This is a genomic window from Vibrio sp. 947 (genome assembly GCF_033339115.1).
GTDB classification, from domain to species: Bacteria; Pseudomonadota; Gammaproteobacteria; order Enterobacterales; family Vibrionaceae; genus Vibrio; species Vibrio alginolyticus.
The window spans coordinates 169,728-227,398 of the sequence record NZ_JAWOTX010000001.1 but is presented as its reverse complement, the minus strand read 5'-3'; the positions used below and the strand labels follow the sequence as shown (position 1 = coordinate 227,398).

Below are 57,671 nucleotides of genomic sequence, written 5' to 3'. Positions count from 1 at the left end.
CCAAGTGCGAGCATACGAACGACATCAAGACCAGTACGAATACCAGAGTCTACGAAGATCTTAAGATCACCTTTTACCGCATCCGCAATGCTTGGTAGTGCTTTAGCACTTGAAAGTACGCCATCTAACTGACGGCCACCATGGTTAGATACCACAATGCCATCTGCGCCGAAACGTACCGCATCTTTCGCGTCTTCTTCATCCAGAATGCCTTTGATAACCATTGGACCATCCCAAAAATCACGAATCCACTCAAGATCTTTCCAGGAGATAGAAGGGTCGAAGTTTGCGCCTAACCAGCCGATGTAATCTTCTAGCTTTGTTGGTTCGCCACGATAAGTTGAGATGTTACCTAAGTCGTGCGGTTTACCAAGTAGACCCACATCCAGCGCCCAGCTTGGGTGGCGCATCGCCTGGAATACACGACGCATGGCTGCGTTAGGACCACTCATACCTGAGTGCATGTCACGGTAACGTGCGCCAGGAACTGGCATATCAACGGTAAACACCAGCGTTGTTACACCTGCTGCTTTTGCACGCTCAAGTACGTTTTTCATAAAGCCACGGTCTTTAAGCACGTAAAGCTGGAACCACATTGGACGTTCAATTGCAGGTGCGACTTCTTCAATCGGACAAACCGAAACAGTCGACATAGTAAATGGGATGCCTTTTTTCTCGGCTGCTTTTGCTGCTTGCACCTCGCCTCGGCGCGCGTACATACCAGTTAGACCAACAGGAGCTAGCGCGATTGGCATTGCCAGTTTCTCACCGAAGATCTCGGTTTCGAGGCTCAAATCTGTCATATCGCGTAGGACGCGTTGGCGAAGAGCGACATCACCTAAATCGTCAGTATTACGCTTCAGCGTGCGTTCGTCGTAAGAGCCGCCATCAATATAATGGAATAGAAACGGGGGAAGCTTGGCTTTCGCGGCAGCGCGGTAGTCAGTAGAAGCTGAGATAATCATAATGGTGTCCTAGCGGTTATTCTAAGCAAAGTTGTGGAGCAATTTGCTCTTTCGTTGAGCCTTCATCGCAAAGCAGTGAAGACATCAAAATGAGTATAGTTACCTATGGTTCACTTACGTTTGAACCGGTGATGTTGGTAACCCATTTACATAATTGGTTGAAAAATTTTGTTAAATCACTCAATCAGTTATGCAAACTGGAAAGGGTGACACAGCTGTCGGGGGAATTGATGTAGCAAGCTAAATCAACATGTCGGGGTAGTAGTGCAGACAGCTGTGTCAAATTAGGCAGGGTTGTAAACCCTGCATTTCGCGTTACTTCATTAAGACATCTGTCATTTGGAAGCCATAAATTAGCACCAATCCAATAATGCCTGTCATTACAATGTAGTAGAACGTAGGGATAATCGTCTTACGCAATGTTGCGCCTTCTCGACCAAGCAAACCTACCGTGGCTGATGCGGCAACAACGTTGTGAATCGCAATCATGTTACCTGCAGCAGCACCGACGGCCTGGAGTGATACAACAATCACACTCGAAATAGACAACGTTTGTGCCACTTCGAATTGGAACTGGCTGAACATCATATTTGATACCGTGTTTGAGCCAGCGATGAACGCACCCAGTGCACCAACGGTGGCACTCAGCGCTGGGAACGCAGAACCAACAAGGTCAGAGGCGAAGTTTGCGGTTGTGACGGGCATACTTGCTAGGTCAGCACCGTTGATGCCTGAGTTGATAAAGATACGAACCATCGGAATGGTAAATACCAAGACAAAACCCGCCCCAATCAGTGTTTTGCTTGACTCGCCAAATGCTTCACGCAATGGCTTTACGCTGCCGCTTTGTAACATTGCAGCAAGTAGTGCGACAAACACCAGAATGCCACCAGGAAGGTATAACGGCTGAATCGCAGCGCTAACGCCAGTCTCACCAAGAATGTTGCTGAACGACAAACTTACGCTTTGTACAAAGCCTTTCAGCTCAGGGCTAACGCGGCTTGCGACGAGAATAACTGCCAGCATTACATATGGAACCCAAGCTTTTACGATGCTCATTGGCTTGCCCGGATTGTCGTTTAGATCGACTTTTAGCGAACCTAACCACTCTGCAGGCCATTTGTCTTCGCTTTCGAAATCCCACTTAGTCTTTGGTACTAAGAAGCCTTTTTTCGCTGCGGTAACAACGATAGACAGACCAACCAAACCACCGATAAGTGAAGGGAACTCTGCGCCCAAGAATACGCCGGTTAACGCGTATGGAACGGTGAAAGAGACACCAGCGAATAACGCAAATGGTAGAATATCCAGGCCTTCACTCCAGCTTCTGTTCTTGCCGAAGAAACGTGTTAACATCATCGCCATTAATACCGGGATCATCGTACCTACGACTGCGTGAATGACAGCAACGTGAGCTGTGATATCTTGCAGGTACATTTCCCACGTTGCACCTTGTGCGGCCAACGACTCACTGATGTTATGCGTGTCTAAACCTTTGTTTACACCTACGATGATAGGCGTGCCTACCGCGCCGAATGAAACAGGCGTAGACTGAATCATCATGCCCATAAGGACAGCGGCTAGCGCAGGGAAGCCGATTGCAACCAGTAGTGGTGCAGCGATTGCTGCCGGGGTACCGAACCCAGATGCGCCCTCAATGAACGAGCCAAAGCACCAAGCAATGATGATGGCTTGTACACGGCGGTCAGCCGAAATATCGGTAAATCCATTACGGATTGTGGTGATCGCTCCAGTGTGTTTTAAAGTGTTGAGCAAGAAGATGGCACCAAACACGATCCATAGAACAGAGACAGTAATGCCTAGCCCTTGGAATACAGAAGCCAGTACGCGATTGGCTGACATATCCCAAAACATAAGTGCGATAGCGACGGTTAGACCGAACGCAACAGGCATGGCTTTTTTAGCAGGCCAGTTGAGACCAACCAATAAGATGGCGGCAACAACAATTGGCGAAAATGCCACTAGGGCAAGTAGGGTTTCACTCATTTGTACATCCTTCGTACGCTGACTTCTCGAACGGTGTCAATCCGCTGTAGAGGTGACTTTTTGTTGTAATGGTTTTGTTAATTTGGCGTGAATTTACTCCTTTATTTTTTGTTGATATAGGGAAATAATGAAAATAATTAATTCCAAAAGTGACATAATGGTATGAGAGCAGACGACTTAATCCTATTTTCTCAAGTAATCGAACTTGGCAGCTTTAGTAAGGTTGCAGAGGCAAATAACCTTACAAATTCGGTAGTTAGCAAAAGAATGGCGAGGTTGGAGGAAGAAATAGGGGCTCAGCTATTATATCGAACAACGCGCAAATTAACCTTGACCGAGGCAGGTAAGGTGTTACTCCACAGTGCTAAAAATGTGAAGCAGGCCACTCAGGAGGCTATGGATGCTGTTGCAGGCTTTGGAGAGAATGTGAGCGGTCATATAAAAATGTCCGTGCCGTGTATCTCTGGAGATTTGATACTTGCTGATGCTGTTGCCGAATTTTGTAACCTTCATCCGGGTCTGACCGTGGACATGTCATTGGATAATCGCTTTGTCGATTTAGTGGCTGATGGTTACGACTTAGTCATTCGAACTGGCTACCTAGCCGACTCCAGTTTGATCGCACGACATATTCTCGATTCCCAATGGGTGGTATGCGCGTCACCTTCTTATATTGCGAAAAATGGGAAACCGATCGAGCCGATTGATCTCACCACGCACAATTGTCTGCAATACGCTTACCAAACCACAGGTGCAACGGATTGGGAGTTTAAAGGAGAAGATGGCAATTACATCGTCAAAGTATCGGGCTGCTTTTCTACTGATAACGCGACCGCATTACGTAAAGCCGCTCTGGGCGGCCATGGTATTGCTTACGTCCCGCGCTGCTTGGTGTATCACGATATTCGCAATGGCCAACTGGTGGATATTTTTCCTGAATTAGTAGGTAAAAAGTTGGGTATCTACGCGGTGTATCCGTTTACTCGTCAACCACCGAACAAAGTGAAGCTGCTTATTGAGCACATTCGTGACCGATACTTGACGATATCTCATTATTTCTAGGTTCTTCATAGATTTAAAACAATGTCGTTGAAATCAAAATTGGGTGCTCTAAGGTAATCACCGCAATAAAACGATTGAAGATAAACAACTTAATAAAAACAACGGAGTAACACGGACGTTATGCATTACCCAAAAACACGTAAAGATTCTGTCGTGGACACTTATTTTGGTCACGACATTGCCGACCCTTATCGCTGGTTAGAAGATGATCGAAGTGAAGAAACCGCACAATGGGTTTCGGGTCAAAATTCGGTCACCTTCGATTTCCTTGGTCAGATACCGTACCGCCAACAAATCCGTGACTTAGTGGCGAACAGTCAAAACTACGAAAAATATTCCCAGCCATTTGTACGTGGTGACTACACCTACTTCTACAAAAACGACGGTTTGCAAAACCAAAGCGTATTGTATCGACGTAAAGGCGAGGGAGAAGCCGAGGTTTTCCTTGATCCAAATACTTTCTCCGAAGAGGGCACGACCTCTCTTGGCGAAGTCAGCTTCTCTAAAGACTGCCGTTTGGTTGCGTATTCCATCTCGGAAGGGGGCAGTGATTGGCGTAAGATCTTTGTCATTGATACGGAAACCAAAGAACAGTTAGAGCCTGAGATTGTTGATGCGAAGTTTACGTCGATTTCTTGGCTGGGCAGCAAAGGCTTCTATTACTCAAGCTACGATAAGCCGCAAGGCAGCGAGTTGTCAGCTCGAACTGAGCATCACAAGCTTTATTATCATGAACTTGGTACACCTCAATCTGAAGATAAAGTGATTTTCGGTGAGTTGGATACGCAAGTTCATCGTTATGTGTCTGGTACGACGACGACAGATGATCGCTTCCTCATTATCTCTGGCGCAGAATCTACATCGGGTAATCGTCTGTTTTATATCGATTTACAGTCTGACTCCCAAGCAATTGTGACGCTGCGCGATACAACGCAAGGCGACACCTACTTAATTGATAGCCAAGACGCAACCTTGCTGCTTTACACCAACCTAGACGCGCCGAATGGCAAAGTTGTCAGCTACAACACTCAGACAGAACAATGGGCTGACGTGATTGCTGAACAAGAACAGCCGTTAGAAATCAGCAAAGGTGGCGGTTATCTGTTTGCGACTTATATGGTAGATGTGCTTTCTAAAGTGCAGCAGTTTAACTACCAAGGTGAGTGGATTCGAGATGTACAATTGCCGGGAGAAGGCACGGCTTATGGTCTGGCGGGTAAAAAAGAAGAAACCACACTTTATTACACATTCACTAACTACGTGACGCCTCCGACGATCTTCTCATTTGATGTTGAGTCTGGTGAATCGACACTGTTTCAAGAATCAAAGGCACCGTTCGATCGTAATGAGTATGAATCAAAACAGGTGTTTTACACCTCAAAAGACGGCACGCAAGTTCCGATGATCATTTCATACAAGAAGGGCATTGCACTTGATGGTAGAGCACCAACCATGTTGTATGGTTACGGCGGTTTTAACATCAGCCTCACTCCAATGTTTTCTGGCAATGTAGCCAACTGGCTAGAGTTGGGTGGTATATACGCTGTCGCCAACATGCGAGGCGGCGGTGAATACGGTAAAGCCTGGCACAACGCAGGCACTCAGCAGCAAAAGCAAAACGTGTTTGATGACTTTATTGCGGCGGCGGAATACCTGATTGAAAACGACTACACTAGCTCGGATCGCCTAGCGATTCGCGGTGGTTCTAATGGTGGTTTGTTAGTTGGAGCGTGTATGACGCAACGCCCTGAACTATTCAAAGTCGCGCTGCCTGCGGTTGGCGTGCTTGATATGCTGCGTTACCACACGTTTACGTCTGGAGAAGGCTGGAAGTATGACTATGGCACGTCTTCGCAAAGCGAAGCGATGTTCCAATACTTGCTTGGCTACTCTCCTGTTCACAATGTAAAAGAAAACGTGCAATATCCTGCGACATTGGTGACAACCGCCGATCACGACGATCGTGTGGTTCCAGCACATTCGTACAAGTTTATTGCGGAGCTGCAAGACAAACAGCAAGGCGCTAATCCAGTATTGATACGCATTGATGTTAATGCCGGTCATGGTGCAGGAATGCCGCTGAGTAAGCAAATTGACCTCACCACAGACGTGTATGCATTTACGTTACATAATATGGGTATTGAGTCGATTTAATGCCCTAGTTGTTAGAAACTTCTGAGAATAAAAAAATGCCGCGACAGTGTCGCGGCATTTTTCATGGTTGGGGGAACTCAATTCATACTGTTTGCCAGTATTTGAGCCAGGTTGACTAAGTCTGACTCTTGAACCAACCAGTCTCGGCGGCCAAACCGAAAGGCAGCTACGCCATTCTTAAGACAAGATGAAATCATCACCTTTTCTTAATCCTAGTTTATGAATATGAAACTGTGATGAACCTAAGCTGCATTGTGCTGATTTTCACTGTTTTCAAGATCAAATGAGGCATCTATCAGTTTTTTCGTGTAGTCATTTTTAGGGTTTTGGAAAATATTTTCGGCTGTACCTTGTTCCATGACCTCGCCCTTTTGCATGACTAGAACACGATCAGAAAGGGCTTTGACGACTGATAGATCGTGGCTAATAAACAAGTAGCCAATGTTATGCTTTTTCTGCAAATCTTTCAGGAGATCAATCACAGTCAGTTGAACCGAGCGGTCCAATGCAGAGGTCGGCTCATCAAGCAAAATAAACGAAGGTTCAAGGATCAGTGCTCGCGCGATAGCAATACGCTGACGTTGGCCTCCCGAAAACTCGTGCGGATAACGGTTGATGGACGCGGGATCTAAGCGAACCTCTCGAAGCACGTCGCGTGCTTTCTGCATACGTTCTTTTTTACTCAACATTGGCTGGTGGACAGTTAATCCTTCAGTGATGATCTCGCCGATAGTCATACGAGGAGAAAGCGAACCATAAGGGTCTTGGAACACCATCTGAACGTCTTTTTTCAGCTCAAAACGTTCTTTGTTTGTCAGCAAGGCCATATCTTGGCCTTTATATTCTATTTTGCCAGTTGAGGGCAGTAGACCTATCAAAGCTCGGCCGAGTGTAGACTTACCTGAACCGGACTCCCCAACGATCCCGAGGGTCTCTCCTTGTTTCAGCTCAAGAGAAATGCCTTTTACCGCTTCGAAGTACTCATTCTTGCTCGCAATAAAATGCGACTTTACCAAGAATTTGACTCGTATATCGTCGGCCTTTAACAGCTGTGTAGCACTTTCGCTAATAGGCTCCTTACTGCCTTTAGGAATCGAGTTGATTAGCATACGTGTGTATTCGTGCTTTGGGTCCTTGAAGAGTGTTTGCGTTTCGCCTTCTTCGACGACTTCTCCTTTACACATCACAATGACACGGTCTGCAAAGTGTTTTACGACGCCTAAGTCATGAGTAATAAATAGGATTGCCATGCCCATCTGAGCCTGAATTTCTTTAATCAGGTGCAACACTTCTGCTTGAACCGTGACATCCAACGCTGTTGTAGGCTCGTCGGCGATCAAAATATCGGGCTCGTTAATCAGTGCCATCGCAATCATGATGCGTTGCAATTGACCACCAGAAAATTCGTGTGGGTACTTGTTGTACGCTTTTTCTGGGTTTGGCATATGAACCAATTCAAACAGCTCTAACACCTTTACTTTTGCTGTTCGTCTGTCGACCGGGCGGTGACACATGATGGCCTCAGCGACTTGGATACCCACCCGCATGTACGGGTTTAGTGAGGTCATCGGTTCTTGAAAAATCATGCCAATGCGATCACCGCGAATACTTTGCATTTCACGCTCTGTTTTATCCAAGATGGAGCTACCCTCAAACATGATGGATGAGCTTTCATGCAAAATAGCGTTGTCTGGCAATAGTTTCATCAGTGCATTGGTTGATACTGACTTGCCAGAGCCAGATTCGCCAACGATGGACAGCGTCTCGCCTGCTTTTAAATCGAAGCTAACATTCTTTACTGCATCGACGATCCCATCGTTTGTCGTAAAGCTGACTGATAGGTTGTTCACCGAAAGAATGGTTTTAGAAGACATCACAGATCCTTGTGGTTGATAAAGCAAATGATACTCAAGCAATGGACAGCATAAATCTAGCTGGCCTCAATGCTTGAGCTTTAGATTAATTATACAGGTGAGAAGGCGAAGATTTTGCCGAACTCATTGCTTGCAAATGTAAGAACTGCTCATGCGCCCGCGTTACGTGCTCGAGTTCTATCATCCATTGAGCATTACGTTGGGCAGAGCAAAATGCCGCCATGTGAGCTAATAAGTCTTCGCTCTGTTGACCAAGTAGGTGACCTACGCGCTCAATCAGTTCATGGCTCTCTAGCTGCAAAAATTGAAATAGCGCGTAAGTTTGATTGAGTATTGAGAACGCATCATGTTGTAAGCCGAGTTTGTTGAGAATCTCTGATTGCGTCACGCTGGCATCTCTAAGCCCCGTAATGAGACATACAAACTGGCAAGGTTTAGTTTGTGCATTTTCTAGCGCTAGATGAATGTGGTTGGGTAGATTGTTGAGCACGTCGTCATATAAACGATGAGCTTCTGGCCAATGGCCTTGTTCCATCAGTTGCTCCGCTTTTAAGTAGCGCATCCAGCATTGCTCAATATTCATATCCATCTCCACAACATTTGATTTGTTTAGATATTAAATGAAATTGATTATCAATTGCAAGTGCGTGTTAATATCACTTATGTGTTCATAAAATGTCCAATCAATCTAGGGTGGAAGGTAAATCACTTAAAATTAAGCAAATAATCTCTACACTCAAATAACGAAAATAAGAAAAAAGGAAGTGGATATGGCAATACTAAGATTGGAAGCTAAGCAGCTATATTCTGTAGCAGATCTAGAGAATATGCCATGTAAGTCGACCAAGGAGTTACCTCCAATTGATGAAATCGTGGGCCAAGAGCGCGCGCAAAAAGCGGTCGAGTTTGCGATGTCCATCAAAGAGAAAGGGTATAACATCTACGCCATTGGTCAGAATGGGCTAGGTAAACGCACCATGATCTTGCGCTATCTGAATCGTCACCAGCACGATGCAGCAGCCCTGTTTGATTGGTGTTACGTTGCGAACTTTGAGGATACCCGTACACCAAAGGTATTAAAGCTGCCTTGTGGTATCGGAAATAAGCTACGTGTTGATATTGAAGCTTTAATGGGCAAATTATTGAATGCTTTACCCCTAGCATTCGACAATGAAATGTACTTTAGCCGCGCTGAGCGATTAAAAAATCAATTGGCAGCTAAGCAACAAAACGAGCTGGATCGTATTAGTCGAGAGGCAAAAGAAAAGGGCATCAGCCTAACACTGACTACGCAGGGGGATTATCAGTTTGTCGCCATGAACGGTGATGAGCTTCATACGGAAGAGTCTTTTGATGTACTAAGCAAAAAAGAACAAGAGCAATTCAGCGATGCTATTGATGAACTCGAAGTGCGATTGCGCTCGATGGTTCGTGAGCTTACGGAGTGGGAAGAGACATACAGCGATAAAATCAAAAAGCTCAATGATGAAGTGACGCTTGATGTGATTACTCACTTCATCAAAAAACTCAAAGTGGATTACGCGCAATATTCCGAAATCAAAACCTACTTAACTGAGCTGCAAAAAGATATTGTTGAAAACGCAGATATCTTCCTTGACCAAAGTGGCGAGCAAGGCGAAATTGCGACGGCATCCTTGGATAAAAAATTGCCACGTCGTTATAAAGTGAACGTCTTGGTAAGCCGTAAAAGCAGCGAATTTCCTATCGTTGTTGAAGAAAATCCCAACTATCATTCACTCTTCGGGTCGATTGAGACTGCCACTTTCAAGGGAACGGTGTTTACCGACTTCTCGCTGATTCGCGCAGGGAGCTTGCATAAGGCGAATGGCGGCGTTCTATTAATGGATGCACAGAAAGTACTTGAACAGCCTTACGTTTGGGATGGTTTGAAGCGCGCATTGCGTGCTCGTCAATTGAGTTTTACGTCTCTAGAAAAAGAAGTCACATTGACGGGGGCGGTATCACTCGATCCTGAACCGATTCCGCTTGATATCAAAATCATCTTGTTTGGTGATTACCGAACTTACCAATTACTCCAACATTACGATCCAGAGTTCAGCGAGTTGTTCCGTGTGACGGCAGATTTCGAAGACGAAATGAAACGTACGCCGGAGTCTGAGCTGCATTACGCGCGCTTTATATCTAGCGTGGTGCATGACAACAATATGCTGCATTGCGATCGCAAAGCCATTGCTCGGATCATCGAATACAGCTCACGTTTGTCTGGCGACCAATCCAAGCTATCTCTACATTCGGCTAATATCGCCAACTTGCTTCGAGAGTCGAACTACGTTGCTCGTCAAGCCAACTCCAACATGATCCGTATTGGGCATGTTGAAGAGGCGCTCAATAACCAAGAAATGCGAGTAAGCCGATTACGCGATAACGTAATGGAAACCTTTATTAACGGCACAACGCTGATTCGCACCGAAGGAGAAGCCGTAGGCCAAGTGAACGCACTTTCGGTATTGAGCACTAGTGACTACATGTTTGGTGCACCGAATCGCATCACAGCGACGACGTGTTACGGTGATGGGGATGTTATCGATATCGAGCGCAGCGTGGATTTGGGGGGCAGTATTCACTCTAAGGGCGTAATGATTTTGTCTGCCTACTTATCTTCCGTATTTGGTAAAACGGCACGAGTGCCATTAACGACAACCATTACCTTTGAGCAATCTTATGGTGGTGTTGATGGTGATAGTGCCAGCATGGCTGAGTTATGTGCGGTTGTGTCTGCTTTTTCAAAGCAACCAAACCGACAAGACATTGCGATAACAGGGTCGATGAATCAATTTGGTCAAGCTCAGCCTATTGGTGGCGTAAACGAAAAGATCGAAGGCTTTTATGATGTGTGTGTAATTAAAGGTCGTCATGACGGGCAGGGAGTCATTATTCCGCGCTCTAATGTTCACAATCTAATGCTTCGTTCCGACATCGTGAAAGCAGTCGAAAAAGGTGAGTTTAATATTTGGGCGATTGACCATGTTACTGAAGCTATCGAATTGTTTACGGGGAAAGTTGCTGGTGAGCCAGCCGATGAAGGCTCTTATCCAATCGATACCATTTTTGGCCTTGCTCAAGCTAAGCTCAATTCGTTGAGAAAATAGGCTGAAACCGTCCTAAATGTGAATGTATCTCATCATAAGTGATCATAATTTATCATAACGACAATATCCCGACGCTACTGTCGGGATATTGTCAATAACAGATTGAAAATGGAGAGTTTTTGTACTAGACAAAAGTGTGATCGACCTCTAATATTCGCCGCTTGTTTATTCGTCTGGGATTTATCCCGTCGCAAGGAAGCATAGATATTCAAACTGCCGAAAAGTAACGTTGTTATAAGCACTGCTCGAGTTTGTTTGGATATAGACATCACGCATACAACTGAGGCCCTGTCATGCAGTTATCACTGAAAAATTTGTCAGTACGAACGCAAATTTTGGTTCCGGTATTATTTACCGCGATTGTTTTGTTTATTGCTCTTTGGATTACTAAAAACAATCTTCAAGCAGAGCAAGATGTTATTGCTTCCAACCAAGAATCTTTGGTTTTTCACAAAGACACATTGGCGAGTATTGACGACCAAATTTACCCTCTGCGCATAAGCGCGGTTTACGCTATTTACGATGCTTCTCGTCGTGAGAATTTTCTAACCGAATTGAAAGAAGGCTTAAATCAAGTTGATGCCGATTTAAGCGCAATTGAAGCCCGAAATCTATTCCGTGACGATGCCGTTAAAGTTCGCCAAGCAATTGAATCCTATGTGCGATATTCAGAGCGCTCAGTTGCTTTCTTCAACCAATACGATCAAGGTTTGAAATCGGATAGCGAGTACCGTGCATTTGTCAAAGAGTATCGCAATGTTGGCCGAGAAATGGTCCAACAAATTAACACGCTATCAAAGCATGTAAACGAGCAAGCTGAACAATCTACTATCAGAAGTCATCAGCAAAATGAACGTGTGCAAAATAACGCTATGTTGACGGTTTTAGCGGTATTTGCTTTCTCATTGATAGGCGCTTGGTTCCTATCTGGCATGATTGTTACACCAATCCAAAAGCTGCAAGAAGTGATGCGTCAGTTAGCAATGGGTAATCTATCAGTACGTGCAGATGTCGATGGGGACAATGAGATCTCTAAGCTGAGCAAAGATGTAAACCAAACCGCAGAGCAGTTATACAACACTGTGGACCAGTTAACCCGTATTAGTGAGGAAGTTGCATCTGCATCGACCGAATTGGCTGCGGTAATGACGCAAGCGGAAGCGAACGCTCAACAAGAGTTGGCGGAGATCGAGCAAGTTGCATCTGCGGTTAATGAGCTTGCAAGCACTGCGAATAATGTGAGTGATAACGCGACCTCTGCTGACGCAACCGCGCGTGAAGCTGATGGACTTGCTCAATCAGGTTTGGCTATCTTCCAAGAGAGCGCAGAAGCAAGCGCACAGATGTCTCAAGCATTGAACGATGCAGCGCAAGTTGTTTTGCGTCTAAAAGAGCAATCTGTACAGATCAACGATGTTATTGAAGTGATTCGCGGCGTATCTGAGCAGACCAACTTGCTAGCATTGAATGCTGCGATTGAAGCGGCGCGAGCTGGTGAGTCTGGTCGTGGTTTTGCGGTAGTAGCTGATGAAGTACGCATGCTAGCAGCGCGTACTCAAGACTCGACACAAGAGATCCAAACGATCATTGAAGAGCTTCAAGCGCAGTCTGGGCTGGCGAATGACAGTATGCAAGTCAGCCTTGATATGCTTAGCCGCAACAACGAGCTGACGCAACAAGCGAATGAAGCGTTGGTTGGAATTACCGAGTCAGTCGCCAACATCAACGATTCAAACACGCAAGTAGCAACCGCAGCCGAAGAACAGTCTCAAGTTACTCAAGATATCAATCGCAACGTGGTTAACATGTCGGAGCTTGTAAACCAAAACGTAGCGGGCATCAGCCAGAGTGCAAGTGCGAGTACTGAGCTTTCATTACTTGCAGAGAAGCAGAAAGAGCAATTAAGTTTCTTTAAGCTTTAATTCATCATCTACTTATCAAATCTCTAAATCCCTGAGTGAATGCTCAGGGATTTTTTTGTTTGTAATAATCGGATTTATTATCAATAAGTCTATCTAAAACAGTCAGTTAACAATATTTTTTTGCGGGCGGCATCACGTTTTGTGATATTGTTTTTACATTTTTTTCGTCAATTTTTTTTTGACGCGAACATTTTTTTTAACTCAACCGATAACTTGATGGTTGAGAGGTATTCATATCGTCATTTTAAGTGGTGTTTTCTTCTATAAGCGCTGTTTATTCAACACGTTGCGTGAAAAATAACAGCTGCTACTATGCCGCCAGTTTTCTCGTTGGTACAGAAAAGTCCTGTTTTTCTGGTGAGAAAACACATATAAAACAATGATATGGAAAATAAAAATGAAATTAAAAACTTTAGCTGTAGCAGTGGCGCTAATGGCATCAGGATCTCAAGTTGTCGCTTCAGAACTATACAACCAAGATGGCACTTCTCTTGAGATGGGCGGCCGCGCTGAAGCGCGTCTTTCTATGATGGATGGTAAGGCAGAAGACCGTACTCGCATCCGTCTTAACTTCCTAGGCAAACAGGAAATCAATGAAAACCTATACGGCGTTGGTTTTTGGGAAGGTGAGTTCAAAACAAAAGAAGAAGGTGCCGTAGATAACAATAGTGATCTTGAAACTCGTTACGCTTATGCGGGTCTGGGTGGCAAATACGGTGAAGTAACTTACGGTAAAAACGACGGCGCACTAGTGGTTCTTACTGACTTTACTGACATTATGGCTTACCACGGTAACACAGCAGCACTTAAACTGCCTGTTTCTGACCGTACAGATAACATGCTGTCTTACAAAGGCCAATTCGAGCAACTAGCTGTACGCGCAAGCTACCGTTTTGCTGATCGCACAACAGATGCACAAGGCTTTACAGACAACGAGGAAGATGGCTTCTCTCTATCTGGTGTTTACGCGTTTGCTAACACTGGTTTTGAACTAGGTGCTGGTTACGCAGATCAAAACGACAGCGATGAGTTCATGCTGGTAGCTGCATACTCTGTAGGTGACTTCTACTTCGCTGGTAACTACACTGGCGCGGATATGGATGTTGCAGGTAAGACTTTTGATTACAAAGGCTACGAACTAGCCGCTGCTTACACTATGGGTCAAACTGTATTCACTTCTACGTTCAACAAAGGTGAACTAGAAGACGCAGATACTGTAGAAAACCTAGCTGTTGATGTAACTTACTACTTCAAGCCTAACTTCCGTGGCTACGCATCATACAACTTCGATCTAATGGATAACGAAGGCGCGGCTGAAAAAGATGAGCTAGCGCTAGGTCTACGTTACGACTTCTAAGTCATGACTCTTATCTAAGATACTGCCTTATTCTTAGTAAATAAAACCCCTTACTGAAAAGTAAGGGGTTTCTTGTTTTCTAGCACTTCAAAGCTTCTTGATAAGCGTAGGGGTTATAAAATCTATCTTTTTAGTGTGAGCTTAGTACCATCAAATTTGAGGTGACTGAGGAGGTTTTTAGCGTTGTTTTTACCAACCTCATCAAACTCCATTCCGTAGCGAGCATAGTGCGTTGATTTTTGTAAATTACAAATACGACCTCGCAACGGCGCTAGCATACGACTTTCTCCGGGCATCGTTAGATCCAATGAAACGTGGTCACCAACCTGAAGTGGTCGGCTCATCGGTGATGTTACAAAACGACAGCCACTACGAGATAAATCTCTTATTTCGCATTCAGTTCGATAGGCTTCTAAACAAACACGCGCTCTCAAATTTACTTCGTAACGCACTTCTTTGCGAAGCTGAAAGACCTGCATAGTGTTGGGTAGGTCTAGCACCAAAATTGGGTACGGATCGCCTAGTCGATGCTGTAATTGGGCCCGAAATGGGATAACGGCCCCTTCACCTCGATGAGAGTAGGCTTTTACATTGATCCAAAAGCCTTCTTGAAAATAGAACTTCAAGTCTTCATCGGAGATGTTCGGAACCTCTATCAATGCAGTATTATTTGAGTGACAGCCAACAAATGTGCTGGTTGTAATAAACTTTGTACCAACGGGGGTGGTGACGTTTAAGCTCACTTCACTGCCATGTTCGACCATTGCCATTGCATCGGTGCTATTTAATGTACTTGCCTGACGTTCTGGTGCCTTCTTGCTTTGCAGAGGTAGCTTGCCGTCTCTGGCAATTGGGCTCATATTTCTCATTATAATTGTCGTACCTGATGTAAGAAGGTAATCGCGTGAGGCGAAGCAGCACTCTCGCATGGTATCGATTTTATTCAGTGATATAGTTTGATTCAATCAATCTGTAACAAAAATTAGAGAGCAAGATATGCATAAAGTAACTCATGAAGCCACGAATAGTACATTCTGGGTTGATTTAGAGCAGGGCTATAAAGCCAAGGTGATTTACCAGCTTGAGGGTAATGTCATGCACATTACATCAACGGTTGTTCCTGAAGCACTGCGAGGTAAGGGGTACGGAAAAGTGATGATGGAAGCGGTGTTGCCAGAAATTGAGTCACTCGGTTATCAAATAAAACCAGTTTGCCCATATGTTATTCACTATATGGAGAAGAACCAAACGTGGTCACATCTGCTCGCATGATGAGTAACAACCACCAACGCTACCAAAATATTGGCCAGGAACTCAATCTCGGTAATTACCGCTCTGTAGAAGTCATACAATCGCTATGGGGAGGCTATGGGGAGTTAGTCCGAGTTACTTATTCTACTCGTTCGGTGATCATTAAGCATGTAAAACTCCCTAAGCCTTCAGAGCATCCTAGAGGCTGGAATACGGACCGTTCTCATCAAAGAAAGTTGCATTCTTATCAGGTGGAAGTGAATTGGTATGAGTATTTTTCCGGAGGGGTGGATACTCGCTGCCGAGTACCACAAGGTCTAAAAACGTTCCAATCGGAGAATGAATGGCTCATTGTGATGGAAGATCTCGCCGAGGTGGGCTTTCCAAAAGTCATCACAGATGCACAGCTAGAGCATCTACAAGCCTGCCTCACTTGGTTGGCGAACTTTCATGCGAGATACATCGATGTTCGTTCGGATAAGTTGTGGCATACCGGAACATACTGGCACTTAGCAACCAGACCCGACGAGCTTGAAGCACTGCAAGACACTGAGCTACAAAATGCGGCTCAATTGATTGATCAAACGCTTTCGCAAGCTAAGTTTAAAACACTAGTACACGGTGATGCCAAATTGGCGAACTTCTGTTTTGATGAAGAAGAATCAAACGTTGCTGCGGTTGACTTTCAATACGTTGGATGTGGGTGTGCAATGAAAGATGTGGCACTGTTTATGAGTAGCGCCGTTAAGCCAGAACGTTGTGCAGAGATGGAAGTTTGGGTTTTGGATACGTATTTTGCTCAGTTGCAACACGCGCTAATGGTCTATCAACCGAATTTTGACCCTAATGAAGTCGAGTGTGAATGGCGTCCTTTGTTTGCTGTGGCTTGGGCAGACTTTCAGCGCTTTGTGAAAGGTTGGAGTCCCGACCACTGGAAGATCAATCCCTACACAGAAGCATTGACTCGCAGAGCGTTGGCTTACTTACGAAAGTGAGTCGAAGTTTAAAAAGAAAAGCCTCCAATTAGTAGGAGGCTTTGTTTTATCTTTGGCCTGGTCTGATGCGCGCCATGTAATAGGTATTGATGAATTCACCATCACGGAAGGAACCGTCAATCGCTTCACCCTCAATTTTAAATCCATGCTTTTTATAAAGCCCAATGGCGGCGTCGTTATCGGCATTGACCTCTATTTGAATTCTTCTCACATTTAACCAGTTATCTGCTAGTTCAGTGACTGTTTCTATCAGTTTGCTACCAATACCGAGTCCGTGGAAACTATCATGTACTCCGATGCCAAACGATGCCGTGTGCATTGTTCTTGGACGTAGAGAGTGATGAAAGCCAATATTTCCGACGACTTTACCATCTATTTCAGCGACATAGCTATAAACACCATCAGGTATGTTTGACAATCTTTCCACCCACATCGCGAGCGAAGGCTTTGGGAGTTGCAGGGTTTCACGTTGTGCTTTTGGTTGTGAATAGATTTCTACGAGTGCTGCTGCGTCTTCTACGGTCGTTGGACGTACAATAATTTCCATGCCTCTCTCCTTCGCTTTTTAGTTTTAATTTTTAATCTAACCACAGTTTTCTTATTTGGATAGTGTTTTTTTATGTTTAATGGATAAATGCCTTTTAAATTAGCTTGTTATGATGTCATTCTTTGAATTTTTAGTAGTAATTTATCATCGAATTGAGCGAGTAGATTGCAAAGGTGTTGAATTATTGTACTGAGAATGGCGCGTACTGCAGAGTATCGTGGTGAATTTCATGTCGCAGTAAATAAACGCATTTAGTCAAACTGTGACGACGGCACTGTGCGTCAGTTGACTTGAATCAATAGAGGATGGGGTTACCTCCTATGAGGTATAGGGAAACGACACGTTTAGGGCTATTTATGCTTAACTTGATAAGGGAGTTTTGTTGAGGAAATAGCATGAAATCCTCTCAGTCTAAAATATCGCAAAGTCGGCGCCGATTTTTGCGTGATACAGCTCGAACTGCTGCTGGTGTTGGCGCAGCTGCGTGTGTATTGGGCTTACAATCGCTACAAAGCCAAGCTCGAGAAACCAAAGGTGTGCCTATTCGTCCGCCTGGTGCATTGCCGGAAGGCGATTTCGAATCAGCTTGTATTCGATGTGGCTTGTGTGTTCAGGCATGTCCTTACGATACCTTGAAACTTGCGACATTACTTTCACCCGTCGCGACTGGCTCACCTTACTTTACTGCACGCGATATTCCCTGCGAAATGTGCGAAGACATTCCTTGTGTTGTCGCTTGTCCGAGTGGGGCGTTGGATCCGAAACTAACCGATATTGATGATGCTCGAATGGGTACAGCGGTTCTTATTGACCATGAAACTTGCCTTAACTGGCAAGGGTTACGATGCGACGTTTGTTATCGCGTTTGTCCGCTGATTGATGAAGCCATCACGTTAGAGATGGTTCACAACGATCGAACTGGCTATCACGCCAAACTTATCCCTACAGTGAATTCCGAAGTGTGTACCGGATGCGGTAAGTGTGAACAAGCGTGCGTGTTGGATGTCGCTGCTATTAAAGTCGTCCCGACGGATTTGGCGAAAGGCAAAGTGGGCAGCCACTACAATTTTGGTTGGAAAGAGATCGACAAACCACTCGAAAATATCCTCCCTAGTGAGACGCCTGTACCGGAAGGTGCGCTTGAATCGCTAAAAGGAGGTAAGTAATGGCAAAGAATTTAGCTCAAAATGCTGGCAAAGAAGCGCTTGAAAAGCTTGGTTGGTGGCGCGCGCATCGGTTTTTGATTTTACGTCGGCTATGTCAGTTCACCATCATTGCGCTGTTTATGGCTGGGCCGACGTTGGGAATTCTAACTGGTAATCTGTCATCAAGTATGTTGCTCGATACCGTGCCGTTAAGTGACCCGTTAATTGTGCTTCAAGCTTTGGCGACAGGGCATGTTCCGGAGTTTAATGCGTTGTTAGGCGTAGTGATTGTCGTTGTGTTTTACGCGATTTTGGCGCCGCGCGCATTTTGTGCTTGGGTGTGCCCGTTGAACATCGTGACAGACTTGGCGGCGTGGCTGCGTCGAAAGCTCAACATTAAAGCGAGCTATCGTTGGTCTCCCGTGATTCGTTATTGGCTGATCCCTGTTTTGATGTTGGGCAGTGCGTTGTCTGGCGCAATTCTTTGGACATGGTTAGATCCAGTGGCGGCACTGCATCGCGGGTTGGTGTTTGGTATGGGCGCAGGTTGGGTGTTGATCGCCCTAGTGTTCGTGTTGGATTTACTCTTGGTTGAGCATGGGTGGTGTGGGCACTTATGTCCACTGGGGGCTACCTATGGCTTGATAGGCCGAAAAAGCCTGTTGCGCGTTACTGCTGTTCGCCGCGAAGATTGCACCAAATGCATGGATTGCTTTTACGTTTGCCCAGAACCAGAAGTGCTTCGGCAGCCTTTGAAAGAGGGAGATCGTCGAGTTATGGATCAAAACTGCATTAGCTGTGGTCGTTGTTTGGATGTATGTCCAGAACATGTGTTTGAATTTAAAAATCGCCTATCAGTAAAAGTCATTGATTAAGCCACTGAGCACATTTACTCATGCTTTATTTCTCTTGATACTTGAACATCGCGCTTAGCCAAGGAGTTAAGCGCGATGTTTATCTTCATAACAATATTCCTCAGCCATATCTGCTTGCTCTGGGCTGAAAATAATAATGATATTGCGAATTTGTTACATTTAAAGCTATGATGATGCCTTCATATTTAAAGGAAACATCATGACTACCTCATCGCACGGCTGGAGAACGCCGCAAAATTTCCTCCTGTTAATTTCCATTATCGTGCCCATTGCTTTTTCTACCTGGATGGCGTTGTTGAACAACTTTGTTATAGAGAAAGCAAACTTTGATGGTGCCGACATAGGCCTATTGCAAAGTGTGCGCGAAATTCCGGGTTTTTTGGCCTTTACCGCTGTGTTTGTATTGCTGTTTATCCGAGAGCAACGCTTTATGCTCGTATCTTTGGCGATGCTTACGCTTGGTACGGCATTAACAGGTTATTTTCCCACTTTGTACGGTCTACTTTTTACAACCTTGTTAATGTCCACCGGCTTCCATTACTTTGAAACACTCAAGCAGTCTTTGTCTTTACAATGGCTATCTAAAGAAGAAGCGCCAGAAATGCTGGGTAAGTTTATTTCTGTTGGAGCTTTGGCTTCTCTGTTTACCTACGGCGCCATTTGGGTTTCGCTCGAACAGCTCAAACTTGATTTTAAAACGGTCTATTTAATGGCTGGTGGTTTAGGTTTTGTGCTCATTTTGGTGATGGCATTTGCCTTCCCACAATTTAAGACAAAAGTGCCTCAGAACAAGAAGCTCATCCTGCGTAAACGTTACTGGTTATACTATGCGCTTACGTTTATGAGTGGAGCACGCCGTCAAATTTTTACGGTGTTCGCTGGTTTCTTGATGGTAGAAAAGTTTGGTTACTCCGCCGCAGATATTACGTTGCTGTTCCTGATTAACTATGTCTTTAACTTCTTGTTTGCGAAGCGAATAGGCCGTTTTATCGGCGTTGTAGGTGAGCGCAAAGCGTTGATGTTTGAATACGTCGGTTTGATCTTCGTGTTTGTCGGGTACGGTTTGGTGCAAACGGCTGAGTGGGCGGCAGCATTGTATGTTGTCGATCATCTATTTTTCGCGTTAGCGCTTGCGATTAAAACCTACTTCCAGAAAATTGCCGACCCAGCAGATATGGCGTCGACCGCGGGCGTTGCGTTTACGATTAACCATATTGCGGCGGTTGTAATACCTGTTACGTTTGGTGTGATTTGGCTGGTTTCACCTGCTAGCGTATTTTACATCGGCGCTGGTATGGCAGCAGTGAGCTTGCTGTTGTCACTCAATATTCCAGCGAAGCCGGAAGAAGGCAACGAAACTCGCTTGTTGAAGTGGAGTTAAGTTGGTACTCACTATCTAATCATTAAAGCGAATACCTGTAATTAGACTCGCTAAAAAGGGTGCTTATGCGCCCTTTTCTTTTTATTGCAAATAGATAATCCCTCCAATGGTTGTCAATGCATGCCACGTCCGTTAGGGTTTAGAACTAAGTATTTCGAAATAACTTGGGCATAACTGACGCGAAACAATAAGAGGGGAGCTATACAGTGCAGATACATGGCAGAGAGTTGGATTTAGATCTAGGAAGTCGTCACATCGTTATTCAGCGCCGCTATGAGGCGTTAGGTGCTGCAAACGACCTACTCATTGCTATTTGGTTTTTAATTGGTAGCTTTTTCTTTTTGAATGATTCGTTGATTGAAAGTGGTACTTGGCTTTTCATTGTAGGCAGTGCGCAGTTGATCATTAAGCCCCTGATAAAACTGATGAGTTTAGTTCATGTTGGTCGTTTGAATAAGCAACTTTCTGGCACATCAGCGAGCCGCTGAAATTACCGCTTCTTTTGAATACTTGCAAGCAAGAAGCCAACAGGCGAGTTATCGAGGGGAAAGACGGAAGATAACGTGGTCACAACACTAACCACGTTATGTTCAGTTTGAAGCTTCAGAATTTAAAACGGATACCAGAACAGTTGTGTGTCCATCACACGCTTGCTGATCGCAGCAATCACTATCACCGCAATCCCAGCCATGCAGATCATATCGGCTTTGGTCAGTGGTTTTAAGCTGTACCAAGTGCGAGAGGAGTGGCGGCCAAAACCACGTAGCGTCATCGCGTTTGAGATTTGATCGGCTCTGTCTAAACTAGAGAAAATCAGAGGTCCAAGAATCTTCGCGACGTTCTTCATACGATTGAACAACGGAGCCTTCTTACTCAGTTCTACTCCGCGTGCTTGTTGCGCGTGCATGATGTTAACAAAGTCCTTTTTCACTTCCGGCAAGTAGCGCAGCGTTAAGCTCACAGCATAGGCGATTTTGTAAGGCACACCTAAACGGTTCAAGCTGGCTGAAAACTCTGTCGGATGAGTGGTAAATACAAACACCAACGCGATTGGGAACATGCTGAAGTACTTCAACGTCACTGTTACTAGGTAAAACAATGTCTCTTGAGTGAGCGAGTAATGACCGGGTAACGAGAGTAAAACCGTTGATGAACCCATGAACTCAGTACCTTGTTGCGGCGCTAACGCGAACATAAACAGGGCATTGATCAGTAATACCGTGCCTGTACCGAATAACAGCGGTTTGTAGACATGAAAGGGCACTTTGGTCATTTTCAATAAGCCTAAACCAAGCACGATCAACAGCGCGATGATTCGCAAGTCAAATGTGGTCAATACCACCGTTACCCAAGCAATGAAAAGCAAGAACTTAGTAATGCCATTCAACTTATGAAGTGGTGATTGGGTATCGATGTAGTTGATACCAAACTTCATCTTATTGTCTTTCATGCCACTGCTTTCTCTGGTTGGTTTACTTCGCCGCTTTTTCGTTGGCGGTGCGCTTTTTCTACATTGATAAAATGCTGCATAAAGCCATTGGTGTCTTCGATGCCAACTTTCGTAGCCAACTCAAACAGACTTGTTGTGGTGAGGTTTGCTTGGTCTAGTAGCTCTGGACTGCTGAATACCTGCGTCATTGGTGCATCCGCGACTAATTTACTGTCTGCAATCACGATAGAGCGCGTGGTGTATTCCAGCACTAAATGCATGTCATGAGAGATGATCATCACGGTTACGCCCAACTCGCGATTGAGCTTTTCGATGAAACTCAGCATAGACGTGTAGTTTCGATAGTCCTGACCTGCCGTCGGTTCATCAAGGATCAGAAGCTCTGGTTCCAATACCAAAATTGACGCAATGGTTACGCGCTTTTTCTGGCCGTAGCTCAATGCTTCGATTGGCCAGTGACGGTATTTGCTCAAACCGCACAGCTCAAGGACTTCAAGTACTTTAGCTTCGATTTGTTTCTCTTCAACGCCACGATTACGGAGGCCGAAGGCCACTTCGTCGAAAATCATGTGATGGGAAATCATGTGATTCGGGTTTTGCATCACCACGCCCACTTTCTGGCTGCGCTCGAAGATGGTCAGTTCGTTAAGATCTTGACCATTCATACTCATTGAGCCGCTATCCGCTTCAATAACGCCCATAATCAGTTTGGTAATGGTCGATTTACCCGAGCCATTTTTGCCAAGTACAGAGACAAACTCGCCACGCTTGATGTCAAAACTCACGTCTTCTAACGCGTTTTTCTCACCGTCGAAAGAATAGGTGAGGCCACGGACTTCAAGCAAAGTCTCGGCTGGCGTTTTAGGTGGTTGTGCTGTTGAACCATCAAACCATGCTTGTACTGCTGGTTTATATAGCTCCAACGGTAAGGTAGTTAAGCTAGAAGGTTTTGCATTGCTCTCAATCGCGCAGCCTGCTTCTTTCAGTGCTGAAATATAAAGCGGTTCGCGGATGCCGTAATCTTCTAGCAGAGGCGACGCTAAAATTTCATCTGGCGTTGTATCGGCAATGATTTTGCCGCTTTCCATCAAGATAATACGGTCAACTGAGCAATGCAGAACGTCTTCAAGACGATGCTCAATGATTACGATGGTTTTGCCCGTTTCGCGGTGTAGATCATCGATGATCTCGATGGTTTTTTTACCCGTTTTAGGGTCAAGCGCAGCTAGTGGTTCATCAAACAAAAGGATATCGACGTCGTCGACGAGAATGCCCGCCAAAGAAACACGCTGTTTCTGCCCGCCAGATAAATCGTGGGGTGAGCGTTCTAGCATCTGTTCCAAGTCGACCATTTTGGCCGTGGCTTTGACCAATGGGTACATGTCGATATTTGAAGTTAGCTGGTTTTCCAGCGCAAATGCAATGTCTTCGCCAATGCTCAAACCGACAAATTGGCTGTCCGTATCTTGGAGTACGGTGCCAACTTGCTCAGTGTATTGGTGCATGTCGAAAGGGGCGGTGTCTTGACCATTGATGGTCAATGTTCCACTGGTTTCCCCTTTGATTGCGTGTGGGATCAGTCCGTTAAGACATTGCCCAAGGGTAGATTTACCACTACCACTTGGACCGATAATGACGATTTTCTCTCCTTTCTCTATCCTTAGATTGATATTTTTTAGCGTCGGTTTGTCCAGCGACTCATATCTAAAAGAGAAGTTAGAAAATTCGATTGTCATTCGACATTAAGCCTCTGTTAAGTTACGGCTTTGCTTGTTACGTTTAGCGACAGACTTAAGAATGAAGAAGCCAACAATAGCAATAAGAATGGTGTTACCGATCGCGATAATAGAAAGCTGGGTAAACACTTTAGTGAACGGTTCTGCGTATAAAATCGTGTCGAGGAATGCAGAGCAACCGTAACCAAATACGTTGCCTAATAGCGCAAGTACTACGAATAACGCGAAGTCTTTCATATTGAAATCACCTTTCTCCAAACGGTAGCGCGTTAGAGAAGGGAATAGACCGATAATCAAACCAACAATACCTGAACCAAGTACCCAAGTGAGCCATACGCCCCAACCTGCAAATAGGTCAGTAACCCAGTGACCAATAAAACCAACCAAGAAGCCAACAAGTGGTCCAAATAGTACTGAGAACAATGCTAATACTGCCATTGCTGGTTTTAGCGTTGTGTTTGCAAACACAGGGATGCCAAACATAGGTAAGCCGCCGATACCGTAAAGAGCAGCACCGATTGCAATAACCACAACAGTTTTAGCGGAAAGATTCATAGATAACCTCAGTTCAATAGTCGATTTTAAAGAACGTTCATTTATATTGTTGGAAAGCGTTAGTTATTTGATTGTGTAACATATATTCAAAACAACCAAGCTGCTTATTGTTTGCTCTATTTTTCTTCAGGAAATGTGTGATTTGATTCACGCATCCCTTTGACTGGCTTTGGTTTTAGCAAGCATTAAAAATAAGGCGCGCATTATACAGAATATTAATAAAAGTGGGAATGCTATCTATCTGGATGGCTAGAATGAATCAGGGGCTGATCGTCAGCCCCTGATTACACGGTTTGATGTTATTTTTACCAATAAATGAATGCGCTATATGTTCATTAATGGTCGAGGTATAAATAGTTCTGCCAGCTCTTCATACGAATAAGCACTTTGCGCATCACTGATACGTGAGTAAAGCTGTCTGAATAAACTGCAACTTCAACCGCAGTACCCATTGGTAGGTGGTATCCACTCAAGTCGTCGGTAATTTTCAGCTTCGCAAAAACACGTCCGCTCGTGCGCAAGGCATCAGTCCCGAGCAGAGCGCCTCGCGCTTGAATTTGGCTTTCACCAATGGCTGGAATCACGTCAATGACTTCGCCACGGAACACTTTGCCCGGAATTGCGCGGAACATAAACTCTGCTTCAAAGCCTGGCTTCAAGCGTTGTAATGAGTTTTGTCTGAATGCCGCGGTGTACGTAATGTCTTCGGTATGGACGAAGGTCATTGCCGGGGCAAGCGGTAACGGCACAGCCATCACTCCAGGACGTAAAGCCAATTGCGTAACGTAACCATCGGTTGGCGCACGAACGACGGTTTGCTCTAAGTTAAACTCTGCTTTACGCAGCTCGGCAAGAAGTTGCGCGACTTGGGTATTTTCGCCTCCGATTTCAGAGTCCAGAGCGATTTGAGCTTGTTCTTGTTGCAAAATCGCAACGTCTAACATGGCTTCTGCCGCTTTATACGCTTGGCGTCGAGTATCCAAATCTTGTTCAGTAAACGCGCCACGATCAAAGCCCCTTTGATATCGGCTAAATTCCCTTTGTGCTTTATCTCTGTCCGCTTGCGCTTTCAATACAGCAGCTTCTGCTTCTCTTAGATCAGACTCTAAGCCCAACGCACCTTGGCTTGCTTCTTTAACTTTCGCTTCCAGGCGAGCAACTTCTGCTTCAAAAGGCACAGGATCGATTTTGAAAAGAATATCGCCCGTTTTGAGCGGTTGGTTGGCCTGGACTGGCACTTCCACCACGCGGCCACGCACGCCAGAGACGATAGGCGTAGTCGGGAACACTTGGTTACCCAATTGCGTAAATGGGTGGTTGTAGTTCATAAGCAGCACGAGTGTGCCCACTAACACTACGCCGCCAAGTACGGCGGTTGGAACGGTCCATTTGTTTAGAGGAATATTGAAAATTTTAAAAATGGCAATACAAAGAGCTGCGTAAGTCAGAATCAGCAATAAGTCCATTATTCGTCCTCTTTACTTTGTTCAGGCAAAGGCTTTTGCTGAATCTTTTGTTGTTTCAACATCGATACTTCGTTTTTGAGTTCGTTGACTTCATCGATGAGTTCTTCAAGGCGGTGATGAATGTCGTGTGTTTCTTGTTCTAGTTGTTTAAAACCCCAGCCGCGTTCCTTGCGCCATAATGTTGCCCATATCCATAAAAATGGCCACAGCGCATGCAAAGTGAAAAGGCTGACCCAGCCAGCGTAGTGAATTGCGTCTTGGTGCGGGTGCTCTCTCTCTTTGGCGATTTCATATGGAATATCATGGATGACAATGATTCCGTAAAAGATCACTAAAGCAACGAAGATGAGTAACCCAAGTGCAAAATAGTCTAGAAACATCTTACCTACCTGTGCGTATTGCGAAATGGAAAATCTACGTAAATTAACAATTTAAGTATTTGTCTTAACTACAGATGAATCAAGCGGTTTTTATGTAGGAATTATGTTTATGCGATGTAAGTATCCACTGATGTTTATTGGCAGTTAAGGTGTTGCTGAGTACTTATTTAAACAAGCAGTGAAGTGATATAGGAAGGATAAGTAAAAAGTATACTAAAGCCCCAGGTGTCAACCGGGGCATGGTTTAAAGTTCGGTACAGACTTGGTTTCTGCCATTGGCTTTGGCGCGATAAAGAGCTTTGTCTGCACGATAAAAAGTTCGCTGAGTATTCTCGCCTTCTCGATGCAAGGTAATCCCTATGGATACGGTCAGCCCCCGTTCACCAAGAATATCGTCCCAACCATATTGATAAATCCGTTCACGATAATTCTCGGCATGCATTTCTGCGCGTTCCAGTTGGGTATTCTCAAGGATCACGAGGAACTCTTCACCACCAAATCGTACGCACGATGCGCCTTTAAATCTGAAGTAGGACGCCAGTTCCTGTGACACACTTTTGATCGCTTTGTCGCCAACCAAGTGGCTTAGTTCGTCATTGATGGATTTGAAGTGATCGATATCGATGACCATCAATGCAAATGCAGTATCGTGCAGAAGTAGATCTTTTAGTTTAACTTCTAACCAGCGTCGGTTGTGTAAAGACGTAAGTGGATCGGTAAAGACGTCCTGCTGTAGCTGAGCAACAGTATTTTTATTCTGCTTGGTGGTTTCTTTTAGTTCTTTGTTTTCTAGCTCTGACAAAATGAGTTTGAGTTGTAACTCAAAGCGTGAAAGTCGGCGTAGTTGAGCAGACCCTAACTCACCGATCGGAATATGTTTTACAAGATCAGATTCGATTCTATGCGCTTTTTTTTCACAATTTAATGCTTCTTGATACAACCCTTGAGAGGCGTAAACTTGACTCATCGCGTTATAAAAATGCTGAGTAACGATAGGAGATAGTTGCTTTTGAATCCTTTTACTGATGGAGTCCAACGTTAAATTAGCTAAAGAAGTGTGCCCTACACCGTTTAGACAATACGCAGTCTCAATTTTGACCATCGTGGATAACCAGTATGTCGTGGCACTACCCGTTGTATACTGAACATTCGAAATAGCCAGCAACGCATTGGGGTAGTCTTCTTGCAGACGATGTAATTTGGCTCGGTAGAGGTGAATTTGTGCGGCGAGGTTTTTATCACTGACGAGAATGCTCAGTTCTTCACATTCACTCAATAGTTCTTTGGCGTCTGCGGTACGGTTCAAGCTGATATAACAGGCAAGCATGTACAGCTTGTAACGAAGGCGTAGGGATCGACTGCCAATAGCGTGATCGATAGCATCTATTTTTTGATAATAACGTAATGCACGTTGGTGATCCCCATGGGCATCGCACAAATTACCCATTCCAATAATGGCCAATACGTACTCATCAATATAGCCGTACTCGACGGCGATATTGGTTGAAGCAACATACTCGGTTAATGCCGCATTGTAGTCACCTACTTCAACCAAACGCTCACTCAAGCTTGCTTTCACAGAAAGAATATCTTCTACATCCTCTGGTAAAACAAGCAACTCAAGCGCTTGTTTCAATTCACTAATGCTGTCGTTGAGCTGTTTGATCTCTCTTCGATACTCGGCGCTAATGATATAGCAATGCGCTTTCTCTCGGTTTGTTGACGCAATATGTAACCCTATGTGTTCCCATAGCGTAATCGCTTCTTCACCTGAAACGGAAGAAGGATCGATACCTGCGTCAGTCACCTTGCTAAGCAGTTGTTCCATTCTTCATTACCTCAATATAACTTTCTTCGAGCTGTTCTAACGTGAATGGGAAGGTCAGGATATCTTGCAAATACAGTATCGGTTTCGGGCCTTTGATTCCGCGTCGCTTCCATGGATAGATGTCTAACATCGCTTGGACAGTGCGGTAGACCTCTTCTGCTGCTTGACCTTTTTCTGCAATTAACATTGCTAGCCTGTTACTGGAAATTCTCGAGATGAGGTCGCTGGAGGTTGTCAATGCATGAACGAGCTCGGTACAAACATCGAGAACTTCGGGGTTTGAATGCTGAATCATAATGATGGCGTGGTTAGAGCGTTTGAGCTCCGTTTTAAACAAAACTAACTGTTCCCACCAGTAGGTCTCAGAAACGACATTAGAGAACTGTTTTTCAGGGTCGTATTCGTGTTGAGAGCGAATATGATTGATCAGCTTACGTGCTCGCTGCTCTAGTTGGCGTTTAGAGCCTCTTGCTTTATCCATGCTGATTCGATGAGTTTGTTCTTTGAGCATTTTGAGTGCGTGCTTACGGTATTTCTTGAACGCGTTAAACGCAGACTCAAAGTCACCTTGTTCTTCAGCGACTCGTGATTGTTGGAAGCAAATTTGGCTGAGTAGCTCACCGTGGTCGAAACTGAGTGCAGACTCTTCTGCTGCAAGTAGCAACTTGGCAGCGCTGTCTGTATTTTGGCGCAAAAGCTCAAGTCTTGCTCGGCTAATAAAAGAGTGTGCTTTCATCCAAACGAGGTCATGCTCAATGGCGAGCTGGTGGGCTTTTTGGGTGGCTTCTTCGGCCGCATCAAGGCGTTCTAGTCCAAGCAGTGCTAACCCTTTAAAGTCCCAGATCTCGGCTTGCCACGTACTGTCATCATGATCTTTTAATACTTCGGTTGCTCCATCCAGTACCGTAAGCATCTCGACAAACTTATTTAGTAAGTAATAGTCCCAAGCTAATAGGATGCGCGCTTTGCCTTCTAACCAAGCAATACGAACATTGTTTGCCACTTTAACGGCTAACTCATGAGTTGAAGCGGCAAGTTGGTGTTCATTAGTGATGCGCCATACATTACCAAGCCCAATTAGAGATTCGATTTGAATTTCAACATCATCAACAAGAGCAGATTGTTCGAGCGCATTAATCCAATATTGTTGCGCGGAATAATACTTTGCTTGGCCCCAATATTGGAGTGCAAAAAGATGGAGAATTTCCGGGAGATGATCGTCGGTTTCAAGCTGTGTTTGTTTGCTGTAAGCGTCTTTGACGAGTTTTAAGCCTTGTCGGTAATCCATTAGGCACCAACAGCATTGCGCCATGATGAGTAAGGCTTTGATCTCTCCGTCCACAAATAAAATTTGTTCCGCGCGGATACGATATTGCTGCGCAATATTAAAGGTATGTTTAGGGGCCGATTTTATTTGGCCTTTAAGCTTAGTGAGATCATCTTCTAGCTGAATTTGGTTTTTATCCAACGTTCACATCCATGACTATCGAACTGGAAATCACACCTAATATTAAGTGGTTAGATGCATGTTTCTTTACCAAAGCGATGCGGATAACGTTTTGGTAAACGATCAGGGGCCGTAATGTATACCGTTACAACCCCTAATTACTACATCTAAATTACCAATAGAATAGCTACGATAGGAGCTGTTTGATTGTCAAAGGTGCATCAGAGACTTCCAACCTTTGTGCAGCGGTAAGACCTTGTTTATCCTGATAGCACAAATTATGCCAAGCTCTGAATATATCTAAAAGAGGTAAAATACCAGCAGGTCGTAATTTGCGACGTGGCTCGTTAATGAAGCTTTCGAAAAGAATCTGAAAGCGGTTTTGATAAAACTTCACATGACGAGTTGTCGCAACGTTAAACCATTTTTCAGGCTCATTTTGATCGCCAGCGAGGTAGCAAATGCCTTTGTGGTTTTCGTTTTGACTAGAGATTGCCCAACGATCGCGCCACCAACTCATATAGGCGATATCGACTTTGCCAAAGGGAGTGCTCATGTCCCAACTAGCGTCCTCTTCTACATACATCAAGTCGACACTTTTCTCTTTAATACGAGGTAAACAAACGCTCAATGCAGCTGAACGTAGTAGGGGATCTTGAGGCATGTATAGAGATACACGTTTGTTTGGGCAGCACATATCAAGTACGTGCAAATAGTGTGCATACGAGGTGTATGGCGGACGGACTAATGCCCCTTTTGAAGGGTAATGAAATACAGATAGATTACCAAGAGGGTCTTCTACGTTACCGCGAGCCAAAATTGTTTGGTATTTTTGGTCAATTCGCTCTCTGAGGTGATGAGAAGGTTCCGCAAGCGGCTCACTTGCTTCCGCTACGTACTCCTGGGAAACAAAACGAGACACCTCATCGTAAGGATTATGATCGAGAGTTGCGATTGGCTCTTCATCAGCGGAATAATTGACGTGCTGGCAAAGAATATAGCCAGAATGCGCTTCGCCAGAAACAATCCAATACACACCATTATTGCTGTTCGGTTGCAATGCAATATAGTTTGAGGCCAATTCATAATGCGTTGCGTGGTTTACCCAGCGCGCATCAATGGTTGCCAGCTTGCGGCGGCAGCGGCTAGCTATATGGTCAACATGATCGTAAAAGGTTTTTGGGTTAATACTAAGCTTGCGGCAGATTTCTCGTACGGAATATCCCGTAAACAATAAACCCATCAAGTTCTCTTGAAATTGAAGCTTCTTGTTGGCACCAGACCACTTGTCGACAAAGGTACATTGACACACTTTACAGCGGTAACGTTGGCGATCGCCACTGTAACCGAAAGCGTGATAGAGGTGTTTGTGAGTGTGGACAGAAAGTCCAAAGTTGTCGCAATCATCATTACGGCAAGCAGGCAACCCGTCACTGTGGACGTGCCGCAGGCGATGAAGTTCGTTCACGACATCGCGATTATTAAGTAAGGGGGGGAAAGCTCCACATTCACGGCATACCATCGCCGGACGCTTAGGGTTCGCATGTTGCAGAACGTAACGCTTTGCATCACTCAATCCAAAGTTGTCACACGCCAATGTTTTACAAAAGTTGAGTTGTAACCCATCTGCGTCTTTTGGCAGTTCGCCGTTAGACACAATCGCCCCCTCGGGATAATTCGGGCAGCCAGCATAACTCTGGCTGCAAATTATTACTTACTATTTGTTCTTAGATGTTGATTGCAGTTTCTAGTGCAACTTTCATCATGTCGTTGAACGACTTCTGACGCTCTTCTGAGCTTAGTTTTTCACCACGGATGATGTGGTCAGAAACTGTCAGGATAGTCAGTGCTTTCGCGCCTAGGTCAGCTGCTACGCCGTAGATACCAGCCGCTTCCATGTCTACACCTAGGATGCCTAGTTTTTCCATCTTCTCGAAGATGTCTGCTTCTGGTGTGTAGAACAGGTCAGCAGAGAATACGTTACCTACTTTTACAGGCACTTCCTGAGCGCGCGCTTGGTTAACTGCTTCTTCTAGAAGACCGTAATCAGCGATTGCTGCGAAATCGTGGTTGTTGAAACGGATACGGTTAACTTTAGAGTCTGTAGAAGCACCCATACCGATAACAACGTCCATTAGTTTCACGTCGTCACGTACTGCACCACAGCTACCCACACGGATAACGTTTTTCACGCCGTATTCAGCGATTAGCTCGTGTACGTAGATACAGCAAGACGGGATACCCATGCCGTGGCCCATTACAGAAACTTTTTTGCCTTTGTAAGTGCCAGTAAAGCCGAACATGTTGCGAACGTCACAAACTTGTTTCACATCTTCTAGGAACGTTTCAGCGATGTATTTAGCGCGCAACGGGTCGCCTGGCATTAGAACTGTTTCAGCGAAATCACCTGGTTGTGCGTTAATGTGTGGGGTTGCCATAAGTGCTCTCCAAAGTTTTGTTTTGATAAAACGCCTCTATTATAGAACGCTATTACCAATTCTGTTGAACTTGTTCGTTTTCGTTGAGGCAATAATATCGGGACGTACAGTGGCCCCTTGAGAGCTTAGTCACAAAAACCACGCATTTAGAAACTGCAACTACTATTGATAACCAAATCTGTTGAAATCAAAAGAGCAATCGATTTGCTTTTGAGCAGTTTGTCGATTGCGCGCACAAATTCTTTGTTTTTGGGCCAAACTTTTTTCTGACAGCTGGTTGATCGAAATACTTTCGAGTGAAGTAAAACGATTAAATTGTACAACTTATTTTCTTGTACAATCTGGAAAGGCTTGCTATAAGTTATACAACAAAACTTTTTGTATAGGGATGCATCATCATGGAATCTTCGATCAAAGTAGGTATCAGTTCGTGTGTTTTGGGTGAACGAGTGCGTTTTGACTCTGGTCATAAGGTGAGCAACTTTGTGACTAAAGAGCTTAGCCCGTATTTTGACTTTATTTCGGTATGCCCTGAAGTCGGCGTAGGTATGCCAGTACCCCGTCCAACCATTCGTCTTGTTTCTAATGAAGAGCGTGTTGCATTGGTTGAAACCAAAAATCCAGAAAATGATCATACCGACAATATGCTCACTTACTCGGCCAATAAAGTAGATGAACTTCAAAGCGAGCAGCTTTGTGGTTACATCGTTTGTGCCAAGTCACCAACTTGTGGCATGGAGCGAGTCAAGGTTTACAGCAAGAACAGTGCTGCGAAAGAAGGTGTTGGCTTGTATACACAAACATTGATGCAAAAAATGCCTTGGTTGCCTGTTGAAGAGGATGGCAGACTTAACGACCCTGTATTGAAAGAAAACTTTATTACTCGAGTATTTTGTCTAAATGACTTTTATGACTCGATGGATGGTGAGCCTACTCGTGGCAAAATCATAGACTTTCATTCGCGCTACAAACTGACGTTAATGGCACACCACCCAGAGTCATACCGATCCCTTGGCCGCTTAGTTGCCGATGTCGCTAATTATGAAATTGAAGACTTTTACCAAGAGTATCGTTTAGGACTGATGAAGGCGTTAACGAATCGGGCTAGCCGCAAAAATAACACAAATGTGTTGATGCATTTACAAGGGTACTTCAAACGCTCACTAACTAAAGAAGAAAAAGAAGAGTTAGCGACAGTGATTCACGACTACCGTATCGGAATGCTGCCTCTGCTAGCACCACTTACATTGATTAAGCATTACTTAAATACTTACCCAGACGAATATTTAGCAAAACAGAAGTTTTTAGAACCGTATCCGCAGGAGATGAGATTACGCTATGGTTTGTAGTTCAGAAGAAAAACTATACGCTATCCGAGATGTCGCAGAAATCACGGGTGTAAAACCAGTTACGCTGAGAGCTTGGCAACGAAGATACAACTTGATCCAGCCTCAGCGAACTGAAAAAGGACACAGACTTTATCGCCAGCAAGATCTCGATACGATTCGCGAAGTCCAGAGCTGGCTCGCGAAGGGGATTTCGATTGGTAAAGTGAAGGGGCTGCTAGGAAAAAGCGCCGATGTCGAAGTCAAAAACGAGGTTCGCACACTCGAAGAAGTTGAAAACATGCTGCTTGCGCTGTCTACCCTGAATCGAGGAAAAGCAGAGAGTTTACTTGCCTCTGTTCTTAAAGAGTATCCACTAAAACTCGTTATTGATCAGTTTATTAGCCCAGTATTTGATGCGCTAGACATGGTGAAAGGATCGCTGCGATCTTTACAGGTAGGGTTATTTCAGACTTGTTTGATCACTCGACTTGCCCTTGTTATCGATTCTGAAAACAAAGCCGCTTCCAAAGGAAAGTGTCTGCTCATTAGCTTTGAACAAAACAGAGAGTCTGAGAGTTGGATTCAAGCAGCGAAGCTTTGCGAACAAGGGTATCACACGACTTTGATCGATAAGGTTGATGATGTTTCTGGTCTACTAGATCACGAGGTCGTTGAAAATGGTTCGTTTATCTACCTTTTCTCCAACAAAGCGCTAGCTGCTAAACAAGTAGCGTCCATCAAAATGCTTCACGCACAGTTAGGTGATCGGATGGGGTGCTCTGAAGTGATAGAGAAATTACACCTAACTTAGTAGACAAAAGATAGGAGCTACCATGGTTTTAGTATGGTTTCGACGTGACTTACGTACGTTAGACCACACGGCACTCAAAGCGGCGTTGGATTCAGGTCAGCCTGTCGTCGCTTGCTTTATCGCGACGCCAGAGCAGTGGCGGGAGCATCACATGGCGCCGATGCAGGCAGACCTCATTGCTCGTCGCTTAGCTTGTCTTAACGAGGAGCTTGAAAGCCTTAATATTCCTTTTTTGTACAAAGAGGTGCCGTCGTTTTCCGATTGTACAGATGTGATTAGTGGGTGGGCGGAAACACTTGAAGCCACGTCTGTCATGGCAAACATTCACTATGAGGTGAACGAACGAGAGCTCGATACACAAGTAAGTGAAGCGTTAGCTTCTCACGATATCGAATTTGAACTGTTTCATGACAAATGTGTGCACGCGCCAACGACGGTTCTTAATAAGCAAGGCGAATATTTTAAGGTATTTACGCCATTCAAGCGTGCTTGGTTAACGCAGTTCCATATGCCGACGGTAGTAAAACCTCACGAGCAAGCGCCACTCAATAAAAAGGTACTCGAACAATTAGAGTCGGCTCGATTTAATTCAAGCTTCACATTTAGCTATCCTCGAGAATCCAGTGAAGACTGGCTGGCTTCGACTAATGATATTTTGAAGCAGCTTAGGGAATTTGCACGGGAGCGCAGTGACGCGTATCAAAGCGAGCGAGACTTTCCAGCTATTGATGGCACTAGCCAACTGTCTCCATACCTTGCGATTGGCGCGCTATCACCAAGGCAGTGTATTGCTCGTTTGTATGCTGAAAATCAACAAAATGACCTTACAGAAGGGAAAGCAACTTGGTTAAGTGAGATCATTTGGCGTGAGTTTTATCAGCACCTATTGGTTTTCGAACCAAAACTCGTCAAAGGCAAAGGATTTATCGATTGGGAGGATAAAATCCAGTGGTCCTATGATGAGAAAGCCTTTGAGCGATGGAAGACAGGAACAACAGGATACCCAGTCGTTGATGCAGCAATGCGTCAGCTCAATCAAACAGGTTGGATGCACAATCGATTACGTATGATTGTCGCGAGCTTTCTTACCAAGGACTTACATATTGATTGGCGATGGGGAGAAGCGTACTTCATGAGTAAGCTGGTGGACGGCGATTTTGCAGCGAACAATGGTGGCTGGCAATGGTCTGCTTCTACGGGCTGTGACGGGCAGCCATACTTTCGTATTTTCAACCCGATAAGCCAAGGCGAAAAGTTCGATGCTAATGGTGAATTTGTGCGCCACTGGGTACCAGAAATCAAAAGTGTACCGAACAAATACATCCATAAACCTTGGACTTGGGAGGGCTTTTCTTTACTGGAATATCACAAGCCGATGGTTGATCACAAGACAGAAAGAGAGATAACCTTACAGCTCTTTAAAAGTGCCAAGGAATAGAGTGAAATGCTTAGCAAAAAGCGATCAATGAGTTTCGCAAAACGTACCCTGCTATCTGTGTCGTTATCTTTAGTGAGTGGTCTATCATTCGCTAAGATGTACGAATTACCAGAGGATGGAAGCCGTTTAATTGGTCGCCTTGAAAACCACGTCGTGCAAGAAGGCGAAACCATGGCAAATATCGCTAAGCTCTACGATGTGGGTATGCTAGGTTTAATGGCCGCAAACAAAGGCGTGGATCCCTTCTTACCAGAAGAGGGGCATGTTCTTACTATTCCGACACAGCTAATCCTCCCAGACGTACCTTATAAAGGTATCGTTATTAATCTAGCCGAGCTGCGCTTATATTACTTTCCGAAAGGAGAGAATATTGTCCATGTATTTCCTGTCGGAATTGGCCGAATAGGGCGCGATACCCCAGTAATGACAACGCGTATCAGCCAAAAACGACCGAACCCTACATGGACTCCTCCAGCCTCTATTCGTGCCGAGTACAAAGCAAAGGGCATTGACCTACCAGCCGTTGTTCCTGCGGGGCCTGATAATCCACTTGGTATGTTTGCATTGCGTTTAGCTTACGGGAATGGCGAATACCTAATTCATGGTACCAACAAGGACTTTGGGATTGGTATGCGAGTCAGCGCGGGTTGTATTCGTATGGACCCAAGTGACATTGAGTGGTTATTTGACAAGGTTCGTAACGGTGAAGACGTTAACATCATTAACCAGCCTATCAAAATGACACTTGAGCCTGACAGAAGTGTGTTCTTAGAAGCACATGAGCCTTTGACTCGTAGTAATGGCGAGAAAGATGAACTGAAAGTGCCGAAAGAGTTAAAGTGGTGGCTGGATGAATTCGGTATGAAAAACGTGAAGGCTAAAGCAGCAATCGCTGCACAGAATGGGGTTCCTATCGAAATAACCGCGCCTTAACGGGCGTTAAGACGCGGTATTAAATCTTACTTAGTGTAAGACTGAGCGATGTTATCGATACGCTCGTTAGCACGCTCAGCTTCTTCTTGAGCAGCCATTGCTGCTGCGCCTGATTTTTGAACGTCAGATTGAAGAGCTTGTACGTCTTGGCTTAGTTGGCTAACTTGGTTGCTTAGTTCGTCTAATTTTGCTGCATTTGCTGTAGCTGCGTCATCAGAAGAAGCACAACCGGCTAGTAGAAGTACTGAAGTTGCTGCAGCTGCGATCAACGTTTTGTTCATATAAGAACTCCTTGCTTATAGTGAAAGTCTCGCCACTAACTATTATTTTATACAGTAGCGAGGTTAAATGTGGTTACATTTTATCAGTACATGATGTAGCAAAAGTCAAAAAAACCCAAGAATTTCATGGAGTACCTGACGTCAACTTTTACCTGAACTTAACAAAGTTTAACTACCTATCCTTTATTTCGTTCTCACAACAGTTTTCATAGCAGGTGTATTTGCCACGTTCCTGATATCAATAATTTAGACGATATTGACACAAATGAAAGTTTATTGGCCCAAATAACTGCTATTTACGTCGTTTTGTTGATGGATAGAAGGCATATTTGAACGGCTTTTCTCTAAACTTCCTGTCTAGCTGCTCATCAAAAAGGCTAGTCTTTACTCTGAACTGAGCCACAAATGATGTTTTACTGTTACCACAGGGAATTAGTTTGTGTGATCTCTATCTATACTCCTATGATTTGCGGTATTATACCGAGCTTTATTTTTTTGCTGCGTTAGAGCGGAAACGACACTACAGAGCGCTCAGACGCTGACTGATTTATTGGAGAATACTTTGCAATTTAAAGATCTAGGCCTAGACAACCGATTGTTGAAGAACCTAAAACACTACGATTTTAAAAAAGCGACTGACATTCAGCAACAGGCGATTCCTGTTGCGATTGCAGGCAAGGATCTATTGGCATCTTCGAAAACAGGTTCGGGCAAGACTTTGGCGTTTGTATTGCCAATGCTTCATAAGTCTTTAAAGACAAAATCGTTTTCTGCGAAAGACCCTCGCGCGGTAATCCTTGCTCCTACTCGTGAGCTAGCGAAACAAGTATATGGTGAGCTTCGTTCTATGCTAGCTAGCCTATCTTATGAAGCAGCACTGATTTTGGGTGGTGAGAACTTTAACGATCAGGTAAAAGCTCTGCGTCGTTACCCGAAATTTATCGTGGCGACACCAGGACGTTTGGCTGATCACTTAGATCATCGTTCGCTTTATCTGGATGGTTTGGAAACGCTGATTCTTGACGAAGCAGACCGTATGTTGGATTTGGGCTTTGCACCAGAGCTTCGTCGCATTCATAAAGCAGCCAAGCATCGTCGTCGTCAAACGTTGATGTTCTCTGCGACATTAGATCATGCAGACGTCAATGAAATCGCGGCTGAAATGCTCAATGCGCCAAAGCGAATTGCTATCGGCGTTTCTAACGAAGAACATAAAGATATCACGCAAAAATTTTACTTGTGTGATCACCTAGATCATAAAGAGGCAATTTTAGATCGTGTTCTTTCTGAGGCTGAATACCGTCAAGTTATTATCTTTACGGCAACGCGTGATGATACTGAGCGACTAACAGAAAAGCTGAACGAAAAGAAACTGAAGGCTGTAGCACTGAGTGGTAACTTGAACCAGACTCAACGTAACACCATTATGAGTCAGTTTGAGCGCGCAGTATTTAAGATCCTTGTAACGACTGATGTTGCTTCCCGCGGCTTGGATATTGCAACTGTGACACACGTCATCAACTTCGATATGCCAAAGCATACCGAAGAATACGTACACCGAGTTGGTCGTACTGGTCGTGCTGGAAATAAAGGGGATGCAATATCTCTTGTTGGTCCAAAAGACTGGGATAGCTTTAAACGTGTAGAATCATACCTACAACAAGATCTTGAGTTTTCAGTGTTCGAAGATTTGAAAGGTAAGTTTAAAGGCCTTAAGCCACCTAAACCAGATTTCCGCAATAAGAAAGCGACAGCAAAGAAAGCTCGCCCTCAAGCGAAAAAATCGGCGAAAAAACCAGCTAAGCGTGACAAGAGCTTCTACAAAAACGTATCTGTGGGTGATGATGTCTTCATCCCTAAGAAAAAACCAGCGGCACCGAGCTCTGAAGAGTAAAAGCTGCTGTAGTTTCCCATTGATTTTAGTTCTTAAAAATCCGAGTGTTCGCACTCGGATTTTTTATGTCTGTCGCTAGGTGAAATAGCGTCTTTCCATACTCACTCGTTTGCCAGCTTTTATATCTGTCTGGTTTTACATGAACAGCATAGAACGCTAATTTAGGAAGTTAATAAGTTTTATAACCCCGGTTAAGGCAAACGTTTTCTTAACGCTCTAGATAAAAATCTCACATGATTATGAAAATGATAATTGATCTCATTTTTATTTAAGGGCAGAATACTCGACATAATATTAATTCTGTAAATAGTTGTGCCATTTATATGAAATTTAATCATGTTTTTTTGGGGCTCATAATTACCTCTAGTTCTGGTTTTGCTGCTGATGATTTCAACTGGCTTCGAGATGATGCTCGTAAAGATGAGCGAGTTCTTACCTACCTAACAGAACAAAACCACAAAACTGAACAGCACCAAAAAAGTTATCAGACGTTGACAAAAAACCTACTCACGCAGTGGGATACCATGGTGGCAGACAAAGGTGATAAGCCATGGTCGATCATGAGTGGAAGAGAGTGGATGCTAACGCGTCGTGATGGTCGTTACTTACTATTATCCCGTGCGAGCCAACATGCACCAGAAAACGTGGTGTTCGATTTCGATGAACGACAATCTGCGCATCAGTACTACCAACTTGGTCAATGGCAAGTGAATGGTGACACGCTACTTTTCACGGAAGATATCGACGGTAGCGAACAATATCGCGCCGTGGTTGTTGATTTACTCTCCGGTCAATCTACGGAACTGGCGACGCACGTCGATAGTGGCGTATTGTTGTCACCTAACGGGAAAGTGGCATTCCTCGTTGCAAAAGAAAAGCGCACTCAGCGACCTCATCAGATCTTACGTATCTCTACTGAATCTTTGGCAAAAACAGTCCTATGGAATGAACCCAAGTCAGATTGGTTACTTTCTTTCTATCGTGCGGCAGATAGCCGTTACGCTGTGCTGCAAAGCAACAACGAGTCAACAACAGAGCAGAAGCTTGTCGACCTAGAAACGGGCACTGTCTCAGAGTCATTGCGAAAGCCTGAAGAGGGTGTGGAATATTACGCGGATGTGGCGAAAGGTTACATTTATCTGAAAAGCAACCTGGAAGGAAAGTTCGCCCTTTACCAAGCCGAACTCGCACCGCTTGGCGCAACATGGCAACGCTTCATCAATCCTCGTGAGCCGCTTGAACAGTTCTACCTTTATGATGCAGGAGTTGTGGCACTTAGTAAGCCAAACAATGTGTCGACATTGACGGTGTATTCTTACCAAGGGCAGGAAAAAGTGATACTGCCATTGGAACACGATGGTAATGTCGCTTGGTTAAGCACATTGGGCGATTTTGAATCAAACAAAATTCGTATCCGAAGCATGTCGATGACTACGCCTCCTCAGTGGGAAGAGTTCGATGTAAAAACGCTGAATAAATCCTTGTACTCTCAAGATGCTTACCAAGACTTTGATAGTCAGCGTTATGTATCCCAACGTATTTTTATTAAGCACGACGGCGTTTCTGTCCCGGTCTCTTTGGCGTATCGCAAAGACAAATTGCACCCACAATCTCCTGTGATGATTTACGGTTACGGCGCGTATGGTTTTACGATGAAACCGTACTTTATGCCTCAGGTTATCAGTTTACTCGACCAAGGTGTGATTTACGCTATCGCCCATGTCCGTGGCGGTGGGTACTTTGGCGATGAATGGCACGAGCAAGGCCGTGGTGTGCGAAAAGCCAATTCTATTGGTGATTTTGTCGCGGCCGCGAAGGCGCTGCAAACATTCGAACGTGGCAATAGAGAGGTTTTCGCCATCGGTTCTAGTGCTGGTGGCACGTTGGTGGCCGGAGCGGTTAATCAAGATCCTAAATTGTTTTCAGGTGTCGTACTTAAAGTGCCTTTTGTTGATGTGGTTGCAAGTATGTCGGATACCTCACTTCCGCTTACCACACAGCAGTATGGCGAATGGGGTAACCCAACCAAACCTGAACAATTGGCGTTAATGAAGGCGTACGATCCGATTCTCAATATCCATAAAGACGCTTACCCACCCATGTTTGTTCAAGTCGGTTTAATCGATCAGCGCGTGCCATATTGGGAAGGCGCTAAGTATCTCGCTAAAGTTTCAGCGTTAAGTGAGCGCAACGGGCCGTACTTGTTGCAAACTGATTTTAATTCGGGCCACCAAATGGACCCACGACAAGCGCAAGAACAACAAGCAAAAGAATACGCATTTCTACTATCACTCATTAAAACATCTAAAGCGGAGCAGTAAATGAAGCTTACCCCAGTGTCAGCGGCAGTACTTTCGGTACTTGCTGCCAGTCAAGTGCACGCCGAATCTAAGGTTTTCTCAATGGAAGAGGTGGTGGTAACCGCCAATAAAATCGATCAGCCATTGTCAAAAGTGGCAGGTAGTGTCGCGGTTATCACAAACGAGCAAATCGAAGAACGAGGCGAAACCGAGCTTTATGACGTGCTGCGTAACGAACCTGGTGTAAGCGTGACGGGCGATGCAGGACGTCCGCAAAACATTACCATCCGTGGTATGACAGGTAACCGTATCGTAATTGTTCGCGATGGTATTCGCTCTGCGGATGGTTTTGGTGCAAATGATATTAATGATGCTGTAGGACGAGATACTTTTGATTTATCCAACCTTGAGTCCTTAGAAATCATTAAGGGTGCGAGTTCTTCTGTACATGGTTCGGGCGCAATTGGTGGAGCGGTAATTCTTAAATCTAAAAAGCCTGGTTACTACCTAAAAGACAAGAACTTTTATACTGATGTATCGGGTACTTACACAAACATTAGCAACAAGTATAAAGGTACGAGCAACCTAGCGTTTCGTGCGGGTGATACCGAGAGCTTGCTGACCGGATCCTACTGGCAGGGCGAGGAAACCCGTAACTTCAATGAAGACCTTTATAATCGGGAAATTGATGGTTATAGCGCGGCGTATACCATTAACCACTTCTACAGTAATGAACTAATGCTGAAAGCGAATGCTAATTTATTTGCCCAGAACCAAGAACGGCTTGAGGGTGCTCCTTCGGTACAGCCAGATGGTCTTTGGAAGATCGAAGACTTTTATGAGGATGAAACGAGCGAGACCTATAGCGCTTACTTTGGTGCAGAAATTACGCCGAACGAGCCTACGTGGTTTGAAGAGTTAGATACACAAGTGTATTGGCGTTATACCGAAGTCGTCGAAGATACAAACCGATTAATGTATCAAACCGACCAAAATGGTGTTCTCGTTAGGCGTCGTGATATTGACCACAAAACTTATACCGACCAAACATTAGGTTATAGAGCTGATTTTCTACACACGATGTATACCGGTAATGCTGAGCATAAACTGGCTTATGGTCTCGATTTTTCGACAGATTACTATGAACGAGTATCTGATGAGACGATAGTTGATTGGAATGGCGTGAAACCTGAAGATAAAGAACCTTTCGCTCCGGCACGTGCATATCGTTTAGGCTTGTATTTTCGAGATATGGTGGAACTGGGTAAGTGGACAATTACTGGAGGTATTCGCTTTGATGCTCACAGTCTAACGCCTGACAGCCAGAATGAGATCCAAGGTTTTGCTGTAAAAAACATGGATAGTTCTGAAATTTCACCTAGCTTGTCGATTTCTCGAGAAGTGTTCGCAAACAACATTATTTATATTTCATATGATCATGGTTACAGAGCTCCTGAATATGATAAGGCATACGGTTATGTGAATCATGATTTCGTCCCTCTTACTCCATTTTATATTGCCCCTAATTTAGATCTGGAAGCTGAAACTTCAGATTCGTTTGAAATTGGTAATAAATTTGACAACGGTCGAGCTCACCTATTTGTTGCTGCTTTTTACAACAAGTTTGAAAACTTTATTGATGTCAAAAATGTTGGGAAACATGTGACAGAAGACGGCGTAGCAACGGATATTGATATCAAGCAATACCAAAATCTCAAAGGTGTTGAGACTTATGGATTTGAGTTGTCGGCTGGCTATGCAGTTACTGAAAAGTGGGATGTATCTACAAAAGTGGGTTACGTAGACGGCCAAGATGCAGAGGATGAGTACATTCGCACTATTACACCTTGGGAAGGTAGTGCAGAGGTTCGTTATACCAATCAAGACTTTAACGCTTATGCATTGCTAAGTTGGGCGAACGCTATGGATCGAGTTCCAACTTGCCAAAGCGACATTGGGTTGGCTGTTGATTGTGCGCAGACTAGCTCTTGGAGCACCGTTGATCTTGGTGCGACATACCATGTCACAAAAGATCTTCGCCTAAGTGCGACGGTCGTCAACCTCTTCGACAAAGAGTACATCCGATATCAAGACGTAGCGGGTATCGCTGAGGAAAATAAACACTACTCAACGGAGCCTGGGCGCTACTTCACGCTAAATGCAAAATACGAATTCTAGGACGAAATCATGAAGCTAAAACCATTGGCGTTTTCGCTGCTTATTGCTTGTACCCCTGCGGTGCAGTCTGCAGAGTGGGATTATCCCGCAACGGACTCTGTAGTAACGAATGAAGCGCAAGCGAAAACTTATCTAGACAGCCACTACTCAGAAGCGGGCGAGTTTAAGTTCCGTTACAAAACCCAGTCTCAGCTTGGTGAGCATTACAATTTTGATGTTTGGGTAAACGGTGAATATCAAGCACAGCGTGCCCTAGTAGTAACAACCGATAAAAATCATCACGTTGTGCGAGTGTTTAAGAGCGTTGAAGATACGATAATTCGCAACGGTAAACCAACGGTAGCAATGGAATTGGAATCGCCTCGCCAACTGCAAGCACAAGAGCCACCTGCTTTGAGCTCTGGAAGTCTGGTTGATGTTGAGGTTTCTTTATTCAACCCAGATCTTCGCACCATGCAACAGCAAGCGGCACCAGAATCGACGTGGTCAGCACTGTCTGATTACCCTCAGCCGATCGAGTACGTAACCAAGTCGATTGAGGTTTTAAAGTCGGGCGGTAAGTTCTATCTCTCTAACCCAAGATTAAAGCAAGTGGATGCGACGGGTTTATTTGCAGCCCCAGCCCCTGGTGAAGCACCTGTACTTGATACGTTGGATTTTCTCAGCGCAGAAGGGGTTCAAGCATTTGACAGTGTTGATGAGATGCAAAGCACCGAGTTTGGTGACAATGCGTTTCCACAGTTGATGGCTTTTTATCATCTTGATAGCTCGATCCAATATCTGACAAGCCTGACTTACGACTTGTTTGACGAGCCGCTTCGTTTTGACGCTCGCGGTTTATCAAAAGATAACTCTACTTACTATTACGGTCCGAAAGCACTCATGCTGGGTGTCGGTGGTGTTTCTCCGGATGCAGTCGATGCTGATGTAGTGATACACGAGCTTGGGCATGGCATTCATTACCAAATCGTACCGGATTGGGCGTACGGTCACACTGGTGCTATCGCAGAGGGTTTTGCTGATTACTGGGCGGGCAGCGCGAGCTACCGCACTCAATATTTGGATGCTTCGCGTCGTGGTCAAGAATTCGAGTTAGATACGGTGTTCAACTGGGATGGTGTGTTCGGAACACGCAAAACAACTCGTAGCTTATGGAACCAAAGAGCGCGTTACTTCGAGGGCTCAGAGTATCCAGCGCACGTTAGTGTAGGTGGTGAACTAGGCGACGAGCTATGGTCAACGCCACTGTTCCAAGCACTTAAAGCATCGGTTGAACGATACGGTGATGATACCGATAACGTGTTCCGTGAGTTTGACGCCATTGTTCTTGAAGGCATGTATGGCATTGGTCGTGGCATGAAAATGCATGATCTGGCGGAATCGACCGTGTTTGCCGCAAACACCTTGTTCCCAAATAAAGATTACGCCCAATTCCTGACGGACAGCTTCAACAAACACAACTTACTTAAAGCGCCTCTTCGCGTTCGCTATGACGCTCGATACATCGCACAAGGTGAAGACGTTGGTGTGAGCCTGAGCCAAACTGGCCGCGAAGCGAGCATCAAAGGGCAATGGCAGCTAAATAACACATCCGTTTTCGACTTTGATGAAACGCTTTCTGACTCGACCTCAATGAAGGTGGCGTTACCAAGCGGTCTGACATGTGGCACGCAATTCGATTCCTCTATTTCATTGGATTATCAATTTGCTGAAGGCCTAAAGACTCATCAGTGGAGTGAAAAGGTGATGCTGGTTAATGGTACGCCAGAGCTTGATATCCAGCCTCAATCAGTGAATTCCGCTTTGCCAGAGCAGGGCGACAGACTGTTCTCTCAGACGCTATCGGACAAGTCACTCACGATTGATGATTCGTTTGCGGTTTACCTGAACATCGAACATGACTCACTGCAGGATCTGCAAGTGACGCTAGTGTCTCCACAAGGCAAATCGGTCGTGCTACTTAGCCATCAATCAAGCAATACCAATGGATTTAAAGGTTACTTCACAGCTCAGTATGACGATGAGTTACAAGCGCTTGTCGGTCAACCGAGTTGGGGTGCTTGGCGTCTCGAAGTGTCTGACCGTGTGTCAGGTAACTCTGGGGTGTTGAAAGAGTGGGGTGTGAGTCACTTTGCTCAGTATCAGTGTAGTGCTGATACCACTAAAGAAAGCAGTGGTGGTGGTTCAGGTGGCAGTGGCTCGCCTTGGACCTTGTTAGGACTTTTCCTGCTTTCAATGGTGAGAGTGATTCGCTCTCGTTAATTAAAATCAAAAGAAGATAAAATCTATGAAGTTTCAATATTCTTTCGTTGCTATGTCACTAGCCCTAGCTGGCTGTGGCGGTGGTTCTGGTGGTGACACGTCGGCACCGACCTATGATGTAGCTGGCACCATCGTTTCTGCAGGTACACTTCTTGATACGCCAGTGTGCATCGATTTAAACCAAAACTACGTTTGTGATACGACTGAACCGAGTGCTAAAACGGATAATGTCGGTAAATTTAGCCTGACTTCAAGCGACAAAAACGTACTAACCAGTACCATTCTTGCTCAAGTTGATCAAGGTTCGAACCAAACGTTGCGTCTTGCGGCTCCGGGGCAAAATTTAGCAACGGGTAACACGGTCAATGGTGTAACAACGTTGCTCGCAGGTCTTGTGGTTGACGGTAAAACCGTTGCTCAAGCTGAAGAGATTGTGAAAGCGCAACTCACCGATGCCGGCGTTTCTCTGTCTGGTACGGTGATGTCTAACGCAGAAGCCAGCGAGCTAGATAAGCTAGAGCAAAACACGGTTGCACTATTAGCTGCGATGCAGCCACAACAAATGACCAAAGGCGTAGCGCTGCTTGCTCAAAGCCTTAGCTTCCAAGGTAAATCGTTGGCCTCTGATCTTCTGTCTGAAGCGGAAGTGAGTTCATTTGCTGAAGAAATTGCAGCGGTTGCTGAACAAACGGTTGGCAGCAACGATACGGGTGCCGTTCTTCATTTTGCTGATGGCGCAGCAGACGTTGCTGAGGTTCAAGCTGCTTACCCTGGTCAAGATGCGGAATACGGCTTCGACAAAGAGGACAAGCAAACGTCGACAGGTGCAGGCTTTAAGTTCGTTAAGCTAGATTCACAAGGTGCTGCTTTAGCTGCAGATGCGACTGAGTGGGCTTGTACTATGGACGAGCGTACTGGTCTTGTTTGGGAAAACAAGAGTGCGGATGCGAGCTCGGTTCAATTTAAAGATCGTACATTCGTGTATGAGTCAGCAACATTCAAACCGTATTACGAAGATCTTGAAGTCGTTGGTTGTGTGGATGCTGCTGATGGCATCTGTTCAACAAGCCAATATGTTGAACATATAAACAAGCAATCACTATGTGGCATTACTGATTGGCGCCTACCAACATACCAAGAGTTCTACGATGTTCTCGACTTAGGCGAGACAGAGAAAGATGCCGACGGCAATGTCTATGGCATGACGACGGCTTACTTCCCTCAGCAGGGTAAGGGCAGCCCAGATGTTGAATCAGGTGCTATTTGGCTAAGTGATTTCACATTTAACAATTACTCTAGTTTTAACTACGAAGGTGCGCTTCAGTTTGCAGTAGTTGCTGCGAAAGGCGCTGACCGTGGTTACGTCAGCTTTGTAGAAATTTATTCTGATAAAGTGGAGCGTGACACTGGCACGTCATTCCAATTCCCAATCCGTCTAGTAGCAGTAAAGGGCCAATAAGATGAAGAAATTAATAACTGTACTATCTCTTGCTTTGGCTTCTCAAACTGCAATGGCTGCACAAGAGTGTTCTACTGACTTTGCTAAAACGGCACCTAACACGCGTTATACATATTCTGATAACGGTACCGTAACTGACTTAAAAACAGGTCTTACATGGATGCGTTGCCCTGTTGGCTCAACGTGGAATGCGGCAAATGAAGCCTGTGATGGCGCTGCGACTAAGATGTCATGGCAGTTAGCGCTATCAACCGCTGAGCAAATCCGCAATGAATCAGGTAACCATGCTTTACATGACTTCGCTGGCAAAAAGAATTGGCGCTTACCAAACATTAAGGAATTGGTCGCGTTGACGGAACGTGCTTGTCACAGCCCTGCGATGAACGGCACTGCATTCGCAAGTGGCTACACGCTAGAGGTGGGTGATTATGCAGGTTACATCTGGAGTAACACTCCGAACGGTGATGGTTCAAACGTCATGGTGTTTGATTCAGTGAATGGTGAGGTTTACAACTGGAGCCCACTAGAGCCAACGTACACTTTCTCTGTTCTGCTGGTCACCGACGAAGAATAATCACACCGTTGGATTTTCTCTAATCCAGATATTAAAAAGCTCCGCCAGTGCGGAGCTTTTTTCTTTTCTAACCTTTGAAACTTATCGTGTTGAGTAGAACCTTTAAACTTGGAACTGCTTAAGCTGATGCTTTTGGTTTTCTGCTAAGCCAGACAGCTCTTGCGCCGCCGCGGCTGATTGAGTGATACCAGTGACGTTCTGACTCACCAATTCATAGATGGTGCTCAGATTGTTGATGTCCGACGTTACTTGCTTTTGTTCTTCAGAAGCGGTTGCAACTTGGGTGTTGATCGCATTCAAATCTGAAATCGCACTGTTGATGTCGCTCAGTGAACGGCTTACTTCTGCAGCAAGCGCTTGGTTGTCTTCTAACATGGCTAAGCTTGAATGCATGCTTTCATTTGCATGGCCAGATTGTTGCTGTAGCTCTTCTATAATGGTTTGGATCTCTTTGGTGGACTCCTGAGTTCGCGCTGCCAGCATACGTACTTCATCGGCGACTACCGCAAAGCCTCTGCCACTTTCGCCCGCCCGTGCAGCTTCAATCGCTGCATTCAGTGCAAGTAGATTCGTTTGCTCAGAAATACCTTCAATCACTTCGATCACGCGACCAATGTGTTCTGATTGATCTTTTAGCGAAGTCACGACGGCAGCGGCTTCGTTAAGTTGTTCCGCCATCTTTTCACTTGCGCGAGTACTTTCCCCAAACATGCTTATACTTTGTGAGGTTAACGTACGTGCTTGATTTGATGCACTATCGGCTTCTTGTGCATTGGTCGATACTTCAGCTGCGGTCGACTCTAGCTGATTGATCGCCGAGGCTACTTGCTCAACTTCTTGCTTTTCTTGATCCGAGTTGACGCTGCTTTGAGTCATAACAGTTGCTAACTCGGTTGATGCTGATGCCACATCTTCACTAATGCGAACCAATGCGCTTACAGTTTCACGCAGTTTTTCTATGGTCTGGTTTACATCTCGAGCCAGCTGAGACACTTCGTTTTTCCCGATGGCTTCGGCCTTAACTAGTAGGTTTCCCTTCGCGACTTCCTGCATCGTTACTTGAAGGTTACGAATCGGCGCAACGATGTAGCTGGCGAGTACCCAACTAATAAGTGAAGCGGCACTCAAGATCACCGCAAGCGAGACGGCGCTGTAAGTGAGCGTGGTTGAATGTTGTTCGCCATTCGTTTCGACTTCATCGGTGACGATTTGATTCAATTGTTTAGATAGTTTGTCGATGGCGTTGATCATCGCTTCGCCAGCTAATCGATACTCAGCCATTGCAGATTCGTACTTTTGATTGAAATCAGAGGTGGTGTAATCAGAAGAGTGTTTAGTGGTGAGCAGAGGTGTCATGGTAACGCGAGTGAAATCAACATAGTGATTCATGGCCTTACGCATAGCATTGACTTCATTTTGAACGCCAGGGAGATTGTCTATGGAGTTAAGAAAATCGCGGTTTTTGTTTTGTCGCTCAGAAAGCTCTTGGTTGAGAGACTGAACATCTTCGGCTCTAAATAGACTATAAATGGCTTTGATGCGCATGGCGTAAGTGTTGTCTACGATGCCGCTAAGTTCCTCTTTGTGAATGATTAGCTTATGGGTGGAAGCCGAAACCTTATTGAATGCTTGATCGAGTTTACCGATTCCGACACTCAGTCCAATGATGAGTAATATAACTGTGAATAGAACAGGCAGAAAAACCTGAAGTTTAATAGAAAGCGTACTAAGAAATTGACGCATGAGATTGACCCTCTATCGGTTTGATTATTATCTTTTTTATAAATAAGCATTTCGATTTTAATTGTTATATTTGCCAAATCAATGAGTTACTCATATCTAATTGTTATGAAATGTACCAAAATCGATGGGGTTATCATCTTGAACATGAGGCAACGTTATAAAAACGTTACGTTCAAATTGAGAGAGGGATAAGTCGCGGAATTAATAGTTAGAAATGACAACGTGTCATAGAGGGTTCAACTAAGTGAAACACAACTGTCATATTCAAATTCTAAAGTGAGCACCGTTCAAGTGAAACACAACGGCAATAAAGCCACTTAAGGAAATTGTGATGAAAAAGACAGTAATCGGTGCAATCGCACTTCTAGGCGCAATGGCAGTGACTCCTGTTTCTGCTAAAGAAACTATCTCTGCAGTGGGTTCTAGCAGCGTAACTCCACTGATGGAAGTTTTCTCTGAAACGTACATGAAGAAGAACCCTAACGTATTTATCGAAGTTCAAGGTCCTGGTTCTTCAGCTGGTGTAAAAGCAGCGAAAAATGGTTCAGCAGACCTTGGTATGTCTTCTCGTAATCTAAAAGACTCTGAAAAAGAATCAACACTAATCGAAGAAGTGGTTGCTCGTGATGGTATCGCAGTGGTTGTTAACCCACAAAACAAACTGCCAGGTCTAACAGCCGAGCAAGTGACTGCAATCTACAAAGGCGAAGTATCAAACTGGAAAGAAGTCGGTGGTGCAGACAAGCCAATCGTAGCCATTACTCGTGACACGGCTTCTGGTACTCGTGGCGCATTTGAAGACATCATGTCTCTAAAAATGAAGATTTCTGGTAAGAAAGTATCAGCTATCTCTCAACGTGCTCAAGTTGCAAACGGTAACGGCGCACTGAAAACAATGGTTGCATCTAACCCATACGCAATCGGCTACATTTCTCTTGGTACTGTAGACAACACTGTTAATGCGCTAGCAATCGACGGCGTTGATGCAACGGTAGCTAACGTTAAAAACGGTTCTTACAAAGTAGCGCGTCCATTCCTTGTTCTTTACAAAGAAGGCAAGCCATCAACAGAAACGCAAAAATTCCTAGACTGGATGCTAACTGACGAAGCGCAAGCGCTAGTTGACCAAAAAGGTTACATCTCAGTTAACTAATCCCATCGGGACTCTAAAGTTTGCTCAGCCCAACGTTTAGGGCTGAGCCTTTTCTATCCATTGTGTTCAACGGCATTGCCCAGAACCGTGAGATTTTTAAATGACCATCGCAACAAATAGTGAAAAGCTTATGAATACTGACGCTAGAGCTATCAGCAAGTCAGGCCTACGCGAGAAGCGTCGTGTAGACTGGAAAGAGCGCATCTTCCACGGCTTGTTCCTAACGAGTGCCGTAATCGGCATTGTTTCATTGGCCGTTATTGCATACTTCATCGTTCGAGAGAGTATTCCGGCATTCCAAGAAGCAGGCGTATCGGGCATTGTCTTAGGACAAAACTGGTTACCACCTGCGCTTTACGGTGTCGCCACCATGATTGTGGCATCTATCGTATCGACGGCTGGTGCTGTCATTGTTGGGGTTCCAATTGGTGTTCTGACCGCCATTTTTATCGCTGAAATCGCACCAAAGCGATTAGCAGACATCATCCGTCCTGCGGTTGAGCTGCTAGCCGGTATTCCTTCAGTGGTCTACGGTTTCTTCGGTCTGGTTATTATCGTTCCATTGATTCAGAAGGTATTTGATGTACCTGCAGGTAACACTATCTTGGCCGGTATTATTGTTCTTGGTGTGATGATTCTACCAACAGTAATTACGGTATCTGAAACGTCTATCCGCGCTGTCCCTCGTACTTATAAAGAAGGTTCTTTGGCACTGGGCGCATCGAAAATCTACACCATCTTTAAATTGCTCGTTCCAGCGGCTCGCTCAGGCATCATGACAGGTGTGATTCTGGGTATCGGTCGTGCGTTGGGTGAGACCATGGCGATTATCATGGTTATGGGTAACGCGCCGGCAATGCCAGAAGGCATCCTTGATTCGGCTCGTACACTAACTGCAAACATCGCTATTGAAATGTCTTACGCAAGTGGTGTTCACGCGAACGCACTTTACGCTACAGGTGTAGTACTTCTGGTCTTCATCATGTCGTTGAACGCTGTACTACTGTACCTAAACCGAGAAAAAGCGAAGTAATCGCTCGTTAAAGGTGACTATTATGGATCGCGCAAAACTGAAAAAAGCACGCCAGTTCAAAGATAATGTCTTTAACGCATTTGTCTGGATCTCGGCAGCACTAACGGTAGGTTTTTTGTTCTGGATTATCTGGTACATCCTATCAAACGGTCTACAACACGTAGATTGGAACTTCATTACTGATAACTATACGCGCACAGGTGAAGAGCACGGTATCTTCCCAATGATTGTGGCGACCATTTACATGGTTATCGCTTCTATCGCAGTGGCAGCGCCACTCGGTATCATGACGGCAATCTACTTGACCGAATACGCGAAAGTGGGCAGTCGTTTGGTGAAAATCATCCGATTCTGTACCGAGTCATTGGCGGGTATCCCGTCGATCATTTTCGGCCTGTTTGGTATGACTTTCTTCGTGGCGATTCTTGGCCTTGGCTTCTCGATTCTGTCGGGTGCATTGACGCTAAGTATCCTAATCCTGCCAGTTATCATCCGTACAACGGAAGAAGCGTTGATGGCAGTACCACAAACGTACCGTGAAGGCTCTTATGGCCTCGGTGCTTCTAAGATTTACACTATCTGGCGTTTGATTCTTCCGAGCGCAATGCCAGGTATCTTAACCTCGGTCATTCTAAGTATTGGTCGTGTCATTGGTGAGTCTGCTCCAGTATTCCTGACAGCAGGTATGGTTGCACGTATTCCTGATTCTTTATTGGATTCAGGTCGTACGCTAACCGTTCACCTATACAAACTGACTACCGAACTGTTTACCGTTGAAGAATGGAATCAGGCTTACGGTACGGCAACAGTGCTTATCGTAGTTGTTCTCTTGATCAACATGGTAACGAAACTGATTGCTAGACGTTTTAACACCGCAACTTACTAACAACACTAATTAAGAACGCACGTTAAAAGACACGAATTCAAGAATTAAGAGATTAAGACAATGAACAAATTTGATATTGAAAACCTAGACCTATTCTACGGTGACAACCAAGCACTGAAATCGATCAACTTACCAATTCCAGTTCGCCAAGTGACGGCACTTATCGGCCCGTCAGGTTGCGGAAAATCAACGCTTCTACGCTGTTTGAACCGAATGAATGACCTAATCGAAGGCGTGAAAATTACAGGTAAATTGGCGATGGACGGCGAAGATATTTACGGCAACATTGATGTTGCTGACCTTCGCATCAAAGTCGGCATGGTATTCCAAAAGCCAAACCCATTCCCGATGAGCATTTACGAGAACGTGGCTTACGGCTTACGTGCTCAAGGTATCAAAGACAAAAAGACAATTGATGAAGTGGTAGAGCGTTCGCTGCGCGGTGCTGCACTTTGGGATGAGGTGAAAGATCGCCTTAAATCACACGCATTCGGTCTTTCTGGTGGTCAGCAGCAACGTTTATGTATTGCACGTACAATCGCGATGGAGCCTGATGTGATTCTGATGGATGAGCCAACGTCGGCACTTGACCCAATTGCGACACACAAAATCGAAGAGTTGATGGAAGAGCTAAAGAAGAACTACACCATCGTTATCGTGACTCACTCAATGCAACAGGCGCGTCGTATCTCTGACCGCACTGCGTTTTTTCTAATGGGTGAACTGGTTGAGCACAACGATACGCAAGTGATCTTTAGCAACCCTCAAGACGACCGTACTCAAGGCTACGTAAATGGTGATTTCGGTTAATCCACCGTATTTACAAGCATCACTAAATAACTATAAGCGATGGTAACTTTGCCCCTCTTGATGAGGGGCCTTTTTCTTTTTAAGTCGTGGGCTTATAACGCCTACCAACACAAAAAATCTTGTAAATAAGCATAACTTTCCTCCCCAGTTTATAAAGTATGTAACTTATGTGAAACATGGCTTTAAAAGTGCTGAAGAGCTCTCGAATGTAACACTAAATCTGATAATTTTGCGAATGACTTAACAGCTCAAATTTGAACGTATTGATTGCATATCATGGCCTAAGTAGTTTTTTATCGAGGATAAAAAAGTAGATTAGGTTGGTAGGGTGAGTTTAAGAAGTTTTACAAGAAAAGTGTCTTCAACGAGGGACCATCGGTTGCTAGCGGAGGCAATCTTTGATCATTTAGAGAGTCTGTTCTCCCCTCAAGCCCTCGCTATTTTTGAAGATCCTTCAATTAACCCTCGTCATTCGATGAGCTTCTCTCGCGGAGAGCTTTACCCAACCCAAAACTATCCTGAGACATTCTGGGAGTGGGCAAGTCAGTTTGATACCTCTGAAAGCATCATACCTCTGGCGATCAACACTTGTAACTGGAATCACACCCGAGATTTAGGCGGTGATAGTTACATCATGATGCTCGACAACACGCCTATCAAACGTACCTACCTACTGATTCAATCTGTACATGCTCGCACAGCACATAATATCTATGAAGAAAGTTACGACGCAATGCAGCTCGCAGCGGCGCGTTGGCAATGTATTCGTGCCGAAAAAAATGCCTCGAAAGAGATCAGGCACAGAGATATTCGTGAAGCGCAATATGTTGATGAGATTAGCCAACGCGAGCGCTTTATCGAAAATATGAAGTTAGTTCAGCAAGTTGCACTCGAAATCTCTAATCCTGATTCTTTAAAGGACTTGTACTACAAAGCCGTCGAAGCGTTACGTGAACGACTTGGGTTTGATCGCTCTACACTGATGCTTCTCGATATGAAAAAGCGCAGCTTCAGTGGTACATACGGCACGGATGAGTCAGGAATTACGATTGATGAATTTCACACACAATACGATTTACATCAACTTAGCGAGGAGTATATCACCGCGTTATCTAGCCTTGAGAGCAACTTAGTGATTGTAGAAGACGCGCCAATATACACAGCAGGCAAGGTCATCGGGCAGGGCTGGAATGCGATGTTGATTTTACGCGATGGCAATGAACCGTTTGGGTGGTTCGCGCTAGATAACTTTATTCATCGTAAGCCGATAACGGCATATCAAAAACAGATGTTGGACTCGTTTGGTTCACTCTTCTCTCAAATTTACATTCGTAAGCGCCAAGAACAAAACGTACGCATGTTGCATTCAAGCATGGTTGAGTTATCACGTTGCACTACTGTCAGTGGAGTATGCAAATCGGCCGTCACTTTCGCCATTAAAAATCTTGGTATTGATCGAATGGCGGTGTTTTTAACTGATGAAAATTGCTCTTACATGCAAGGAACGTGGGGTACCGATATTCAAGGTAATGTGGTGGATGAATCTTACTTCTTTGGCGAAACCCAAGATTTCTCTCTTATAAATCTGGCTCGCTCAATGCCAAACGAAGTCGCATTTGAAGAATCAGTGCCTATTTATCATGACTGTAATATTGTTGGCTTTGGTTGGGCTGCGATGACGGTATTGACTTCAAATAGCAGTGGTCCTATCGCCTTTATCGCTGTTGATAATTTGCTGACACGTGCGCCCTTAACTTCTCAGTTACGTGAAGTGATTCGTATGTTCGCGTCCAGCTTAGCTGAAGTATTGCAACGTACTCAAGCTCAAGAGGCGATTCGCGAACTAAACGAAAACTTAGAGCTGGAGGTTCAGAACCGAACAAAAGAGTTGGAGGAAGCCAATCGACAGCTTGAGGTACTTTCTAAGCTCGATCCTTTGACGCGTCTTGGTAATCGCCGCATGTTAGAACATGTGATGCAAAAATATTGTGCCCTAGAGTGTGAAGACGACATGTCGTTTGGCCTGATCCTGATTGATATTGACCATTTTGGCTTATTCAATAATCACTATGGTCATCTCGAAGGCGATATCGCATTGATGCGAATTGGCTATATCTTGGATCATCATACCAAAGGTGAAGATGAAGTTTTTTGCCGTATCGGAGGTGAGGAGTTTGCATTGCTCATGATTGGTTCTGAGCAAGAGGAGGTTCGACTGAGAGCAGAGTGCATTCGTCAGTGCATCGAGGGCGAGGGGATAAAGCATCGACATAACCCAGAAGGGGAGTTACTTACCGTTTCAGTCGGTTACTCCTGTTATAAAGCGAAAGGCAAAGACTTTAATTTCGACCATTTATATCAGTTGTCGGATAAGGCACTCTATCAAGCGAAGAATCATGGGCGAAATTGTGTAAGACGATACGAATACGAGCCCCAAGTGTTTGTTGAGTGAGTGATGTTCATAAGAGCAACTTGATAGGGAAGGGGGCGGCGGTTGGTGCTCTAGATAAAACCGCTAAAGCAAATTTGGCCGGATAAGAGAATTGGCAGCTCATGAGAGCTGCCATTGTTATCTAGTTATTTATAGCTTTTCGAGCTGGTGGTCGGTTTTTGTTACGTTTGCTTTGCCAAGGTTTTGAATTTTCGCTAGCAGCGAATCAGGGCTCCAAGGTTGTTGGTTAGCACTAAAATACGCTTGATTCATGGCATTAAGCTCTTGCTTAATTGCTTGTACGTCGCCAGGGTTTAGCCTGTCTTGATGAGTGGTTAAATACTCATTTACAGAGCGTTCAATTTTCGCAGCATCGCCCTCTTCGATGACTTTTTTTAGCGCGTCGATGCAAAGTGGTTGTTCAGTATTTGAAACCGTTCCACTCGCTGTTATTGACCGCTTTTTCCATGCCCAAATAGCGATTCCCAATGTCATTATCCAAAGCCCTAGGAAAACAAAGGTTAATGTTCGCCAGAGACTGTTTACATCGCCGCTTGATTCAGGACTAGGGGCTGACACTAAAGGCGCTGAAAGAGGCGATTCCGGCAACGTGATTAGCCCAGTGTCATTTTTCTCTACGTCTAATGTTAGCTCTGGTAACGTTGTTTTCTTCGCTTCATCATTTTGACTGTCCCACCAGTTCAAGTCGTATCCTGGTAAGGTATATTTCCCGGCCTCTGTAGGAATAATGACTTGCTTCACCGTCATGGTAACGGTGCCATCTCTCGCGCTATCGAACTTAGGTTGTTCGGGATACACGCGCAGTGAACTCGGGTAACTAATATTGACTCGTGGCAGATATTCGGCTTGTGTACCGCGAGCCTTAACTTGAATGGTTCGAGTGAGTGAAGAACCTTGCTTTACTGTGTTGATCGCGTTAATCGACAGTAGATTACCTTGATCGTCTTGCCAGCTCTGTGTCATTTCTAACGCTGAAGCAGGAAGCCATTCACCTTTAAATTCGCTCGGAATCGGTTTGACCGTTATTGGCATGCGTTCCGCTTTGGTATTGATAGGCATTATTTTGGTTGAGCCCGTCAAGCTGTCGCCATAAATATAAGAACCGGTCAGTTTAGGACCTATCAAGGTATAAGTGCTTGGTTGATTGGCCGTTAAGCGAAACGACTGCTCTATGACCGCCACTTCTAACCCATTTAAGATCTTCTGTCTTTGCTGTAAGCCACCCAGTGCCTCAAGCTTCATGCCTTCAATTTGCGGAGGTACTATTTGTGGGTTATCTAGGCGTCGAGTGTCCGCTTTGATTAGAAGCTGTATACGTAATGTTGCAGATTGCTGAGGGTAGAGCGTACTGTTGTCGACCGTAATATTGAAGCTAAATAGATCATCAAGATTGGGGTCTGTTTGGCTCGCGTTGACACGTAGTTTTATCGGCTCCGTTTTCATACCATCAGCGGAAAAACTTGGAATAGTCAGAACACCTTCTTTCATTGGTGCAATTGAGATACTCCACTCGGTACGCACTGATTTTCTTCCGTTAATGTTATTGCTAGAGCGGCCATAACGAGGTTGACCCAAGAAGAAGTCTTTCTCTAGAACATTGAAGTCGATTGAGTCTGAGCTGAGCTCAGTATCTGAAATGATTCTGAGGTTAATCACTTCATTCTTGGCTACTTGTGTTTTATTCACACTAGCTTGAAGTGTCTGTGCCATCACCGAGAAACTGGATATTAGGCTGGCCACAAAAATAAAGACCAGTTTTACGCCTTTGTTCATCACAGGCTTACCACTCCTTTTGAGATTGTTGTGGAGGTTGTTTTTGTTGCGCTTGAAGTTGCATTTGCGCACGGATCAAAAAGCTTGGGTCGCGAGCACTTTCTACTGCTTCTAGTCGACGGAACTCAGGATCATCCTGATGCATTTTTTCGGGATGCGCTTTAGCCTGTATTGGTTCACCTTGATCCTTCACTTGCTTGTCATCTCGTTGCGGTTGATGTTGTTCCGTTTCTTGTTTTTCTTCTTTATTTTCAGAATCTTGCTGATTTTGTGACTGTTGTCCTTGCGCTTCTTTCCCTTCGTTTTGAGACTTTTGTTGCTGTTGCTGTTGCTGTTGCTGTTGCTGTTGCTGTTGCTGTTGCTGTTGCTGTTGCTGTTGCTGTTGCTGTTGCTGTTG

At 44.8% G+C, this 57,671-nt stretch carries 44 protein-coding genes and 1 pseudogene (1 of these 45 only partly in view); 26 read left to right on the top strand and 19 right to left on the bottom strand.

Annotated elements, in window-relative coordinates; genetic code table 11:
• Positions 1-965, bottom strand: partial view of an FMN-dependent L-lactate dehydrogenase LldD gene (gene lldD / locus R7Q39_RS00970; protein ID WP_005383962.1) — the 5' portion only. Its footprint begins 175 nt before the window's first position; the window shows 965 of its 1,140 coding nt (coding positions 1-965); the start codon lies at positions 963-965; its stop codon lies beyond the left edge, outside the window.
• 315 nt (positions 966-1,280) lie between these two features.
• Positions 1,281-2,972, bottom strand: coding sequence for an L-lactate permease (locus tag R7Q39_RS00965; protein ID WP_005375111.1), 1,692 nt, complete (start codon positions 2,970-2,972; stop codon positions 1,281-1,283).
• A 162-nt stretch (positions 2,973-3,134) separates the two neighbouring features.
• Here R7Q39_RS00965 and R7Q39_RS00960 point away from each other — a divergent pair, with 162 nt between their 5' ends.
• Positions 3,135-4,034, top strand: a complete 900-nt coding sequence (locus tag R7Q39_RS00960) for a LysR family transcriptional regulator (protein ID WP_005375112.1) — start codon at positions 3,135-3,137, stop codon at positions 4,032-4,034.
• Positions 4,035-4,154: 120 nt separating this feature from the next.
• A complete protein-coding gene (locus R7Q39_RS00955; RefSeq protein WP_025768573.1) occupies positions 4,155-6,188 on the top strand; it encodes a prolyl oligopeptidase family serine peptidase in 2,034 nt (677 codons plus the stop codon).
• A gap of 242 nt (positions 6,189-6,430) precedes the next feature.
• Here R7Q39_RS00955 and R7Q39_RS00950 read toward each other — a convergent pair whose 3' ends face one another.
• Both R7Q39_RS00950 and R7Q39_RS00945 read right to left on the bottom strand, forming a co-directional pair.
• Positions 6,431-8,062 (bottom strand): ABC transporter ATP-binding protein, encoded by a 1,632-nt coding sequence (locus R7Q39_RS00950; RefSeq protein ID WP_130545767.1) that lies wholly within the window; start codon positions 8,060-8,062, stop codon positions 6,431-6,433.
• 85 nt (positions 8,063-8,147) lie between these two features.
• On the bottom strand, positions 8,148-8,645 hold the full coding sequence (locus R7Q39_RS00945; RefSeq protein WP_005375116.1) for a hypothetical protein: 498 nt from the start codon (positions 8,643-8,645) through the stop codon (positions 8,148-8,150).
• Positions 8,646-8,832: 187 nt separating this feature from the next.
• Between R7Q39_RS00945 and R7Q39_RS00940 the strand changes: the two genes are divergently transcribed.
• The 3 genes from R7Q39_RS00940 to R7Q39_RS00930 all read left to right on the top strand — a co-directional run bounded on the left by R7Q39_RS00940 (position 8,833) and on the right by R7Q39_RS00930 (position 14,472).
• Entirely contained in the window at positions 8,833-11,193 is a 2,361-nt protein-coding gene (locus R7Q39_RS00940; protein WP_318075664.1) for an ATP-binding protein, read from the top strand.
• Positions 11,194-11,486: 293 nt separating this feature from the next.
• The gene (locus R7Q39_RS00935) at positions 11,487-13,115 is read left to right on the top strand and encodes a methyl-accepting chemotaxis protein (RefSeq protein ID WP_262661934.1); all 1,629 of its coding nucleotides are present in this window, start codon (positions 11,487-11,489) and stop codon (positions 13,113-13,115) included.
• Between the two features lie 397 nt (positions 13,116-13,512).
• Positions 13,513-14,472, top strand: a complete 960-nt coding sequence (locus R7Q39_RS00930; protein ID WP_064354918.1) for a porin — start codon at positions 13,513-13,515, stop codon at positions 14,470-14,472.
• 122 nt (positions 14,473-14,594) lie between these two features.
• Here R7Q39_RS00930 and R7Q39_RS00925 read toward each other — a convergent pair whose 3' ends face one another.
• Entirely contained in the window at positions 14,595-15,341 is a 747-nt protein-coding gene (locus tag R7Q39_RS00925) for a flagellar brake protein (RefSeq protein ID WP_042521645.1), read from the bottom strand.
• A 127-nt stretch (positions 15,342-15,468) separates the two neighbouring features.
• On the opposite strand from R7Q39_RS00925, the gene R7Q39_RS00920 reads away from it, so the two are divergent.
• Together R7Q39_RS00920 and R7Q39_RS00915 are read left to right on the top strand one after the other, a co-directional pair.
• Positions 15,469-15,744 carry a GNAT family N-acetyltransferase gene (locus R7Q39_RS00920; protein WP_104980147.1) on the top strand — a complete coding sequence of 92 codons (276 nt, stop codon included), beginning with the start codon at positions 15,469-15,471 and terminating at the stop codon, positions 15,742-15,744.
• Positions 15,741-16,718: a phosphotransferase gene (locus R7Q39_RS00915; protein ID WP_318075735.1), complete on the top strand. Its 978-nt coding sequence runs from the start codon at positions 15,741-15,743 to the stop codon at positions 16,716-16,718. The genes R7Q39_RS00920 and R7Q39_RS00915 overlap by 4 nt, the downstream gene beginning before the upstream one ends.
• Before the next feature lie 46 nt (positions 16,719-16,764).
• On the opposite strand, the gene R7Q39_RS00910 is transcribed toward R7Q39_RS00915, so the two are convergent.
• Positions 16,765-17,265, bottom strand: a complete 501-nt coding sequence (locus R7Q39_RS00910) for a GNAT family N-acetyltransferase (protein ID WP_149191636.1) — start codon at positions 17,263-17,265, stop codon at positions 16,765-16,767.
• A 395-nt stretch (positions 17,266-17,660) separates the two neighbouring features.
• On the opposite strand from R7Q39_RS00910, the gene napG reads away from it, so the two are divergent.
• From napG to R7Q39_RS00890, 4 genes are all read left to right on the top strand, one after another.
• Positions 17,661-18,431 carry a ferredoxin-type protein NapG gene (gene napG, locus R7Q39_RS00905; protein WP_005383947.1) on the top strand — a complete coding sequence of 257 codons (771 nt, stop codon included), beginning with the start codon at positions 17,661-17,663 and terminating at the stop codon, positions 18,429-18,431.
• Entirely contained in the window at positions 18,431-19,285 is an 855-nt protein-coding gene (gene napH, locus R7Q39_RS00900) for a quinol dehydrogenase ferredoxin subunit NapH (RefSeq protein ID WP_318075663.1), read from the top strand. The genes napG and napH overlap by 1 nt, the downstream gene beginning before the upstream one ends.
• Before the next feature lie 199 nt (positions 19,286-19,484).
• Positions 19,485-20,666 (top strand): MFS transporter, encoded by a 1,182-nt coding sequence (locus tag R7Q39_RS00895; RefSeq protein ID WP_005375129.1) that lies wholly within the window; start codon positions 19,485-19,487, stop codon positions 20,664-20,666.
• A gap of 206 nt (positions 20,667-20,872) precedes the next feature.
• Complete coding sequence (locus R7Q39_RS00890; protein WP_025768568.1) at positions 20,873-21,154, top strand: YrhK family protein; 282 nt, start codon at positions 20,873-20,875, stop codon at positions 21,152-21,154.
• Positions 21,155-21,276: 122 nt separating this feature from the next.
• Here the strand turns inward: R7Q39_RS00890 and R7Q39_RS00885 are convergent, their stop codons facing one another.
• The 9 genes from R7Q39_RS00885 to deoD form a co-directional block, all read right to left on the bottom strand.
• Entirely contained in the window at positions 21,277-22,116 is an 840-nt protein-coding gene (locus R7Q39_RS00885; protein ID WP_318075662.1) for an energy-coupling factor transporter transmembrane component T, read from the bottom strand.
• On the bottom strand, positions 22,113-23,852 hold the full coding sequence (locus tag R7Q39_RS00880) for an ABC transporter ATP-binding protein (RefSeq protein WP_318075661.1): 1,740 nt from the start codon (positions 23,850-23,852) through the stop codon (positions 22,113-22,115). The genes R7Q39_RS00885 and R7Q39_RS00880 overlap by 4 nt, the downstream gene beginning before the upstream one ends.
• 6 nt (positions 23,853-23,858) lie before the next feature.
• On the bottom strand, positions 23,859-24,407 hold the full coding sequence (locus tag R7Q39_RS00875) for an ECF-type riboflavin transporter substrate-binding protein (protein ID WP_005375133.1): 549 nt from the start codon (positions 24,405-24,407) through the stop codon (positions 23,859-23,861).
• Between the two features lie 335 nt (positions 24,408-24,742).
• Positions 24,743-25,873 (bottom strand): HlyD family secretion protein, encoded by a 1,131-nt coding sequence (locus R7Q39_RS00870; RefSeq protein ID WP_005375134.1) that lies wholly within the window; start codon positions 25,871-25,873, stop codon positions 24,743-24,745.
• Positions 25,873-26,253 (bottom strand): DUF3302 domain-containing protein, encoded by a 381-nt coding sequence (locus R7Q39_RS00865; protein ID WP_005375135.1) that lies wholly within the window; start codon positions 26,251-26,253, stop codon positions 25,873-25,875. The genes R7Q39_RS00870 and R7Q39_RS00865 overlap by 1 nt, the downstream gene beginning before the upstream one ends.
• 244 nt (positions 26,254-26,497) lie before the next feature.
• Entirely contained in the window at positions 26,498-28,081 is a 1,584-nt protein-coding gene (locus R7Q39_RS00860) for a GGDEF domain-containing protein (RefSeq protein ID WP_318075660.1), read from the bottom strand.
• A complete protein-coding gene (locus R7Q39_RS00855) occupies positions 28,065-29,549 on the bottom strand; it encodes a hypothetical protein (RefSeq protein ID WP_005375137.1) in 1,485 nt (494 codons plus the stop codon). Before R7Q39_RS00855 ends, R7Q39_RS00860 begins: the two co-directional genes overlap by 17 nt.
• Before the next feature lie 166 nt (positions 29,550-29,715).
• Positions 29,716-31,185: a lactate dehydrogenase gene (locus R7Q39_RS00850; protein ID WP_017635476.1), complete on the bottom strand. Its 1,470-nt coding sequence runs from the start codon at positions 31,183-31,185 to the stop codon at positions 29,716-29,718.
• Between the two features lie 70 nt (positions 31,186-31,255).
• On the bottom strand, positions 31,256-31,966 hold the full coding sequence (deoD, locus tag R7Q39_RS00845; protein ID WP_005375140.1) for a purine-nucleoside phosphorylase: 711 nt from the start codon (positions 31,964-31,966) through the stop codon (positions 31,256-31,258).
• Positions 31,967-32,364: 398 nt separating this feature from the next.
• On the opposite strand from deoD, the gene R7Q39_RS00840 reads away from it, so the two are divergent.
• Genes R7Q39_RS00840 through R7Q39_RS00825 form a run of 4 tightly spaced genes read left to right on the top strand, consistent with a single transcriptional unit; the run spans position 32,365 to position 36,476 of the window.
• Complete coding sequence (locus R7Q39_RS00840) at positions 32,365-33,315, top strand: YbgA family protein (protein ID WP_017635475.1); 951 nt, start codon at positions 32,365-32,367, stop codon at positions 33,313-33,315.
• Complete coding sequence (locus R7Q39_RS00835; protein WP_033906723.1) at positions 33,305-34,105, top strand: MerR family transcriptional regulator; 801 nt, start codon at positions 33,305-33,307, stop codon at positions 34,103-34,105. The genes R7Q39_RS00840 and R7Q39_RS00835 overlap by 11 nt, the downstream gene beginning before the upstream one ends.
• A gap of 22 nt (positions 34,106-34,127) precedes the next feature.
• Positions 34,128-35,543 (top strand): deoxyribodipyrimidine photo-lyase, encoded by a 1,416-nt coding sequence (gene phrB / locus R7Q39_RS00830; protein ID WP_258460657.1) that lies wholly within the window; start codon positions 34,128-34,130, stop codon positions 35,541-35,543.
• Between the two features lie 6 nt (positions 35,544-35,549).
• Complete coding sequence (locus R7Q39_RS00825; protein WP_005375144.1) at positions 35,550-36,476, top strand: L,D-transpeptidase family protein; 927 nt, start codon at positions 35,550-35,552, stop codon at positions 36,474-36,476.
• Positions 36,477-36,502: 26 nt separating this feature from the next.
• Here R7Q39_RS00825 and R7Q39_RS00820 read toward each other — a convergent pair whose 3' ends face one another.
• A complete protein-coding gene (locus tag R7Q39_RS00820) occupies positions 36,503-36,757 on the bottom strand; it encodes an Lpp/OprI family alanine-zipper lipoprotein (RefSeq protein WP_005375145.1) in 255 nt (84 codons plus the stop codon).
• Positions 36,758-37,307: 550 nt separating this feature from the next.
• On the opposite strand from R7Q39_RS00820, the gene R7Q39_RS00815 reads away from it, so the two are divergent.
• From R7Q39_RS00815 to R7Q39_RS00790, 6 genes are all read left to right on the top strand, one after another.
• Positions 37,308-38,651, top strand: a complete 1,344-nt coding sequence (locus R7Q39_RS00815; protein WP_318071402.1) for a DEAD/DEAH box helicase — start codon at positions 37,308-37,310, stop codon at positions 38,649-38,651.
• 323 nt (positions 38,652-38,974) lie between these two features.
• Entirely contained in the window at positions 38,975-40,972 is a 1,998-nt protein-coding gene (locus tag R7Q39_RS00810) for a prolyl oligopeptidase family serine peptidase (RefSeq protein WP_318075659.1), read from the top strand.
• A complete protein-coding gene (locus tag R7Q39_RS00805; protein WP_149191627.1) occupies positions 40,973-43,129 on the top strand; it encodes a TonB-dependent hemoglobin/transferrin/lactoferrin family receptor in 2,157 nt (718 codons plus the stop codon).
• 9 nt (positions 43,130-43,138) lie between these two features.
• On the top strand, positions 43,139-45,391 hold the full coding sequence (locus R7Q39_RS00800; protein WP_318075658.1) for a proprotein convertase P-domain-containing protein: 2,253 nt from the start codon (positions 43,139-43,141) through the stop codon (positions 45,389-45,391).
• 25 nt (positions 45,392-45,416) lie between these two features.
• Positions 45,417-46,850, top strand: coding sequence for a DUF1566 domain-containing protein (locus tag R7Q39_RS00795; RefSeq protein WP_149191625.1), 1,434 nt, complete (start codon positions 45,417-45,419; stop codon positions 46,848-46,850).
• Between the two features lies 1 nt (position 46,851).
• A complete protein-coding gene (locus R7Q39_RS00790) occupies positions 46,852-47,424 on the top strand; it encodes a DUF1566 domain-containing protein (RefSeq protein ID WP_138939420.1) in 573 nt (190 codons plus the stop codon).
• Between the two features lie 102 nt (positions 47,425-47,526).
• On the opposite strand, the gene R7Q39_RS00785 is transcribed toward R7Q39_RS00790, so the two are convergent.
• Positions 47,527-49,167, bottom strand: coding sequence for a methyl-accepting chemotaxis protein (locus R7Q39_RS00785; protein ID WP_318075657.1), 1,641 nt, complete (start codon positions 49,165-49,167; stop codon positions 47,527-47,529).
• Positions 49,168-49,498: 331 nt separating this feature from the next.
• Between R7Q39_RS00785 and R7Q39_RS00780 the strand changes: the two genes are divergently transcribed.
• The 5 genes from R7Q39_RS00780 (at position 49,499) to R7Q39_RS00760 (ending at position 55,501) form a co-directional block, all read left to right on the top strand.
• Entirely contained in the window at positions 49,499-50,320 is an 822-nt protein-coding gene (locus R7Q39_RS00780; RefSeq protein WP_005375153.1) for a phosphate ABC transporter substrate-binding protein, read from the top strand.
• Between the two features lie 100 nt (positions 50,321-50,420).
• On the top strand, positions 50,421-51,353 hold the full coding sequence (gene pstC / locus R7Q39_RS00775) for a phosphate ABC transporter permease subunit PstC (protein WP_005375154.1): 933 nt from the start codon (positions 50,421-50,423) through the stop codon (positions 51,351-51,353).
• Between the two features lie 22 nt (positions 51,354-51,375).
• A complete protein-coding gene (gene pstA / locus R7Q39_RS00770) occupies positions 51,376-52,239 on the top strand; it encodes a phosphate ABC transporter permease PstA (RefSeq protein ID WP_005383923.1) in 864 nt (287 codons plus the stop codon).
• Positions 52,240-52,299: 60 nt separating this feature from the next.
• Positions 52,300-53,049, top strand: coding sequence for a phosphate ABC transporter ATP-binding protein PstB (gene pstB / locus R7Q39_RS00765; RefSeq protein WP_005375156.1), 750 nt, complete (start codon positions 52,300-52,302; stop codon positions 53,047-53,049).
• Between the two features lie 328 nt (positions 53,050-53,377).
• Entirely contained in the window at positions 53,378-55,501 is a 2,124-nt protein-coding gene (locus tag R7Q39_RS00760; RefSeq protein WP_025768552.1) for a GGDEF domain-containing protein, read from the top strand.
• 129 nt (positions 55,502-55,630) lie between these two features.
• Here the strand turns inward: R7Q39_RS00760 and R7Q39_RS00755 are convergent, their stop codons facing one another.
• Both R7Q39_RS00755 and R7Q39_RS00750 read right to left on the bottom strand, forming a co-directional pair.
• On the bottom strand, positions 55,631-57,277 hold the full coding sequence (locus R7Q39_RS00755) for a BatD family protein (RefSeq protein ID WP_318075656.1): 1,647 nt from the start codon (positions 57,275-57,277) through the stop codon (positions 55,631-55,633).
• A 4-nt stretch (positions 57,278-57,281) separates the two neighbouring features.
• A pseudogene (locus tag R7Q39_RS00750) lies at positions 57,282-57,671 on the bottom strand (hypothetical protein); the annotation flags it as partial.

What these genes read in the sequence shown, in the direction of transcription:
- deoD (WP_005375140.1), bottom strand. Translation starts at nt 31,966, where the DNA reads ATGGCAACCCCACACATTAACGCACAACCAGGTGATTTCGCTGAAACA.
- R7Q39_RS00950 (WP_130545767.1), bottom strand. Translation starts at nt 8,062, where the DNA reads ATGTCTTCTAAAACCATTCTTTCGGTGAACAACCTATCAGTCAGCTTT.
- napH (WP_318075663.1), top strand. Translation starts at nt 18,431, where the DNA reads ATGGCAAAGAATTTAGCTCAAAATGCTGGCAAAGAAGCGCTTGAAAAG.
- R7Q39_RS00865 (WP_005375135.1), bottom strand. Translation starts at nt 26,253, where the DNA reads ATGTTTCTAGACTATTTTGCACTTGGGTTACTCATCTTCGTTGCTTTA.
- R7Q39_RS00785 (WP_318075657.1), bottom strand. Translation starts at nt 49,167, where the DNA reads ATGCGTCAATTTCTTAGTACGCTTTCTATTAAACTTCAGGTTTTTCTG.
- R7Q39_RS00875 (WP_005375133.1), bottom strand. Translation starts at nt 24,407, where the DNA reads ATGAATCTTTCCGCTAAAACTGTTGTGGTTATTGCAATCGGTGCTGCT.
- R7Q39_RS00955 (WP_025768573.1), top strand. Translation starts at nt 4,155, where the DNA reads ATGCATTACCCAAAAACACGTAAAGATTCTGTCGTGGACACTTATTTT.
- R7Q39_RS00870 (WP_005375134.1), bottom strand. Translation starts at nt 25,873, where the DNA reads ATGGACTTATTGCTGATTCTGACTTACGCAGCTCTTTGTATTGCCATT.
- phrB (WP_258460657.1), top strand. Translation starts at nt 34,128, where the DNA reads ATGGTTTTAGTATGGTTTCGACGTGACTTACGTACGTTAGACCACACG.
- R7Q39_RS00820 (WP_005375145.1), bottom strand. Translation starts at nt 36,757, where the DNA reads ATGAACAAAACGTTGATCGCAGCTGCAGCAACTTCAGTACTTCTACTA.
- R7Q39_RS00795 (WP_149191625.1), top strand. Translation starts at nt 45,417, where the DNA reads ATGAAGTTTCAATATTCTTTCGTTGCTATGTCACTAGCCCTAGCTGGC.
- R7Q39_RS00930 (WP_064354918.1), top strand. Translation starts at nt 13,513, where the DNA reads ATGAAATTAAAAACTTTAGCTGTAGCAGTGGCGCTAATGGCATCAGGA.
- R7Q39_RS00790 (WP_138939420.1), top strand. Translation starts at nt 46,852, where the DNA reads ATGAAGAAATTAATAACTGTACTATCTCTTGCTTTGGCTTCTCAAACT.
- R7Q39_RS00945 (WP_005375116.1), bottom strand. Translation starts at nt 8,645, where the DNA reads ATGAATATTGAGCAATGCTGGATGCGCTACTTAAAAGCGGAGCAACTG.
- R7Q39_RS00925 (WP_042521645.1), bottom strand. Translation starts at nt 15,341, where the DNA reads ATGAGAAATATGAGCCCAATTGCCAGAGACGGCAAGCTACCTCTGCAA.
- R7Q39_RS00910 (WP_149191636.1), bottom strand. Translation starts at nt 17,265, where the DNA reads ATGGAAATTATTGTACGTCCAACGACCGTAGAAGACGCAGCAGCACTC.
- R7Q39_RS00915 (WP_318075735.1), top strand. Translation starts at nt 15,741, where the DNA reads ATGATGAGTAACAACCACCAACGCTACCAAAATATTGGCCAGGAACTC.
- R7Q39_RS00825 (WP_005375144.1), top strand. Translation starts at nt 35,550, where the DNA reads ATGCTTAGCAAAAAGCGATCAATGAGTTTCGCAAAACGTACCCTGCTA.
- R7Q39_RS00805 (WP_149191627.1), top strand. Translation starts at nt 40,973, where the DNA reads ATGAAGCTTACCCCAGTGTCAGCGGCAGTACTTTCGGTACTTGCTGCC.
- R7Q39_RS00880 (WP_318075661.1), bottom strand. Translation starts at nt 23,852, where the DNA reads ATGACAATCGAATTTTCTAACTTCTCTTTTAGATATGAGTCGCTGGAC.
- R7Q39_RS00810 (WP_318075659.1), top strand. Translation starts at nt 38,975, where the DNA reads ATGAAATTTAATCATGTTTTTTTGGGGCTCATAATTACCTCTAGTTCT.
- R7Q39_RS00860 (WP_318075660.1), bottom strand. Translation starts at nt 28,081, where the DNA reads ATGGAACAACTGCTTAGCAAGGTGACTGACGCAGGTATCGATCCTTCT.
- R7Q39_RS00920 (WP_104980147.1), top strand. Translation starts at nt 15,469, where the DNA reads ATGCATAAAGTAACTCATGAAGCCACGAATAGTACATTCTGGGTTGAT.
- R7Q39_RS00965 (WP_005375111.1), bottom strand. Translation starts at nt 2,972, where the DNA reads ATGAGTGAAACCCTACTTGCCCTAGTGGCATTTTCGCCAATTGTTGTT.
- napG (WP_005383947.1), top strand. Translation starts at nt 17,661, where the DNA reads ATGAAATCCTCTCAGTCTAAAATATCGCAAAGTCGGCGCCGATTTTTG.
- R7Q39_RS00940 (WP_318075664.1), top strand. Translation starts at nt 8,833, where the DNA reads ATGGCAATACTAAGATTGGAAGCTAAGCAGCTATATTCTGTAGCAGAT.
- R7Q39_RS00780 (WP_005375153.1), top strand. Translation starts at nt 49,499, where the DNA reads ATGAAAAAGACAGTAATCGGTGCAATCGCACTTCTAGGCGCAATGGCA.
- R7Q39_RS00840 (WP_017635475.1), top strand. Translation starts at nt 32,365, where the DNA reads ATGGAATCTTCGATCAAAGTAGGTATCAGTTCGTGTGTTTTGGGTGAA.
- R7Q39_RS00960 (WP_005375112.1), top strand. Translation starts at nt 3,135, where the DNA reads ATGAGAGCAGACGACTTAATCCTATTTTCTCAAGTAATCGAACTTGGC.
- R7Q39_RS00885 (WP_318075662.1), bottom strand. Translation starts at nt 22,116, where the DNA reads ATGAAAGACAATAAGATGAAGTTTGGTATCAACTACATCGATACCCAA.
- pstB (WP_005375156.1), top strand. Translation starts at nt 52,300, where the DNA reads ATGAACAAATTTGATATTGAAAACCTAGACCTATTCTACGGTGACAAC.
- pstC (WP_005375154.1), top strand. Translation starts at nt 50,421, where the DNA reads ATGACCATCGCAACAAATAGTGAAAAGCTTATGAATACTGACGCTAGA.
- R7Q39_RS00835 (WP_033906723.1), top strand. Translation starts at nt 33,305, where the DNA reads ATGGTTTGTAGTTCAGAAGAAAAACTATACGCTATCCGAGATGTCGCA.
- R7Q39_RS00800 (WP_318075658.1), top strand. Translation starts at nt 43,139, where the DNA reads ATGAAGCTAAAACCATTGGCGTTTTCGCTGCTTATTGCTTGTACCCCT.
- R7Q39_RS00935 (WP_262661934.1), top strand. Translation starts at nt 11,487, where the DNA reads ATGCAGTTATCACTGAAAAATTTGTCAGTACGAACGCAAATTTTGGTT.
- pstA (WP_005383923.1), top strand. Translation starts at nt 51,376, where the DNA reads ATGGATCGCGCAAAACTGAAAAAAGCACGCCAGTTCAAAGATAATGTC.
- R7Q39_RS00895 (WP_005375129.1), top strand. Translation starts at nt 19,485, where the DNA reads ATGACTACCTCATCGCACGGCTGGAGAACGCCGCAAAATTTCCTCCTG.